This is a genomic window from Lentzea terrae (assembly GCF_003265345.1).
In the GTDB taxonomy this organism is placed as follows: Bacteria; Actinomycetota; Actinomycetes; order Mycobacteriales; family Pseudonocardiaceae; genus Lentzea; species Lentzea terrae.
The window spans coordinates 118,350-175,319 of the sequence record NZ_QFWW01000024.1 but is presented as its reverse complement, the minus strand read 5'-3'; the positions used below and the strand labels follow the sequence as shown (position 1 = coordinate 175,319).

Below are 56,970 nucleotides of genomic sequence, written 5' to 3'. Positions count from 1 at the left end.
ACGAACTCGGACAGGTCGTCGCGCGTGCCGAGGACGCCGAGCGCGCCGTAGCGGGCGCCGACGAGGTCCACCGCCGCCTGGACGATGCGCTGCAGCGTCGAGTCGAGCTCCAGCCCGGACGCGACGGCGAGGACGGCGCCGAGCAGCTCCTGCATGTGGTCGCGCGTGGTCACGATCTCGTCCATGCGATCTCGCACCTCGTCGAGCAGCTCGTCGAGGCCTCGGCGATCAGGCACGTCAGACACGCCGATTAGGTTCGCATACTTTCGCCCAACGCACGGCCCTACCAAGTGAGGACCTTCGACCGTGGCCGCCCGCCGCCGCCAGCCTGAGAGTGTGAGCATGACCATCGCCGTGCCGGACGCACTCGGACTCGCGAGTGAGGACGTGCGCGGCGTCGTTGCGCTCGCGAGAGCCTCGGCGCCCGGCGTGCGCTTCGAGGTGCGTCCCGAACAGATCGAGCTGCACACCACCACCCCGCACAGCAGGGAGCTGCGGATCGCCTGCGGTGTCGCGCTGCTCAACGTGCGGCTGGCGTTGCAGGGACACGGCATCCGTCCACTGGTGACGTTACTCCCCGGCCCGAGCGCCAACGACGCGGCCGCGGCGGTGCGGCTCGGTGGTTACCAGGAGCCGAACCCGGACGTGCTGGCGTTGCTGCACGCGTTGCGCACGAACCGTCGCACGTGGACGACGTTCCCCGAACTGGCCTCGTGGCGCGGGTTGCTGTCCCGTGCGGCCGAAGTGGAACGCGCGTGGCTGCACGTGAAGGGCGGCACCGAGCTGGTGCTGTGCATGTTCAACCAGGGGGCCGCGGCGGAAATCCGTGCGGGGCAAGCGATGCAGCGCGTCGTTCTCACGGCGGGGACGGTCGGGATCGCCGTCCGCCCCGCACTGGACCCGATCAGCCTGTCCGCGTTGCGCGCGGACCTGCGCCCGTGCCTCGGCAACACGCTGGTGCCGCAGATGGTCCTGCGGCTGGGTGCGGGGTAGACCGGGTCCGTCCCACGTCGCGCGGGGGTCAGCTGACACGCGGCGCGGGACGGGCCCGGCGCACCACTAGGTGGTGATGAACTTCGTCGGGTCCGCGACTGGCGACTCGACCACGAGGTCCTTGTACTCGTCCTCGATGCCCTTGTTGTGGATCTGGATCGCGAGCGGCGCCTCGCGGCCGGCGGGTTCCTTCTTGTCCTCGAACTTCAGGACTTCCTGTGCCTTGCACTTGGTCGCGCCGTCGGGCAACGGGCAGCAGGCCATGCGCGCGATGCCGGTCTCACCGTTGGCGAGGATCTCGCACTGCGCCCACTTCTTCACGTCCCAGTTCGGGTGCGGGTACTTCGTGAAGAGTCCCTTGCCGCCGTTGTTGTGGCCGGGCCGGTAGTCCCACGCGCCGCCGTTCGGTGGCTGGAACTGGATGGCGCCGAGGCCGTTCAGCGGCGGCGTCTGGATCTTGCCCCAGATCAGCACGGTCGGCTTGTGGTTGCCGGAGACCTGGCGCAGCTTGAAGATCCAGCGGAAACTCTTGTACTGCTGCTTGTTGTAGTAGATCCAGCCGCGCGAGGCGTCTTTCTGGCTGTGGATCGCGCCGTTCTTCACCACGAACGCGCCCTTCGCGTGCGCGGTCCACCCGTCGAGCGTCTTGCCGTCGAAGATGGGCACCAGCACGGGATCTGCGGCCCGCGCCGGGGTCATGCCCGCGACGAGCGCCAGCACGAAGGCAGCGACTATCCACAATGGACGACGAAACATCTCTTACCGTCCTCGGCTCCGAGGTTTTCGGCAGCGACGGTGCGACCACCGTAGAACCGGGTCATCGGAGCAGTCAACGGCAAGGCGTGTTTCTGAAAACGGACAAACCCTATCGGGCCGCGGCGTGATCACTAACCCTTGCCGGCCTCCTTCACGCCCAGGCGGGTGCATCGCACTGCTGGGCGTGAAGGAGACCGGCGAGGATTGTGGTCACGTCGCGAGCACCGCCTTCCACAGCAGTCGAGCCAGTTCCGGGTGGCAGATGTCGTTGTGCGCACCGGCGATTCCGTCGATCCGCCGGATCACCGACGTGCAGTCGACGTTGTGCACCTGACCCCGCAACAGCTCGCCGGGAGATCCGATGTTGTGCCCGTGCACATAGGTGCCCTGCACGCCGTGCGAGCCGATGCCGCCGTACTTCGGGTACTCGTCCAGGTCGACCTGACGACCGGACCGCGCGGCCAGCGGGTAGAACCGGCCGATCGCGTGGTCGTGCGCGGACGTGGTGACGATGATCGGGCCCGGTACGCGGCCGAGCACGCCGCGGAAGTAGCCGGAGCCCGGTTCGCCGGGCAGCCGTTCCGCGAACGACCACAGCGACATCGCGCCCTGCACCAGGGTCAGCGTCGCGGCCGGCACGACGTTCGCCATCGCGGTCGCCGTGATGCAGCCGAAGCTGTGGCCCATCAGGTGGATGCGCGCGGCAGGTGCGGCCTGGGCCACGTCACGGGCGATGCGCGCGGCGCCGCTCTCGCCGAACACCTTGGCGCGGCGCTTCATCTTCCAGAACGTCAGGATTCGCAACGGCGACAGGATTCCGCCCAGTGCCGGGTCTTCCAGGCACGCCCGGTAGAGCTGCTCGGCGTCGAACGGCATGCCGTCCTCGCCCGGCAGGTCGGGGACCGAGCTCTCCAGGTAGTCGTAGGCCTGCTTGACCGCGGCCGACATCCGGCACGGGTGTTCGCGCGCGGCCTGCACGATCGTGCGCACCGCGGCGGTGCGGCCGGCGCCTCCGCCGAGGCGCTGGGCCTGTGCCTTGATGAACTCGTCGGACCGCACGTCCTCGTCGCCCCAGGCCTTCGACGGCCAGTGCAGGCCGATCAGCAACGCCTTGAAGCCGCCGGGAAGCCGGTGCGCCGCCTCGCGTTCGGCTCGGCAGTCGGCCATCGTCCTGACCCACTGCCCGTACTGCTGACGGGCGGCGGGCACGTCGCCGTTCCACCCGTGGATGAAGAAGAACACGTCGGTGACACCGCGGCGGGCGTCGTACAGGACGTCCGCGCTCTCGCGCCCCCGCTCGTTGCCGGTCTCGTCGAAGCAGACGAGGTGATAGCTGATGTCGTGGCCTGGCACGGATTCTCGGGACATCGCGGATCACCACCACACACAAAAAGCGCGCCCTACTGTTCTCCGGTTATCGGAACGCGGACGGCTCATGGTTAGCCCTGGCGATCAGGAAAACCCGTTCGGACCAGGCGATTCACCCCGATTGCGCCGGTAGTGTCGGGCCGCGCGGACCCTGTTGCCGCAACCTGGCGAGCACCATTCGCGGCGCGGGTGGTCCTTCACGAAGTACAGCACGCAGCCCGGTGCATAACAGGCGCGCAACAGCACGCGGTTCTCGCCGGTGAACAGCTCCACGGCCTCCGCGGCGATCGAGGCGAGTGCCTGAACCGCGAGCGGTCCCTCACTTTCGTTGTCCCGCAACAGTTCCCCGTCCCGCACGGCCAGCTGCGGCCACTGCCGCGCACTGCGCGCCGCACGGTTGACCTCGGCCGCCGCACGCTCCAGGTCACGATTTTGCGCGACCGCACGCGTGTCTTCGGTGAGCACCCCGGCCAGGTCTCTGAGGGCCTGGCGCAGCGCGCGAAAGGCCTCGAGGTCGCCCTGATCGGCCGGCACGCCGAGGAAGTCGCGGAGCCCACTGACCGTGGTCAGGTCGTCGTGGATCTGCGACCGGTTGGCCCAGACGGTGTTCATCAGCAGGACCGGACGGGGCTCGTCGGGCGTCAGCACGTCTAACGGTAACACACACTTGCATCCGTTAGACACTCGTTCTAACGTTTGCAGCGCCACCCAACCATTGGAAGGACTGCCCGTGAACCTCGTCCCCCCGTTCGACGCCGACACGGCCCGCCTGAAGGTGCGGGCCGCCCAGGACGCCTGGAACACCCGCGACCCGCAGCGCGTCGCCGCCGCCTACACCCCGGATTCGGTGTGGCGCAACAGGTCCGAGTTCGTCCGGGGCACCGAGGAGATCGTCGGGTTCCTCACCCGCAAGTGGGAGCGCGAGCACGAGTACGTGCTGCGCAAGTCGCTCTGGGCGTTCGGCGACAACCGCATCGCCGTGCGCTTCCAGTACGAGTGGCACGACGCTGAAGGCCAGTGGTGGCGCAGCTACGGCAACGAGAACTGGGAGTTCGCGGAGTCGGGCCTCATGTCGCGGCGTGAGGCGAGCATCAACGACGTGCGGATCGCGGAGTCCCAGCGTCGCATCGACCCCGACTCGACCTACGACATCCCAACGGAGTAACGAGATGCACGTCGAAGCGCTGTGGCGCTACCCGGTGAAGTCGCTTGCCGGCGAACCGCTCCAGGAAGCCGAGTTCACCTCCGACGGCGTGGCGGGCGACCGGCTCGTGCACGTCCAGGGGCCGCGCGGGGTGCTGACCGGACGCACCCGCTACGGCCTGCTCACGATCCCGGCGACCACCGGCCCGGACGGCCCGCTGGTGGACGGACATCCTTGGGACAGCTGGGAAGCACACGCCCTGGTGCTCCCGCACGGCGGCCGCCTGACCCGCTACACCGGGCCGGAGCGCTTCGACGTGCTGAACGTCCTCGTGGCCACGGACGGCCAGGTGGAGGCCGCCGGGGTCGACGTGCGGCGGTTGCGGCCCAACATCCTCATCGGTGGTGTCGAACCCGGCGCGGAGGAGGGCTGGCCGGGGCACGCGCTGGTGGTCGGTGACGTGGTGATCGGGATGTTCAAGCAGCGCGCCCGGTGTGTGGTCACGACGATCGATCCCGACACCGGGGCACAGGACCTGGACGTGCACCGCAGGATCCGGCACGAGTTCGGCGGGGTGCTGTGCCTGGACAGCTGGGTGGTCCAGCCGGGGGTGGTGCGGGTCGGCGACCACGTCGAGGTGGTGCCGACCGACGAACTGCCCGAGCACGTCGGCGGGTGGATCGTCGGCCGGCCCTACGCGGTCTGATCAGATGTTGCGGCGGTACTGCCCGCCCACCTCGAAGAACGCCTCGGTGATCTGCCCCAGCGTGCACACCCGAGCGGCGTCCATCAGCACGGCGAAGACGTTCTCGTGCGTCTGCGCCACCTCACGCAGCCGGGCGAGGGCCTTCTGGGCCTCGTCGCGGTGCGCGGCCTGGTAGGCGCGGGTCCGCTCCACCTGGGAGGACTTCTCCTCCTCCGTGGCGCGGGCGAGCTCGATCTTCACGATCTCCCGCTCCCCGCCCTCGGGAAGGAAGGTGTTGACGCCGATCAACGGCAGCGAGCCGTCGTGCTTGCGCTGTTCGTAGAGCATCGACTCGTCCTGGATGCGGCCGCGCTGGTAGCCGGTCTCCATCGCGCCGAGCACGCCGCCGCGTTCGGAGATGCGGTCGAACTCCATCAGCACGGCCTCTTCGACCAGGTCGGTCAGCTCGTCGATGACGAACGAGCCCTGCAGCGGGTTCTCGTTCGCGGACAGGCCCCACTCCTTGTTGATGATCATCTGGATGGCCATCGCGCGGCGGACGGACGACTCCGTGGGAGTGGTGATCGCCTCGTCGTATGCGTTGGTGTGCAAGGAGTTGCAGTTGTCGTACAACGCGCAGAGCGCCTGCAGCGTGGTGCGGATGTCGTTGAAGTCCATCTCCTGCGCGTGCAGCGAACGGCCGGAGGTCTGCACGTGGTACTTGAACTTCTGCGAACGCTCCTGAGCGCCGTAGCGGTCGCGCATGGCCACGGCCCAGATCCGGCGTGCCACGCGGCCGATGACGCTGTACTCGGCGTCCATGCCGTTGGAGAAGAAGAACGACAGGTTCGGCGCGAAGTCGTCGATGTTCATGCCGCGCGCCAGGTACGACTCGACGTAGGTGAACCCGTTGGCGAGCGTGAAGGCGAGCTGGCTGATGGGGTTCGCGCCGGCCTCGGCGATGTGGTAGCCGGAGATCGACACCGAGTAGAAGTTGCGCACCTGCTGCTGGATGAACCACTCCTGGATGTCCGCCATCATGCGCAGCGAGAACTCCGTGGAGAAGATGCAGGTGTTCTGGCCCTGGTCCTCCTTGAGGATGTCGGCCTGCACCGTGCCGCGGACGTTGGCCAGCGCGTACCTGCGCAGCTGCTCGTACTCGGAGGCGTCCGGCTCGCGGTCGTGCTCGGCGCGGAACTTGTCGACCTGCTGGTCGATCACGGTGTTCAGGAAGTACGCGAGGATCGTCGGCGCCGGGCCGTTGATCGTCATCGACACGGAAGTCGTTGGCGCGACGAGGTCGAAGCCGTCGTACAACGCCTTCATGTCGTCCAGCGACGCGATGGAGACGCCGGACGTGCCGATCTTGCCGTAGACGTCCGGCGGGGTGTCGGGGTCGCGGCCGTAGAGCGTCACCGAGTCGAACGCGGTCGACAGGCGGGTGGCCGGGTTGCCCTTCGACAGGTACTTGAAGCGGCGGTTGGTGCGGAACGCGTCACCCTCGCCCGCGAACATGCGCGCCGGGTCCTCGCCCTCGCGCTTGAACGGGAAAACGCCCGCGGTGTACGGGAAGAAGCCCGGCAGGTTCTCCTTGCGCAGGAACCGCAGCAGCGAGCCCTCGTCGTCGTGGCGCGGCAGGCTGACCCGGCGGACCTGGTTGCCGGACAACGTCTCCCGCGTCAGCTTGGTGTGGATCTCCTTGTCCCGCACCTTGAACACGAGCTCGTCGCCGCTGTACTGCTCGCGCGTCTTCGGCCACTCGGTCAGCAGCTCGGCCGTGTCGCGGTCGACCTCGCGCTCGGCTTGGTCCGCGAGCTCGGCGATGTCCTGCACGTCCTTCTTCGCCGCTTCGAGAGCCTTCCGCGCCGCGGTGAGCTGGGTGTGCGTGCGGACCGCCGCGACCTGCTCGTCGGTCTTGCGGTGGTAGCCACGAACGGTGTCGGCGATGTCGGACAGGTACCGCGCGCGGGAGGCAGGCACGACCGTGGACGCCGACGTCGACGTCTTGCCGTTGACGACCGCGAGAGAGCCATCTTCTGTCTGGAGGCCGTGTTCTTTCAGGCCGTCACGCAGGAACTGGTACAGAGCGGTCACGCCGTCGTCGTTGAACGTCGCGGCGGACGTGCCGAACACCGGCATGTCCTCCCACTTGGCGCCGAACGCCTCGCGGTTGCGCACCATCTGTCGCGCAACATCACGGCGTGCGTCCTCGGCACCCCGGCGCTCGAACTTGTTGATCGCCACGGCGTCCGCGAAGTCGAGCATGTCGATCTTCTCGAGCTGCGACGCGGCGCCGAACTCCGGCGTCATCACGTACAGCGAGAAGTCCACGAACGGCACGATGGCCGCGTCGCCCTGCCCGATACCGGGCGTCTCGACGATGACCAGGTCCGCACCGGACGCCTTGCACGCCGTGATGGCCTGCTCCAGGCCGTCCGGAATCTCACTGCCCGCACGGCGCGTGGCCAGCGAACGGAAGAACACGCGGTCACCGTCGAGGCAGTTCATCCGGATCCGGTCACCCAGCAACGCGCCACCACCACGGCGACGCGTCGGGTCGACCGCGAGCACGGCGATGCGCAGCTTGTCCTGCTGGTCGAGCCGGAACCGACGCACCAGCTCGTCCGTCAGCGACGACTTGCCGGAGCCACCGGTGCCGGTGATGCCGAGCACCGGCACCTTGCGAGTGGTGTCGATGGGCTGTGCGGTGCCGGCCTCGATGTGCGTGATCGCCCGCGCAAGGGCCTCGTCGGCGCCGGTGAGCAGTGCGTCGTGGCTGAACGGCGCGGTGAGCGCGTGGTCGCACTCCTCGATCATCAGGTTGATCATGCGCGCGAGGCCGAGCGTCTGCCCGTCGTGCGGCGAGAAGATCCGCGCAACCCCGCGCGAGTGCAGCAGCTCGATCTCCTCCGGCACGATGACGCCGCCACCGCCGCCGTAGACCCTGATGTGCCCCGCACCGCGCTCGTTGAGCAGTTCGACCAGGTACGAGAAGTACTCGACGTGCCCACCCTGGTAGGCGCTGATGGCGACGCCCTGGACGTCCTCCTGGATCGCGGCGTTGACGACCTCCGCGACCGACCGGTTGTGGCCGAGGTGGATGACCTCCGCACCCTGCGCCTGCAGAATCCGCCGCATGATGTTGATCGCCGCGTCGTGGCCGTCGAACAGGCTGGACGCGGTCACGAAGCGGACCGGGTTCGCCGGCCGGTGCAGTGAGGTCGCCATGAGAATAGTTTGACTTCCTACTATTGGACGTGCAACCGAGCGTGGTTCACGTCTCTGAATCGTGCAGGAACCCAGCTCACAGCGTCGTCCGTGCGGCTGGAGTCCGGGTGGACAGCGGGCCGACCCCTCACGCGGCCCGCTGCCCGCCCGGGCTACCGCGCGGTCACACACACGGCAGGAATTCCTCGACATAGATCCTCGGGCTCTTCGTGCCGTCGTAGTTGATCTCAAGCCCTTCCCTGAACCAGACGTCGCAGGGCCCGTGCCAGCCGGGCAGAGGGGCAAAGGTCGTCTTCTGCTCGCCCGCCGCGAGCGAGACCCTGCCATTGCCATCGGGAGCATCGGCGTAGGTGGCGAAGAGCCACCAGTTGACGTTGCGCGGCCCCGTCGCTGTGTTGATCAGACCGAAGTATCCGCGGACCCAGCACGACGCGCTGTCGCAGTTGTAGCGAATGCACACCTGGTAGCGGATCTTGCCGTGGCTGTACGTAGCCGAGCACTTCGGCGAGGCGGCCGCGCCGATGTCGGCGGCGGGGAGCACGGTGCGCATGGCAGGGTCGGGCGGCACATCCGAGGCTGCCACCGCCGCACCGGGACTCAGCAGGCCGAACAGGGCGGCCACGCCCACCGCCATCAGCAACGCGAACGTTCGTTTCAACATCAGATCCCCCTTGGTGGAACGGGTTTGCCCGTCCATGTCTACGGAGATCGACGTTGTCCGATAACCCGCACCAGGCCCGAAAAACCCAGCCCGTGGACAACCCGGGCCGCGAACAACCCCTGGTCAGTCCGTCGGGCACGGCGTCGAGTACGCGACCCCCGGCAGGTACTTGGTCCACTCCCGCTCGGTGATCGGGTCACCGCTGCCGGAGCAGATGGCGGCGATCACGGTGTCCTCGTCGGTCTGCCACGTGCGGAGCCGGCGATCGCTGCCCCCGGCCACCAGCAGGTCACCGACCGGCCGGAACACCGCGGTGCTCAGCGACGAGCCGGCGGCGGACAGCACGGCGACACGGGTGGGGCGCGCCGGGTCGGCGACGTTCCACAACCAGGTGGAGCCGTCGATGACGCCGGCCGCGAGCAGGTCGCCGCGCGGGTGGAAGGAGAGTTCGAAGATCCGTCCGGTGGGGCCGGTGACGGGCTCGCCGATCCGCCGGGGCGCGGCCGGGTCGCTGACGTCCCACAGGACCACGACGCAGTCGACGCCGGCGACCGCCAGCACGTCGCCCGCGGGGTTGAACGTGGCGCTGAAGACGTAGCTGTCCAGGCCCTCGAGCCGCGCCCGCAGGCCGGGTGTTCCGGTCAGGTCGAACAGGTACACGTCGCTGTCCCCGCTCGCCGCGGCCAGCATCGTGCCGGACCGGTGCCAGTCGAGGTCCAGCACGATGTCGCGCGGGGCGTCGAGCACCGTGGTGAGTCGTGGATCCCGCGACGAGGTGACGTCCCAGATGCGGATCGCCCTGTCCCGTCCGGCGGCCGCGAGCAGCTTGCCGTCCGGGCTGAACGCCACGGCCATCACCTCGTCGCGGGATCCACCGAGCCGGGGCCGCGGGCGCGGGCGGGTGGGATCCGTGACGTCGATCAGGTGGACCTCGCCACCGGTCGTGCCCACGGCCAGCAGGTTTCCGCTGCCCGACAGGTCGCCGGCGCCGCTGAGCGTTGCGCCGGCCGCGGTGAGTCCGGTGACCAGGGGTTCGGTGCCGGCCGGGTCCGAGGTGTCCCACAGAGCGACGTCGGCCTCGGTGAAGACGGCGAGCCTCGTGCCGTCGTCGCTGAACGGCGTGTCGAAGATCGGCGCGTCCGCGTGCCGGGCCAGCGTGGTCGACGTCGCCCACACGCGCAGGGCGCCGTCTGCCGCGACGGACGCGATCGCCTTGCCGTCGTCGGTGAACGTCGCCCAGGTGACGATGTCGGGGTGCGGCAGGGTTTGCACGGTCGTCCAGGTCGTGGCGTCCAGCAGGCGGATCGTGGTGTCGGCGCTGCCGGCGAGCAGGTAGCGGCCGTCCGGGCTGAACGCGGTGGTGGTCACCTTGAGGTCGAACAGGCTCACAGGTGTCCTGATCGGTGCCGCGGTGGTGATGTCCCAAGCCCGGAGCGAGTAGTCGTGCGACCCGGCCACGAGCGTGCGTCCATCCGGGGAGATGGACACCGCGGGGACGACCCGGTCGCCGGCCTGCAGCACCGCCAGCTCACGGTCCGCGTCGGCGTTCCACAGGTGCACGGTGCCGGCCTTGGTGCCGAAAGCCAGCAGCCCTCCGGTGCCGTAGGTGACGGTCTTGGTGGTCGCGGCGGCCGGCAGTGGAGTGAGCGGCCGCGGGTTCGCCCGGTCGCCGATGTGCCATCGCAGGATCCGATCACCGCCGGCGGCGGCGAGCTGGACGCCGCTCGAGTCGATGTCGAGACGTTCGACGGGCCCGCCGGGAGCCTCGATCTCCACGGCGAACTGGTGGGGCGAACGCGGGTCGGAGACGTCCCACAGGGTGATGGTCGATTCCTTGTCGCCGATCGCGAGTGTCCTGCCGTCCGGTGACAGGGCCACCGCGTAGACCACGACGCCCTTCGCCTGCCGCGGCCTGATGACCCCCGCCCGCACCAGCCTGCCGTCCGCCTTGGTGAACAGTTGGACCGCGCCGTTGGTCGCGTTGCTGACCACCGCCAGAGCTCCGTCGGCCGAGGTGTCCAGCGCGGTCGGACCGGGACCACCGAGGTAGCGGGCCGGCAACGGGGTGCCGGACGACTCGATCAGCGCCGATCTCGCCTCGTTGGTCCGCGCGATCCGATAGCCGGCGATCGACAGCTGTGCCGCGAGTTCGGGCGCCGTCTCGCGCAGTTTGTCGGCGGTCAGCGCGACCTGCCGGGACAACGCGTTGTCGCGGGCGTGCAGCGCGTCGACCCTGGCATTGCTCGCGACGATGGCGAGCAGGCCCGCGACGAGCGAGCAAACGACGGCGACGGCGGTCACCGCGCGCAGCCGCCTGGTCCGCCGCCTGGCCGCTGCCTCCGCCCACCGGACCCGTGCGCTGCTCTCCTCGACGAACTCCTGCTCCACCTCGCTGAGCCGGACGGGCGCCGACCCGTTGTCGGCGTAGGACCTCATCAGCTCCAGCCGGGTGCCGGCCGCCAGCGCCGCGGGATCTCGCCGGTCGTCCACCCACGCCCTGGCCGCTTCGGTGATCATCCGGTGGACGCGCAGCGCGTCGCGGTGGTGGTCGATCCATCCCCGCAGCCTCGGCCAGGCGGTGACCACCGCGTCGTGCGCGATCTCGATCGTGTTCCGGTCGACGGTGACGAGCCTCGCGTCGGCGAGCCGGTCGATCACCGCCGCCGCGTCCGGTGCCACGCCGAGCAGTTCGGCCACGTCGATCTGGCGGCGCACGGCGGCCCCGGTGTCGTCGACGGTGAGCAGTCTCAGCAGCAGCTCAGCGGCCAGCCCGCGCTGTGCTTCGCCGAACTCGCCGAAGGTCGCCTCCGCCGTCCGCGCGACCGCCGCGCTGATACCGCCCGACGCGGTGAAACCGGCCGCGGTCAGCACCTCGCCGCGGCGCCTTCGCCACGTTTCCAGCAGGGCGTGCGACAGCAGCGGCAGCACGCCTGACTGTCCTTGCGCCTCGTTGACCACCGTGACCAGCAACGCCCGCTCCACCGACAGTCCCACCGCCAGTGCCGGCTTGCTCACGGCCGCGCACAGCTCCTCGCGCTCCATCGGCCCGACGAGCACCTGGTTCGCCCGCAGCGCCTCGACCAGGCCGGGATGTTCGGCGCAGCGGCCGTAGAAGTCGGCCCGCACTCCCAGCACCAGCCGGAACCGTCGGCCTGCCAGCGCGAGCACCTCGTCGATGAACCGGTTCCGCTCGCCCGCGTCGCACAGCGTGTACAGCTCCTCGAACTGGTCGACGACGACCAGCAACGCGGTGTCGTCCGGCAGACCGTCCACCGCCTGAGCGAGCGTCGGCACGGCGAGTTCCGCGAGCAGCCTCGCCCGCGGATGCACGCCCGGAGTCAGGACGACCGCCCTCAGCTTCGCCGGCTCACCGGTGAGGGCGGGCAGCACACCGGCGGCGAGCAACGAGCTCTTCCCCGCGCCCGACGGCCCGAGCACCACGGTCACGGGATGAGCCGAGATCCGTTCGACGACGTCGGCGACGAGCCGCTCACGGCCGAAGAAGAGATCGGCGTCCTCCCGCCGGAAACTGCTCAACCCCCGATATGGCGCGCGGATTTCGGCATCCGCACTGCGAGCACTCCGCATCTCGGCGGCGGCAAGCGACGCGGCCTGCCATTTCCGGGACCATTCCGCGCCGTCCCCTCCGCACGCCACGGCATAGGCGAGAGCCACGTCCAAAGTGGGCAGTCGCCGGCCTCCCGCGGCCTCGGCCACGGTAGAGACGGCATAGCCACTGCGTTCCGCGAGCTGCCTGTAGGTCAGTCCGCCCGCACGACGGCGGAGCTCGCGCAGTTCGGCGGCGAAGTTCTGCACCGCGTCCTGCGCAGCATTCAGCGGTCGTTCCGGTCGAGGCATTTCGACCCCCCGTGAGCACTTTTGCCTCATTTCCCCTTGCCGCGACCTTATCGACTTCGAGAGAAACCGGCCACCGCAGCATCGGTATTTGAGGTTGCCTTGAACAATTGCCATGCACATTGGAATCGAGGGCATTCCTGCCTTGTGGCAGCATCTGACTCATGACTCAACGTGTCGTGGTGACCGGAGGCAGCGGCAAGCTCGGGCGGGCCGTCGTGGCCGACCTGCTGGAGCACGGCTGGGAGGTCCACAACCTCGACCAGGCCGCGCCCCCAGCGCCGCAGGGGTGCGAGTTCACCCGCGTCGACCTGACCGACTACGGCCAGGTCGTGGAAGCGATCAGCGGGATCGACGACAGGTACGCCGGGCTGCACGCCGTGGTGCACCTCGCGGCGATTCCGGGGCCGGGTGTGGCGCCCAACGCCAAGACGTTCCACAACAACGTGACCAGCACGTACAACGTGTTTGCCGCGGCACGGCTCGCCAAGGTGCGCAACGTCGTGTGGGCGTCCAGCGAGACGGTGCTCGGCCTGCCGTTCGAGACTCCCCCGCCGTACATCCCCATCGACGAGGAGTACGCGGGGCGGCCGGAAACGTCGTACTCGCTGGGCAAGCTGGTGGACGAGACGCTGGCGCAGCAGTTCTGCCGGTGGGAGCCCGACATGAAGATCATCGGGCTCCGGTTCTCGAACGTCATGGAGCCGCACGACTACGAGCGCTTCCCGTTCGACGCAGATCCGCTCGCGCGCAAGTGGAACCTCTGGTCGTACATCGACGCACGGGACGGTGCGCAGGCCGTGCGCAAGGCGCTACTGCACGACGCGACGGGCTTCGACGTGTTCATCATCGCCAACGCCGACACGTGCATGACGACGCCGAACGACGAGCTGGTCGCGAAGGTCTATCCGGGCGTGCCGATCAAGAGGGAGTTCGGTCCGCACGAGACTCTGCTGTCGATTGAGAAGGCACGACGGGTGCTGGGGTTCGAGCCTGCGCACACCTGGCGGTCGTGACCTCCCTGGCGAGCCCGGACAGCTCGTCCGCCGCCCGCGTCCTCGGTCCCGCCTGACGGAGGTGGCCGAGGGCGCGGGCGAGCAGCAGTTCGGCCTGCTGCTCGCACCACTGCCGGCCGCCGGCCTGGTCGATCAGCTCGGCGAGCTCCTGCGGTGCCGCGGAGCTCGCGTAGACGTCGGTGCCGGCGTCCATCGCCGCGACCACCGGCAGCGTGCGGCGGCGGTGCACGAGGTCGTCGTAGAGCGGCCTGCCGGTGACCGTCGCGCCGGCCCAGATCGCCAGCACGTCGTCCACGTGCTTGCGGGCGAGGCCGACGTCGTCGCCGAACTCCCTGAGGTGGTCGGCCTGGCTCCGCGTCGCGCCCGCCGCGAGCGCGCCGAGCTCGCACGCGCACGCCGTCAACGCCGAGTGCTTCGCCGCCGCCACGCCCAGGTACTCGGCGATGTCGATGTCGTCGCGTTCGTCCATCTCGACTTCCTGGACATAACCGTCCACAACGGACAGCAAGGCCGCGTTGAGGACCATCACCTCGGACCTGGTCAGCTGGGCGAAGGCGAGCGTCAGGAGCGCGTCCGCGGCGGAGACGGCCCGGTCGTCGCCGAACTCCACCCACGCGCTCGGCTGGTGGCCCCTGCTGACCGCGCGGGTCATCAGGTCGGCGTGCAGCTGTTCGTGCTGGACGGCGAGCTCGAGCGCGGTCGCGACGCGGATCGCCCGCGTCGCGTCGCCGATGGCGTCCGCGGCGAGCAGCGCGAGTGCGGCCGTCGAGAAGTCCGGGCGGTGGTACTCCACGACCTCGCGTGTTTCGTCCGGAAGCGTGGCGAACGCGGCTTTCCGCGGTGCGTCGACCATGGCGCGGCTCCAGGCCAGCACGTCCTGCGGCGGCGCGACCACCTCGATGCTCGTCACAGGAGGAAGCTAAACCTGCAGGTCAGGCGTAGCGGCCTGATTACCACCGTCGTGTTGAAAGCAGGCACGATCCAGCGAACGCGACTAGGTTGATGTTGACGGGTTGTTGCCGCCATCACCCGACCGTGATCATCGTTTTTCTGAGGGGCTGACCGTGCGCTACACCAAACTCGCCGGCATGGACGTGTCCGAGATCTGTCTCGGCATGATGAGTTACGGAGATCCGTCACTGGGCAACCACGCCTGGTCGATGCCGGAGGAGGAATCGCGGCCGTTCATCAAGGCCGCCGTCGAGGCCGGGATCAACTTCTTCGACACCGCGAACGTCTACTCCGACGGCTCCTCGGAGGAGATCACCGGACGGGCGTTGAAGGACTTCACGCGGCGCGAGGAGATCGTGCTCGCGACGAAGGTCCACGGCCGCATGCGCCGCGGTGCCAACGGTGCCGGGCTCTCCCGCAAGGCGATCTTCGCCGAGATCGACGCGTCGCTGAGCCGGTTGGGCACGGATTACGTCGACCTGTACCAAATCCACCGCTTCGACGCCTCCGTGCCGCTTGAGGAGACGTTGGAAGCGCTGCACGACGTCGTGAAGTCCGGCAAGGCGCGCTACATCGGTGCGTCGTCCATGTACGCGTGGCAGTTCGCCAAGGCGTTGTTCACGCAACGGCAGAACGGCTGGACGCGGTTCGTGTCGATGCAGAACCACTACAACCTCCTCTACCGCGAGGAGGAGCGCGAGATGCTGCCGTTCTGCGCGGACCAGGGCGTCGCCGTCATCCCGTGGAGCCCGCTCGCCCGCGGCCGGCTGACCCGTGACTGGGACGCGACGACCGCGCGCACCGAGACCGACGAGTTCGGGTCCACTTTGTACGTCGAGTCGGATCGCGCGATCGTCGAGCAGGTGGCCGAGGTCGCCAAGGCCCGCGGCGTGTCACGGGCCCAGGTCGCGCTGGCGTGGCTGCACCGCAACCCGGCGGTCACCGCGCCGATCGTGGGCGTGACCAAGCCGGGCCACCTCGACGACGCGGTGGCGTCGTTGGACGTCGAGCTGACCGACGACGAGGTGCGGCTGCTGGAGCAGGCGTACGTGCCGCACCGCATCGCCGGGCACGCCTAAAGGACTCCAGATTGGCGCAGCTGGTTGCGCGCGTGGTCGATCGCCTCGGGAGTGGTGGCGAACATCGGTACCCCGTGCGTTTCCAGCTGGCGCCGGTGTTCGTCGCGCACACCCGACAGCAGCACGGAGACACCGCGCTGCTCCAGCTTCTCGACCGCGTCGCGCAGCACCAGCGCGCCCGTTCCGTCCATCGTCGTCACGTGCGACATCCGCAGGATCACCACGGACACCGCGCTGATCTCGGTCAGTTCGAGCAGAAACCGGTGGGCCGCAGCGAAGAACAACGGTCCGTCCAGCCGGTACGCCACGATGTGCTCGGCCAGCAACGCCCGTTCCTCCGCCGAGTGATCGCCGGTGTCCAGCGGCACCTCGTCGATGCGCACGGACCTCGCCACGGCGCGCAACGCCAGCGCACCCGCCACCACCAGTCCGACGATCACCGCGGTCACCAGGTCGAGTGCCAACGTTGCGACGGCGGTGAGAACGAGCACGAGCGCGTCGGCACGGTTCGCGCGCACGAGCACACGCACGGATCCGACCTCCACCATGCGGATCGCCGTGGCCAGCAGCACGCCTGCGAGCACGGCCAACGGAATGCGGCCGACCAACGGCGCGGCCACCAGCAGGATCAACGCGAGCGTCGCGGCGTGCACGAGTGACGCGAGCCTCGACCCGGCACCGGAGCGGACGTTGACCGCGGTCCTGGCGATGGCCGCGGTCGCCGGCACCCCGCCGAACATCGGCGTGACGACGTTCGCGATCCCCTGTCCGAACAGCTCCCGGTCGGGGTCGTGCCGCTGGTTCACGCTCATGCCGTCCGCGACCGTTGCGGACAACAGGCTTTCCAGCGCTGCCAACGCCGCCACGGCCACCGCCGACGGCAGCAACGACCACAGCGCGCCGACGTCCACAAAGGACAGGCTGGGCGCGGGCAGGGTCGCGGGCAGGGCGCCGATCCTGGTCACCGGCAACGACCAGAGCTCCGCCACGACGGTTCCGACCGCAACCGCGAGCAGGGAGAACGGCACCGCGGGCCGCCAGCGCGCACCGGCGAGCATCACGACCACGACCCCGGCCGCGAGCCCGACCGAGGGCCACGACAGGCCGGAACCGAAGGCGCGCACGGCGTTCACCACGACGTTGTGCCCGTCCGGCGTGGGCACGCCGAGCGCGGCCGGCACCTGCTGCAGCGCGATCACGGCGGCGATGCCGATCGTGAAACCCTCGACCACCGGCGCCGGCACGTAACGCATGTACCGCCCGGCTTTGAGCAGAGCCAGCCCGATGAGCAGCACGCCGGCCAGCAGGCCGACGGTGAGCACGCCGCCCGGCCCGAACCGGGCCACGATCGGCACCAGCACCACGGTCATCGCGCCGGTCGGACCCGACACCTGGAGGCTCGAACCGCCGAACACCGCCGCCAGCGCGCCCGCGACGATCGCCGTCGCGAGCCCCGCCGCGGCACCGAGACCGGACGCGACCCCGAACCCGAGTGCCAGCGGCAACGCCACGACCGCCACGGTGAGGCCGGCGACCAGGTCCTTCGGCCGCGCCGACGCCCAGTCCTTCGTCGTGGGGAGGAAGCTCACGCAGGTTCCTCGCGGAGCTGAGCCAGCAGCTCGTTCTGCCCCACCAGCAGCTCGGTCAGGATGCGTCTCGCGGCTCTGAGGAGGTCGGCCACGTCGGCGCCCGCGAGCGCGTACACGACCGTCGACCCCTCACGGGTCGCGGTGACGATCCCCGATCTGCGCAGCACGGCGAGCTGGGCCGAGAGGTTCGAGGCCTCCACCTCGATCTCGGCGAGCAGCTCGCGCACGGCCTTCGGCCCGTCCTGCAGCAGCTCCAGCACCCGGATGCGCACCGGGTGCCCGAGCATGCGGAAGAACTCGGCCTTCGCCTGGTACAGCGGAACCGGCACGGGTCACTTCACCCCGTGCTCGGCGGCGAGCCGGCGGAGGTTGGCGAGGTCGGCGCCGTGCGTCTCGGCGGCGTACGTGTCCTGCCGTTCCTCCGCGCGCCGCACGGCTTCCTCCGCCTGCGCGATGCGGGCGAGGAGGTTGTCCCTGAACTCGTTCACGACATCACAACCTGTCGAATTGAAGAAGTCTTCAATTCGACAGCTTAACCCAGCTTGGCCACCTCGATGAAGTCAGGGACCTGGGCTTTCAGTGCACCGTTCGGCTGGAACCGGTAGAACAACACGGCCGTGCTGCACGCCGAGTTGCCGAACCAGGCGTGGTCGCAGGTGATCTGCGGGCCGAGGAAGCTGTCGAGGTTCTTCACCGCCCGCAGCGCCTGCTCCGGCGTGCCGTCCGAAGTGGACAGGACCCGCGCGAGCGTCATCATGTCCGCGAAGGAAACCACCGCGCCCGCAACGGGTTCGTCGTAGCCGGCCGCCCGCATGGCCGCGCGGTACTCCTCGATCTCGTCCTGGTTCGCGGGCGGCGCGGACAGCGGGTCCGTCGGGTGCCAGAAGTCCGACGACAGCTCGACGCCGATCGACTGGTTGCCCACCGACTTCGGCAGCCCGGTGCAGGAGGCCGCGAGGATCCGCCCGTCGTAGCTGGCTTCCCGCAGCGCCCGGACGATGTGCGTGCACTGCTCCTCGGTCGCGGCGATGCTGCCCGACGCCTCGGCGGTGGCGACGGTGTGGGCGAGGTCGTCCCAGCCGGGGTTGTCCGCCGGGTAGTAGACCGAGCGGTAGCCGAGCCCGAACCGCTTGGCCGCCGGCGTGAGCACGGTGTCGGTGAAGGCGTGCGTGGTCGGCGACTCCGGCAGCAGCCACGCGACCGTCTTCACGCCTTGGTCGGCGTAGTACTTCAACGCCGCCGTGCCGTACGCGACTGCGGCGGCGCCGAAGAAGAAGGCGTTCTTGTGGTTCATCAGGCCTGGCGTGAACTGCACGTGCCCGACCAGCGGAATTGCGGCCTCGCTGAGCTTGGGAATCGCGGCGTCGGCACCGGTGTCGACGCCCTGCACGACGACGGCGACCTTCGCGCCGACGAACTTGTCCGCACACGACGCCGACTGCTCCGGCGTGCCGTCTGTGGGGCACGTGATGAGCTCGAACGGACGGTTCTTGACGCCGCCCTTGCGGTTGAGGTGGGCGACGGCGACCTCAGCACCGGTCTGCAGCTCCGGCACCGCGAACGCGCCGGACGCGTTGTTGAGGTATCCGATCTTGATGGGTTCGCCGCTGGGACCCGCTGGCGGCTCGGCGGCGCATCCGGTGGCCAGCAGGAGGACAGCGGCCACGACCCGTAAACGCATGACTCCCCTTGTGAGCATCGGCGGTGATGCGAAGCGCCGATGGTCACCAGGTGAGACACCACCGATAAGTCGGGTTCCCTCGACAGCTAGCACCTTCCACCACGCGGAACAGTTGGGAGTTCCGCAGACGCGGATATACGCTGCCGTTCGTGCCGAATCTGCGGATCAGTGAAGCCGCCGCGCTGCTCGGGGTCAGCGATGACACCGTGCGCCGGTGGATAGATCAGGGGCGTTTGCAGTCCGTGGTCCTCGAGAACGGGCGGAAGGGCGTGAGCGGCGTCGAGCTGGCCGAGTTCGCCCAGCACATGACCGAGGTGGCCGAGCCGGGGGCGACGGTGGCGGCGTCGGCGCGCAACCGGATGAAGGGCATCGTCACCCGAGTCATCAAGGACGGCGTGATGGCCCAGGTCGACATGCAGGCCGGGCCGTTCCGGATCACGTCGCTGATGAGCCGCGAGTCGGCCGACGAGCTCGGTCTCGAGGTGGGCAGCGTCGCCGTCGCCTCCATCAAGTCCACGCACGTCGTCGTCGAGATCCCGGAGGCCTGAGTTGAGGAGGGTGCTCGCGCTCGTCCTGGTGCTGGCGGGCTGCGGAACCACGCAGCCGAGCACGTCCGGCGGCGAGATCACGGTCTTCGCGGCGGCCTCGCTGACCGAGTCCTTCCAGCAGCTCGGCGAGGAGTTCGAGGCCGCCAACCCCGGCACGAAGGTCAGCTTCAACTTCGCCGGCAGCTCGGCCCTGGCGCAGCAGCTCAACCAGGGGGCTCCGGCCGACGTGTTCGCCTCCGCGGCGCCGGCCAACATGAAGCAGGTCACGGACACCGGCACGATCACGGCGACGCCGACCACGTTCGCGAAGAACACCCTGCAGATCGCAGTGCCCAAAGGCAATCCGGGCAAGATCACTGGACTCGCGGACTTCGCGAAGGGCGACCTGAAGATCGCGTTGTGCGCGGAGCAGGTGCCGTGCGGGGCGGCGGCGAAGAAAGTGTTCGCGGCCGCCAAGATCACGCCCTCGCCGGACACGCTGGAGCAGGACGTGAAGGCCGTGCTCACCAAGGTGTCGCTGGGCGAGGTCGACGCGGCGCTCGTCTACCGCACGGACGTGCAGGCAGCGGGCGACAAGGTCGAGGGCGAGGACTTCGCCGAGGCTTCCAGCGCTGTCAACGACTACCCGATCGCACCGCTGGCCAAGGCGCCGAACGCCGCCACTGCCAAGGCTTTCGTCGACTACGTGTTGTCGGAGAAGGGCAAGAAGGTGCTCGCAGCAGCAGGTTTCACCGCACCGTGAGGTCCAGGCTCCCGGTCGTCCTCGTCCTGCCCGCGGTCGTCGGGCTCGCTTTCCTGCTCGTACCGCTGGCAGGACTGCTGATCAAGGCACCGTGGGCGACCCTGCCGGCCCAGCTCTTCAGCCAGGAGGTCGGGCAGGCGCTGCAGCTCTCGCTGATCTGCGCGTCGCTCGCCACGATCGTCTGCCTCGTCCTCGGCGTGCCGCTCGCGTGGTTGCTCGCGCGCAGCGACCTGCCGGGACGGGGTGTGCTGCGCGCTTTGGTGACCGTGCCGCTGGTACTGCCTCCGGTCGTCGGCGGTGTCGCGCTGCTGCTGGTGCTCGGCCGGCGCGGTGTGGTCGGCCAGTACCTGGACCAGTGGTTCGGAATCTCGTTGCCCTTCACCACAGCGGGAGTCGTGCTCGCCGAGGCGTTCGTCGCGATGCCGTTCCTGGTCATCTCGGTGGAAGGCGCACTCAGAGCCGCCGATCCGCGTTTCGAAGAAGCTGCGGCGACGTTGGGTGCCTCGCGTTGGCTGACGTTCCGCCGCGTGACGCTGCCCAGCGTCATGCCGGGCGTCGTCGCGGGAACGGTGCTCTGCTGGGCCCGCGCGCTCGGCGAGTTCGGCGCGACGATCACGTTCGCCGGCAACTTCCCCGGCAAGACGACGACCATGCCGCTCGCCGTCTATCTTGCGCTGGAGACCGACCCGGACGCAGCGATCGTGCTCAGCATCGTGCTGCTCCTGGTCTCCGTCGCCGTGCTGGCGGGGCTGCGCGACAAGTGGATCAGCGGGCCGTCATGACCCTGCACGCAGAGCTCCGCGTCCAGCGCGCGTCCTTCTCGCTCGACATCGACCTGTCCATCGAGCCAGGTGAAGTCGTCGCACTGCTCGGCCCGAACGGCGCCGGCAAGACCACTGCCCTGCGCGCCCTGGCCGGACTGGTGCCGAGCGACAGCCGCATCCACCACAACGAGTCCACTTGGGACGGCCTGCCCGCCGAGAAACGGCCCATCGGCGTGGTTTTCCAGGACTACCTGCTCTTCGCGCACATGAGCGCGCTGGACAACGTCGCGTTCGGCCTGCGCGCCCGCGGCACCCGCAAGGCCGAGGCCAACGCGGTGGCGTTGCAGTGGCTCGACCAGGTCGGGCTCGCCGACTTCGCGCACGTCAAGCCCCGCACGCTCTCCGGCGGCCAAGCCCAACGCGTCGCCCTGGCCCGCGCCCTCGCCACGGCACCGGAACTGCTGCTCCTCGACGAGCCGTTGGCCGCGCTGGACGCCAGCACCCGCCTGCGCGTGCGTTCCGAACTCGGCCGACACCTCGCCGACTACCCCGGCCACACGCTCCTGGTCACGCACGACCCGTTGGACGCGATGGTGCTCGCCGACCGACTGGTCATCCTGGAGCACGGCCGGGTCGTGCAGGAGGGCTCGCCGCGTGACGTCGTACGGCAGCCGCGCACCGACTACGTCGCCAACCTCGTCGGCCTGAACTTCTACCGCGGTGTTGCTGACGGCACCGAGGTCCGGCTCGACGACGGAGGGACGTTGACGATCGCCGAGCCCGCGGACGGCCCGGTGCACGTGGTGTTCCCGCCCGCCGCCGTCAGTCTGTACCCGGAGAAACCCGCCGGCAGCCCCCGCAACACGTGGCAGGCCGTCGTCACCGGCATCGAGCCGCACGCCCACACCACCCGCGTCGACCTCGACGGCTCCCCCGCCGTGCTCGCCGACATCACCACCGCGACAGTGGCCGAGTTGCGGCTGCAACCCGGCCACGCGCTGTGGGTTTCCCTGAAGGCGACCGAGATCCACACCTATCCCCGCTGAGCGAGCCGGCTCAAACCCTCCTGAGCACGAACTCGTCGCTGCGCCCACCGGCGAGCAACACGTCGAGCCGCCCTGCCACCGCGTACGCGCCGCACGGCGTCTTGGTGAGCGTGGTGGGCGCCTTGTCCGGCCACTTGACCTCGCGGACGATTTCCACCGTCTGCCAACGGTCTTTCGTGTGCACCTCGACGACCCGGTTCGCCGCGGTGTTGTCGACGAGCAGGATGCGATTGCGGTCGAGGGCCAGGAGGCCGTCCGGGGCACCGATCGGAGCGGAGATCGTGGTGACGTGGTGCGGGTCGCCGAGCGGGATGACGGCCAGTTTGCGGGCACCGGACAGCGCGGCGACGAGCTTGTCGCCGAGGTGCACGATGCCGTTGAGACCCCAGCCGCCGGTCGTGGGCTGCGCGAGGTCGGGGTGCTGGACGAGGGTCGTCGCCGTGCCGTCCGGGGTGACGCGGTAGACCGTGCCGGAGATCGAGTCGGTGACGTAGGCGGTGCCGTCCGGGGCGAGCGCGACGTCGTTGGCGAAGTGGCCTGGGCCGGTGGCGAGCGTGACGCGGTGGATCGGCTTGCCGGTGCGCAGGTCGTAGACGCCCAGTCCGGCGAACGCCCTGGTGGTTTCGGGTTTGCTGCGGTCGGCGCGGCCCAGGTCGGCGTTCGTGACCAGGACGCGGCCGCGGTGGGGGTCGACGGCGAGGCCCATCGTGGTGATCAGCCACTGGTCGTCGACGAGGGTGTGGGCTTTGCCGTCGGAGGCGACGCGGGAGACGGTGCCGTGGGTGACGGAGCCGACGAGGAAGCGGTGCCGGACGGGGTCGTAGGTGAGGCCCTCGGGGTGCAGGGACGGGCCGTTGCCCGTGACAACGGGTGGGCAACCCGCGGCTGTGACTGGAGATGCGGAGAGGAGCAGAAAGGTGAACAGCGAGATCAGGATTCTCGTCATCCTGTCGATCCTCACCAGCTCCGCACGGTCCGGCTACCGACTTTCGGCCTCAGCCGGTCAAACCTGTCAGCCGACGCGACGCTTCCGCCTCACCCCACTTGAACCCGATCCGCCGCGACAGCTCCACCGCCTCGCGGTACGACTCCCTGGCCTGCTCCACCCGCCCGGCCAGCTCGTGCACGATGCCGCGGTCCAGCAACACCCCGGCCTCGATCTGCCTGTCCCCCACCGAACGCGCGAGCTGCAGCGCCTCCTCCGACAGCTCCAGAGCGCGGTCCAACGAGCCCATCTGCCGGTGCGCGTCGGCCATGTTCGCCAACGCGTGCAGCTCGCCAGACCTGTCACCGCACGCGCGGAACGTCGTCAGAGTCTCCTCGTAGCAGGCCAAAGCCGCCGGGAGATCACCGCGCGCCGCGTGCACCAGCCCCAGGTTGGTGCGCACGTAGGCCGCGCCCTGGGAGTCGGACAGCTCCTCCCGCAACGAGAGCGACGCCTCCAGCGACGTGACCGCGGCAGGCAGGTCGCGGCGGCGCCAGTGCACGATGCCGAGGTTGTTGAGCGTCACGGCTTCCAGCTGCCGGTCGCCCAGCGAGCGGGCCAGGGCGAGGGCCGCGGTCCAGTGCTGCTGGGCCTCCGCGAACTTGAAGCCGCGCTCGCAGGCCGCGCCGAGTTCCTTCAACGCCAACGCTTCCGCGCGCGTGTCGCCCAACGACCGCGCCGCCTCCAGGGCGAGAGTGTTCAGCGCGGCCCAGTCCGCGACCTCCGAACGGCGGCGGAAGTACCACGACAGGCCGGCCGCGAACTCGATCGCGTCGGCCGGCGAGGCCTGGTGGGCCGCGGCGATCAGGTTGTCGCGTTCCTCGGCCAGCCAGAGGTCGGTCGGGTTGTCCGCCAAGGCTTCCAGGTAGTGCTTGTGCAGGCGTTCGAGTGCGAGTGACCGCTCGGCGGACGACTCCGAGCTGCGGCAGCGTTCCCGCGCGAACAACCGCAGCAGGTCGTGCAGTGCGAACCGGCCGGGCACCGGTTCCTCGACGAGGTGCGCGTCGGCCAGTTCGGCGAGCAGCTCCTCGACGTCCTGCACCTCGGTCAGCGCCCGTGCGGCGGCCACCGCGAAGTCCGGGCCGTCCAGCAGCCCCAGCAGGCGGAAGACCCGCGCCACCGCGGGAGATCCGAGCTCGGCGTAGCTCACCTCGAACGCCGACCGCACCGCGACGTCACCGAGCCGGAGCTCGTCGAGCCGGCGCGCCTCGTCGGCCAGCCGCGCGGCCAGCAGCGGCGCTGTCCACTGTGGACGGGCGACGAGCCGCGCGCCCGCGATGCGCAGCGCGAGCGGCAGACCACCGCACCAGCGGACGAGTTCTGTTGCGTCATCGACCTTTCCGGCGACACCGGACAGCAGCTGGAACGCTTCCTCCAGCGGCAACGCACCGAGCTTCACGTACGAGGCGCCGTGCAGCGAGGTGAGCGGGCGGCGGGAGGTGATGAGCACCGCCGAGCCGGGACCCGTGGGCAGCAGGCGTTTGACCTGGGCCGTGGTGGCAACGTTGTCCAGCACCACGAGCAACCTGCGCGACGCCGTGAGCGACCGGTAGCGCAGGGCTTCCTCGTCGCCGGGACGTTCGCCGAGCGCGCGCAGGAACTGGCTGAGAATCCGGTCGGACGCGCCGTCGGAGAGGTCGGCGTAGAGCTGGCCGTCCGGGAACTGCGCCGCGATCTCGTGCGCCGCCCGCACCGCCAGCGCGGACTTGCCGATGCCCGCCTGCCCGGTGATCACGCACACCGCGACCCGGTCCTGCCGGGTTTGGGACTTGATCAGGGCGAGCTCGCGCGACCGTCCGGCGAAGGTGACCACGTCCGGGGGCAGCTGCCGGATCGCCGAGGCGCCAACGGGTTTCGCGCGCAGGATCTCGGCCTGGAGCCTTCTGAGCGACTCGCCCGGCTCGACGCCGAGCTCGTCCTGCAGGACGCGGCGGCACTCCTGATAGGCGGCCAGCGCCTCCGCCGGTCGGCCCGCGCGGTGCAGCGCCGCCATCTGCTGTTCGCGCAGGCGCTCGTGCAACGGGTGTTCGCGGACCCACTCGTTGAGGTCCGCGACGATCTCCACGTGCCGCCCGAGGTCCAGCTCGGCCTCCGCGCACTCGACCCGCGCGGCCAGCCGCAGCTCCTCCAGCTGCGCGACGACCCCGCGCAGCAGCCCGGAAGCGGCGAGATCGGCCAGCGCCGGCCCGCGCCACAACGCGAGCGCCTCCCGGTAGCGCTGCGGGGTGCGTTCCCTGCGGGCCACGTCGAGCAGCTCGGTGAACCGGGTGAGGTCGAGCTCGGCCGGGTCGATCGACATCAGGTAGCCGGGCGCACGCGACAGCAGCCGCGAGCCGACGATCTTGCGCAGCTGGTAGACGTAGACCTGCAGGTTCTTCAACGCCGTCTTGGGCGGCGCGTCGTCCCACAGCACGCTGATCAGCCGGTCGACCGACAGCACCCGTCCTGGCTGGGCGAGCAGCAACGCGAGCACGGCTCGTTGTTTGGGCGGCCCAAGGCTCAGGCGCACACCGTCGTCGGCGTAACACTCCACCGGCCCGAGCACCCGGAACTCCACAGCTCCCGATCGTAACTACCGGACGCATACCGGACACATGCCACGCGGCATGACGTTTGACCCATGACGAAAACCTCACTGGCCCTGGTGGTGGCACTCGGCACCCTGGCAGCCGTCGTGTCCCCTGCTCAGGCGGCCGAGCCCTACTCCGAGAGCCCGTCCCAGTCGCACGCCGTCCGCTCTGGCGACGGCTACAACGTCACCGTCGGTGGCGTGCGGAGAACCACCGTCAACGTGAGCGATCCCGCCTACACAGTCCGTTCGGTGTCGTCGGCCGATGGCTCGCTGGCCGCCGTGATCTCCGACTTCAACGGCACGCACGGCACCTCGCTGCAGACGTTCGACCGCTACGGCAAGTCTCGGTTCAAGACGCGTGGCGCGATCACGTCCGCTGTCTTCCACGGCTCGACGCTCGCTTATGCGGACGGCGAGAACGTCGTGGTCGACGGCGTTCAGGTGGGCCGGCTGAAGGGCCGCGCGCCCGAACTGCTCGGCTTCACCTCCGACGGCACCGGCCTGCTGGCGGTGCAGCACCCGGACGCGGCCGACGAGAGCACGTACGTCGGTTCGCTGGTCCGCTTCGACCTGAAGTCCGGCGCCGCGAAGCCGTTGCTCACGAGCGACTCCACCGCCCTCTACCGCGACTTCAAGCTCGTCGACGTCAAGGGCGAGCGGCACGTCAGCTTCATCAAGCACAACGAGATCTACCGCTGCGGCGGCGCGGAACCGCAGCACCTGGGGCTGGCCACCGAGGACGGCGAGGTCCGGTCGCTGATCGGCGAGACGAAGCACCATTACCGCAGCGCGGTGTGGAGCACCGACGGCGCGCACGTCGCGTACGAGGTCATGGGTTGCGTGTCCGACAAGAAGCTCGGCCCGAACCAGTTCGACGCGTTGAACGGCGTCTACGTCCAGGACCTGGCTTCGAAGAAGGCGTCGCGGGTCGTCGAGGGCCTGTCGTTCAACTACGCGCTGACCGGCGTCTCCGGTGCCGACGCCGTCATCGGCAGCCCGCAGAAGGGTTACCGGAAGGCTTCCGGTCTCTCCGCCGCCACGCTGGACGGCGAAGTGACCACCATGGGCCGCCTGAACCGCGCCGAGTACATCCACCAGCTCTGGGACACGCGCAACGAGTTCAACGGCAACTCGAGCTGCGGCCCGACCAGCGCCGTGATCGACCTCGTCACCTACCAGCTGCCCAACGAGTTCGGCGTCCAGGTCTCGCAGCCGTCGTCGCACTGGTCGAAGTGGGGCCGCTACATCACCGACGAGTTCACCAACCGCGGCACCACCTTCAACCGCACGATGAACGACTGGTCCCGCACCGGCAGCTGGAAGGGCGCGCACGGCTGGATCACCGGCTACTACTGCGGCGGCAACCCGGCCCGTCCCTGCGCCTCCTGGGACTCCGAGCGCGACTTCCTGGCCCGCAACGGCGCCGCCGTGCAACAGGGCAACTTCACCCCGGCCCAGGTCCGCGCGTTCATCGACCAGGGCAAGTTCGTGATCATGAGCGGCACGTGGGGCTCGACCTCCGGCCATCTGTCCGTGGTGATCGGCTACCACGACAACGGCTCGTTCTACGTGCACGACACCTACGGGGCGGGCACCGACGGCAGCTACGACGGCGCGAACCAGCTCTACACGTGGAACTACATCGCGCCGGTGCAGATGTGGGCGGCCTGATCTGATCCTCGCCCTCCCTCCTACCTGTGCGTACGGCAGGTAGGAGGGAGGGGTCCGTTCCAGTGACGGCCGAACGGCTGCACTGACCGCAACCCAACCGAAAATCTCAAGGAATCAGGGATTGTAACGAGCATCAGCCCTTCTCGGGAAAAGATCGCCGCTCCGGAGCAAACCAGCTTGACCGTTCGCATGAATCCGATCGCCGATGCCCACTCCGGACGTATTCTGCGAATTCAGCGGCAAGTGCGCCTGCTATGAAAGCCGTGAGGATGCCACCCATGACGTTCGGAGCAGCTGTACGCAGGACGCGCCGCAAGCAGGTGCAGGTCGGATCGTCCACCATGCTGGGTTCCACCGTGGGAGCCCTGCAGTCGTACGTGCTCAACACCGGTGTCATCGGAATAATCGAAGGCGTGCTCGGCATACTCGCGACCGGAGGAATTCTCAGCATCGTTTTGGGCCAACCCGGAATCCGCGCCGTCGCGATGATCGCTGTGACGATCGCCGTGTTGGGACTGTTCGTCCTGCTCGCCGCGAACAAGCTGGAATGGCGCCGGCGGACCGAGCTGGATCGACGGCTCCTGCTCCGCTACTGCGAAGTGCTCCACGAACGCTGCTCCGTGACCTGGCGAATCACCGACTGGCGGCAGGTGGTGACGATCGAAGCGAACGGCGACGCCCACGACAAGATCACGTTCACCGCGGTGGCGGACTGCGACGTCCTCGACTTCCTGACGCTGTGGGAGGGCCCGAACTGGGAGTGGCCGGACCGGCTCAAGCGCAAGATCGACGTTCGCGTGCGGAGCGTCGAGCTCGACGGCGAGGGCGGAACACGCCTCGACGTGACCTCGCGCTGGCTGAGCAGAGGACGCCTCAAGATGATGGTGCACTTGGGCGAACCCGCCGTTCGCGGCACCGAAATCCATCTGGTGGTCGAATTCTCTTGGCCCGCGAAGTGCCTGCCGTTCGTGCAGGGGGTGCCCGAGGAGTTCGTCAAGACGTTCACGCCAGGTGCCGAACACCTCGAATACACCGTCGTCCTGCCGCCTGGCTGCGGTGGCTACTGGGATGGCGTAGGCCTCAAGTCCGGCACCGAACGACACACAGTCCAGCGGCGCACCAACACGAGCGGACGCGAAGAGATCAGCCTCGTGGCCGATGGGATTGCCACCGGCGCACGAGTCGGCATGAAACTGGACATCAAGTAGACGTTGGCCTACTTGTCGTCCGCTCCTCCGCTGCCGCCTTCGCCACCGAAATGAAACACCTAATTCACCGCCTGTTGAATTATTTGGGCGCACTTCTCGAGTCGCCGTTTCGTCGGATTTACCACATTTCCTTCGCCGTTGTCCGGTAAACCAAGAATGACGGGACAACAAGCTGCGCGTCCCCTCGGGGCCGCGCAGCTCAAGTTTATGCCGACACTCGATCGGACCAATGCACCTGGGGTGCCGGATACCACCGCCTCCCAAGAAGGAGATGTTTTTTACTTGACACCAGCCGTCAAGTACTTGCTATCGTCTGTCAAGTGGCGACCACCCCGGAACACGTGGACCTGCGCGACGACCTGATCCGGCTCGTGACGAGCCGGCTGCTCGACCCCCTGGAAATCCTGCTGCCGCAAGCCGATCTCGCAGGCCTGCGGTCGTCCGTCGAGGCGGACGCCGAGATGTGGGCGGCCCAGCTGCTCGGCCCCGACGACGCGCTGGCCCACCGGGTGGCGATCCGCCTGATGGCCGTCCTCTACCCGGGCGACAAGCCGTTCGACCCGCCGGACACGTGGTGGGCGACGCCGCTCGGCCGAGTCACCGCACACCGGGCCGGACACCCGAGCAAGGAGGGCGTGTCGTTCGGGGTGGCCGGCGCGATGCTCGGCATCACCCGCCAGGGAGTCCACGACCTGGTGAGCCGCAACAAACTCGACCGCCATCCCGACGGCGGCGTCACCGTCGCATCGATCCGCGCCCGTCTCGACACCAGGAGAGAACAGTGAAGCTCGCGGCCCATGACCACGGCGGCGACGGTCCGCCCATCCTGCTGCTGCACGGCTTGGGTGGTGACATGTCGGCGTGGGAAACGCTTGCGCCACAAGTCAACGGGCGGTGCGTGGCGGTCGACCTGCGCGGCCACGGCAAGTCGCCCGACGGGCCGTGGGAGTGGGAGGCGGTGCTCGACGACCTCGAGAGCACGGTTGTCCGCTTCGGACTGAAGGACCCTGTCGTCGTCGGCCACTCGCTGGGCGGCGTGCTGGCCGGCATGTGGGCGCGCAGGCATCCCGAGTGCCCGGCGGTGAGCCTGGACGGACATCGTTCTGCCGCAACGGATCCGGCCCACTACGCCGGACTCGCACCGGACCAGGTCGAGGCGGACCTCGCCAAGCTGAACGAGATCTTCACCGCGCAGGCCGCGATGATCACCCGTCCCAACGCGTCGATCACCTCGGCGGTGCGGACGGCGCCGGAGTTCCTGGACGCGCTGCCGGTCTTCGCCGAGGTGACAGCACCGTTCCTGCTCGTGCTGGCCACCAAGAACCTGCCGGTGCCACCAGATCTGATCGCGCTGATGGACGCTCACCGCGCTGGCCTGCGCCGCGACCTTCCCCGAATCTGCCCGAACGTCCGCGTGCACGAGATCGACGCGACGCACGGCATGGTCTACGAACAGGCTGCGGAAGTCGCCGCGATCGTCAACGCGTTCATCGCGAGCTGAACAGCCGCTCCAACGCGCGCCGAGCGCGGGCCGGCGCCAGGCTGTCGTGTTCCAGCTGCAGGAAGTGGTTGAGCGCCAGCATGATCCCGACGATCTCGTAGATCAGCTGGTCGACGTCGGTCTCCTCCGGCAGCTCGCCGAAGCTCATCGCGCGCCGGACGTGGATCCGCAGATCCCGGCGCCACAACGCGTTCATGCCGGCCAACGCGTCCCGCACCCGTCCAGTGCGCCCGTCGAACTCGGTGGTGGCCGCGGTGAAGAAGCAGCCACCGGGCAGCACCTCGCGTTCGAGATACGACACCCACGCCTCACAGACCGCCTTCAGGTGCGGCAGGCCCGACGGCGCTTGCTTGACGCGCCCCGGTACCTCGCGCGAGAAGACCGCCGCGGCCTCGTCGACCACCGCGAGCTGCAGACCCTCCTTCGTGCCGAAGTGGCCCAGCAGACCGGCTTTGCTCATCCCCAGCTCGTCGGCGAGCCGGCCGATCGTCAGCCCCTCCAGCCCTTCCGCCGAGGCGATCGCCAAGCTTCGGTCGAGGATGCGCTGCCGCGTCTGGAGGGTGTCGGCAACAGATCTACGAGGACTCACAGAGGCAGCCTACGACACCTTTAGCTACCGACCGATCGGTTGCTATATTCGCCGCATCGCCTCGATGAAGGAGCTCATCTTGTCCGGATCCCGCGTCGTCGCGCTCGGCCATCACCAGCCGCAGCGCGTGCTGACCAACGCCGACCTGGAGACGATGGTCGACACCAACGACGAGTGGATCCGGCAGCGCACGGGCATCGCCACCCGCCACATCGCGGACGACGAGTCGGTCACCGACATGGCCGCCGGTGCCGCGTCGAAGGCCCTGGCCTCCTCCGGCCTGACACCGTCCGACATCGGCCAGGTGATCGTCGCGACCTGCTCGGCCATCGACCGCTGCCCGTCGATCGCCGCCCAGGTGGCCGGCCGGCTGAACATCCCGGACGCGGTCTGCTTCGACTTGAACAACGCGTGCGCCGGCTTCTGCACCGCGCTCGCCACGGCCGACCACACGCTCCGCGCCGGTGCCGCCAAGCACGCGCTCGTCATCGGCGCCGAGAAGATGTCCGACCTCACCGACTGGACCGACCGCGCCAGCTGCATCCTGCTCGGCGACGGCGCGGGCGCGGCCGTGCTCAGCGCCTCGGACGACGCCCAGATCGGTCCCGTCACCTGGGGCTCCGACCCCAGCCGCGGCAACGCAGTCCGCCTGGTGGACGACTGGCAGCCGCGCTTCGCCCAGGAGGGTCAGGCCGTCTTCCGCTGGGCCACCAGCGAACTGCCCGCCGTCGTCGTCCAAGCCTGCCAGCGGGCCGGCATCGCGACCAAGGACCTCGCGGGGATCGTCACGCACCAGGCGAACCTGCGCATCATCGAGGCGATGTCCCGCAAGCTCGACCTGCGCGACGACGTGGTGATCGCCCGGGACGTCGTGCACTCCGGCAACACCTCGGCGGCCTCGGTGCCGCTCGCACTGTCCAAAATGGCCGAACGCGGCGAGCTGCCGTCCGGTCAGCCGGTGCTGCTGTTCGCGTTCGGGGGCGGCCTGTCCTGGGCCGGTCAGGTCATCACCTGCCCGTGACGCGCAGAGCAACGCCACGGGCGAGAGCCGCCCGTGGCGTTGTTCCGGTCAACCGTTGTAGCGGAACACGTAGAGGCCGAAGTCGCGGTCGCTGCCGAGCACGTACTTCTCCCCGTTCTCGTCACGCCAGACCTCGACGCCCCAGAAGTTGTTGCCTCCCTCGTCGATGAAGGCGCCAACCTCCTGGATCCCGCCAGGGCCGTACTGGACCACGCGGAAACCGCCCGCGTAGTACGAGATGTACGCGATCTCGCTGTTGTCCGGGTCCATGGCGACCTCGTGCACCGACAGGTCACCGAACCCGCGCGCGTAGGCGGGATCCTGCGACTCGGGGATCGCGTAGGTGTCGATCTGGTTGATCGACCCGGCTCCGGACTTGGGGATGTTCGTGCCGAACAACCGCACGTAGCCCCAGCCGTCGAAGATCGCCTGGATCGTCGTGGCGTTGCCCGTAGCACCCGCGGGTGTCGTCAACGTGCACGCGTTGCCGTCCGTGACGCCCGCGACGCCGAGCAGCTTCAGCCCGGTGGCGCGGTTGACGAACACGTACGGGATCGTGCCCGTGGCGAGCATGGTCACGAAGGCCAGGCAGTCGTCGCGGTGGTTCTGGAACACGATGCCCGCCGTGTAACCGGCGGCGGTGATGTTGTCCAGCTTGACCTGGAACGTGCAGGTACCACGTTCGGCCAGTGCCGTGCCGGTGCCAGGGGGCAGGGCGGCACACGCGTCGCCGACGAACGTCGTCGGCCCGCTGATCGAGGTGTTCTCGTCGATCTGCACGACGTTGCTCGCCTGGACCGCCGTGTACTCGGTGCCGGCGTACGGGCCGGTGTCGATCCGCGCGACGACGCGGTACGGGTTGAAGTCCTCGTCGGTGCCGAGCAGGAACTTCCGGTTCGGCGACAGCTCGGACTGGTGCGCGTTGCCCTCCGGCGAGATCTGGTGGCCACGGGCCGCCCGTTCCTCGTCCAGTGCCGCGTAGTCGCTCTCCGCGATGAGAGTGACCTTGCCCGGCCGCGGGTCGGTGACGTCCAGCAGGACGTAGCCGCCGTCCCAGTAGTTCATGTTCATGACGTACCGCTGGCCGATCTTGGTGATCATCATGTCGTGGCTGAACACCGAGGTCAGGTTGGCCGGCGTCGGCTGGTCGACACCGAACACCGCGCTGAGGTCCAGCTCGTCGTTGACCATCACCGGGTGGTACGGGTCGGTGATGTCCATGATGTCGACGTCGGCCAGTTCCTCGTCGTCGACCAGGACCACGTAGGTCTTCTTGTCGATGTTGTTGGTCCACATCCGCATGCTGTGCACCTGGTTCGGCGCGGGGTCGACGCCGCCGGCCGGGTTGCTGAAGTCACCGGTGTGCAGCGTGACGGGCACGGGGTGGCGCGGATCCGTGACGTTCCACAGCGAGATGCCACCGAGGTTCGGGGGCGGCGGGGTCTCGCCGGGACAGGTCTCGCTCTGGTGCGCCAGCAGGTCGCCCTGGAAGAAGGCGTTGTCGATGCGCTCGACCTGGATGCCCTCGCCCACGTAGGAACCGTCGCTGGCGGGGATGAACGCGCTGGTGACCTCGACCGGCGCGGCGGGGTTGGAGATGTCCATGACGTGCACGCCGGTCCGCTCGCACGTGGGTTCGCGGAAGGCGTTGAGGTAGGCGTAGTCACCGAAGGCGGTGACGTCGGCGACCCGGCCGGTGTTGCCGTCGCCGGACGGGTTGGTCACCTCGCCCTTGCCGACGAGCGTGACGTTGCGGTTGACCGGCGGCAGGTGTCCCTCGTCGCCGTTGTGCTGTTTGTAGATTCCGTCGGCGACGCCTTCGCCGGGAAAGTCCTCGCGGCTGCCGCCGTGGTCGGGGTGGGCCGTCGCGATCCCCGCGGTGAGTCCGCTGAGTACCAGCGCGGCCACACTCAGTAGGGAAATGCGTTGTCTTCGTCGACTCCGCATGGTTGCCTCCGGGAGTTGGGCTTTCCCCCAGTCGGCGGCACCTTACGTCCGATATGTGGCGTAGGGAAGTCGTCTGCCCCATTCGGCCGCTGACAAAACAGCGGCGCACGCCTGTGGATAGGCCGGTGTGGCGGCTCGGGAGCCCGCCGAGCCGCCACACCGTTGGTGACGCACGAGAAGGAGGTCAGCTTGCCGGCGCGGGAACGAGCGCATCGCCGCGTGGCGTCATCGGTCCGCCACCTGGCCAACGCAGCGACGTCGGAGTTCGCCCGTCCCCGCTTGCCCTGTGCCGACAAACAAGATCCTCCTGACCGGGTTAAGGCCTCGCGCGTCCTCCGCCCGTTCGCACCATCTCCGGCCTCGAGCGTGAATGCCGCCGCCGCTGCAAAGGCGGGGACATCGACGACGAGACGGACGGGGGAACCGATGATGCGCGGGCGGCGACTGGTTCGGGAACCGGGATCGCGGTGGTGGGCAGGACTTCCGGCGTCGCGGCGACCTTCGTCTCCTCGGCCGGCTGGGTCCACACCGTGCGCTGCTCCTCGACCGTGTTCTGGCGGAACAGCTCCGGGGTCTCGGTGATGATCTTGCCGGGAGACTCGAGGCCCACGATGCCGACGAGCTTGCCGTTGGCGATGAAGCCGGTGAGTCCGTTCACGTCGGTGGTGTCGGTGCCCAGGACGGGCAGGCCGGCACCCTGGACGCGCATGCCGTACTGCTCGGTCCAGAAGCGCGGGACCGGCGTGTAGATCTTGGCGTGGTTGCGGCCCACCAACAGGTTCTCGGCGGCCGCACGGCCTCCTTCGACGGCGTTGAGCCAGTGCTCGACGCGGCGCACGGCGCCGTTGAAGCGCATGTTGGGCCACCGGGCCACGTCACCGCAGGCGACGATGTTCTCGGCGCCGACCACGTGGTTCGTGGCGTCGCACAGCACGCCGTCCGAGATGTCGAGGCCGGAGCCGCGCATCCAGTCGGTGGCGGGCGATGCCCCCACCGCCAGGACCACGCACGAGGCGAAGAAGACCTGACCGTCGGAGAGGTGGATGCCGATGCCGCCGGGCTGCCGCACCCAGTGCTTGATGCCGACACCGGTGGCGAGCCGGACGCCGTGCTCGACGTGCGCCTCGGTGATCTTCTTGCCGATGTCGTCACCGACGACGCCGCCCAGCAACGCGGGCGAGCGGACGATCAGCGCGACGTCACGGCCCATGTGGCGCACGGAGCAGGCGAGCTCGCAGCCGATGAAGCCACCGCCGATGACGGCGACGAGGCCTTGGGACTGCCGGATGTTCTTGCGGATCGCGACCGCGTCGTCCAGCGTCCGCAGCACGTGCACCCGCGGGTCGTGGCGAGGGGCGCCGCCCATCGCGCGGGCGTCGACGCCCGTCGCGATGATCAGGCCGTCGTACTTGATCTCCTCACCGCCGGGCACCCAGACCGACTGCTTCTTCGGGTCCAGGTGCAGGGCGGGAGAGTTCAGCCGCCACTCGGCGTCGAGGTCGCCGGAGAACGAGAGCAGCGCGTCGTCGGGGTGCCATTCACCCGTGATGATCTGCTTCGACAGGCATGGGCGGTGGTACGGGAGGTGCCGCTCGGCGGACAGGATCGTGATCTGCCCGTCGAAACCCATCTCCCGCAGCCGTTCCGCGGAACGAACTCCTCCGAGTCCGCCGCCGACGACCACGATCCGTTCGCTCACTTCACTCGCTCCCTGATCTCGATCGCGCGCATCGGGCACGCCCGCTGGGCCGCTCGGGCCTGGGCGAAGTGCTCCTCAGGCGGCCGACGGTTGTAGGTCAGGCGGTTGTCCTCGATCAGCTGGAAGACATCCGGTGCCTCCGCCTGGCAGGTGCCGTAGCGGTGGCATTTCTCGTTGTTGACGCTCACGTCCATCGCGTCGCCCTCGCCGACCCCCGGTTCCTTGCCGCGCTCGGTGTCGAGCATGCCGATGCGCATGAGCATCTCGGCGGGCAGGAAGCGGGCCAGCGCCAGCGTGACGGTCGGGACGAGGATGGTCAGACCGCCCAGCCAGAGCACCGACAGGTTGCCGTTGGCGATGGCGCCGAACCAGGAGTGGACCACGGTGATGCCCACCGCGATGTAGGCGGTTTGGTGGAACCGCAACCACTTGCGGTAGAAGACTTTGTGCCTCATGGAGGCGAGTACGGCGATCGCGAGCATGACCTCGAGGCCGAGGATGCCGAGCGCGTGCCGGAACAGACCGCCGTCGACGAACGGCAGGACGAGCTTGATCACGCTGAGGGGGGCGCCCTGCAGCAGTGAGAAAGCGAACGCGTGGAGCGTGCCGAACGCGATCGCCAGTGAGGCGAGCACCATGTGCCCGTTCTTGAGCCCCTCACGGCCGGTGAGCTTCTCGGCCCATCCGGTCGCGATCAGCACGCCCCAGGACAAGGTGGCGCACATCAGGACATAAGCCAGCCTGGCGGACATCTGGGCCATCTTCTTGACACCCGAGTCGAACTCGGCCTGGGCCACCAGGAGCGGAATCTGGCTGGACAACAACTCTTCCTCCGGAACGAAACTCTCGCGGGAACCCGCCCGGCCCGTGGTGCAGGAGTGGACACTTCAGGGCCGGGCGGGTGGGAACAGGTCCGCGTTGGAGTGCCTCTGACCTTGGGACACCACCTCCGTTTCCCGTCACACAACGGGGTCTTGCTGAATCACCGCACCGGTCGTCGCGGGCGGAGTACTCGGAGCAGGAGGATCGTGAGGACCGCTCCCGCGGCGGTGACCGTCAGGATCACCCACATGTTGGGCCCCTCACCGGAGGCCAGGGACGCGTTGATGATGCCGCCGGCGGGCTGGGGCTCCGCGAAGGACGAATCGCCTGCGAGCCCCGTGCTCTCCAGCAACGTCATGTGCTTCATCACCACGTCGATACCGGCCTGCGCGAACCCGCGGATGACGTCGTTGCGGGTCCCTGAGCGCACCTTCGCGATGAAGGGGAAGATTTGGCCGTGCGCGGCGCGCAACCGGGCGACGAACGCCTGGTCGAACGCGTCGCCTTCGAGCGCGTTGATCTCTTCCATCCACGACTGCTGCGCAGGGTTCGGCACGTCGGGCGTGGTCAGCCCGAACCCGGCGGCCGTCTTCTTCGTCAGCGCGTCCAGCATCATGTGGTCAAGCATGATCATCTTGCCGATCTGCTTGACCCTGGCGTTGGACGCCTTGGTGGCGGTGAGCTCGCCCATGGGCATCTCCCACAGGCCTGCGAGGCGCACCCTGTTGAGCAATTCGCGGTCGTTCGCCGTCAACGGCCCTGACGGGGTGTCCTGCACTCCATCCGTGTCCGCGGGCTGCGCCTGGGCAGCGAACGGGGCAGCGGTGAAGAGGAACAACATCGCCAAGACGGTGGCGAGGGCTCTGGTCATCGTCTTGATGTCCTCGTTGTTCAGTGGAAGTCGGTCGGGGTTTGGAAAGATCGAGCAGTGGGCTCAGTAGCCGGGAGCGCCCGAAGTCGGCGCCGGCGGCGGTGCCTGACCGTTCTTCGGGCTCGGGGGTGCGCTCGGCGTGCTGCTGCTCTTGCTGTTGTTCTGCGCCTTTCCGCCGGTGATCTTGGCGCCGTTGGGGGCAGTGACCCACCACACGCCGCCCTTTCCCTGGCCTTTCATGTCACCGGCCGACTTGTCCTCGGCGTAGGTGTACTGGGGAAAGCCGGCGATGGTGAGCTGTTTGGTGCCGTCCGGCCTGGTCAGGACGCCCATGGAGATCGGGTCCACCCCGGTCGCCATCGGTGTCTTGTCCGCGAGGACCGGCTTCCAGGCCTTCGCGCACTCGCCCTCGCAGTTCGACTTGGACGGCTTCGGGGTGTCCTTGTCGTAGCGGTAGAGCGGGAGCCCGTCGGCGTCGGTGACGAACCAGCCCATCTGGTCGCTGTTCGCGATGAAGTACATGTTCGCGCCGCCCAGATCAGCGGGTTTCGCCTGCAAGCCGCCCGTTGCGGCTCCACCAGGAGGTTCCTGGGTGCTGCCGCACGCCGTGAGACTCACAGCCAGTGCCGCCAGGGCGGTGATGGCTTGACCACGTCGCATCGGCAGGTCCTTTCTCGGCTTGGGTACCGAGGAGTACGGACACGATCCGGCAACGGTTCACGGACTTCGTGAGGAATATTTGCCTCTCGACTTCCGGCGCTCGTTGAGGCAAGGATGTCCCCCGTGGCGCGGCATAGACGTCAACGCGAGTTAGACGAACAATCACCAAGACCGGGATCGCTCGAGGAAGAGTTGATCCGCCGGCTGTACGAGGAATTCGGCAGCGCCCTGCTGGGACACTGCATGAGGTTGACGGGCCATGATCGTCAGTGGGCCGAGGACATCGTGCAGGAAACCCTGGTCAGGGCATGGCGCAACGCCGAGAAGCTCGAACGTGACCCCGTGCTCTTGCGGTCGTGGTTGTTCACGGTGGCAAGGCGGTTGGTCATTGACGACAGACGAAAGAGAAGCGTCCGTCCGCAGGAGTTCGAACTGACCCCTTCGGACGAGTCGCCTTCCGGCGGAGAAGAGGATCGCACCCTCGCAGCGATCGTCGTCGCCGAGGCGATGAACGGTCTCTCGGAGGAACACAGGGAGGCTATTCTCGAGACATACCTGCGGGACCGCACCGTCGGTGAGGCCGCGGCGGCACTGGGTGTGCCACCGGGAACGGTCAAGTCGCGGGTGTACTACGCGCTCCGTGCGCTGCGGCGCGCGTTGCACGATCGGGGAGAGACGCGGTGACAACGGCACCAGATCACCTCGACGTCGCCGCCTACGTGCTCGGCATCCTCGATGCCGATGAGGTGGAGGCGTTCGAGAACCACCTGACGGAATGTCGCAGGTGTGCCCTTGACCTGCGCGACTTCGCGGTGGTGCCGGACCTGATCGACGAGGCCGACGCGGGCGGAATGCTGCGCGGAACAGCTCCGGAACGCCCGGACGGCAAGTCGGTGCGGGTCATGCTCGACGCCGTCGCGGCACGCAGGAAGCGCAGACGCTGGTTCGTCGCCCAGGGTGTCGCGGCCGCCGCCGCCGGCATCGTGGCGGTGACGGCCGTCGTCACGTCGCTCGTCGTGCGCGGCAGCGATGACGGTTCGAACCAGGCTGCACCCCAGAACCCCGGCACGACGACGTCGCAGACCCCGGTGGCGAACAACTCCACCGACTCGTCGATGAAGGTGCAGCAGCAGGATCCGAACAGCGGGGTCTTCACGAAGATCATCGCCTCGGACGAGCCGTGGGGCACCTCGATGGACATCGAGGTCAGCGGCATGTCCGGCCCCAGCAAGGGTTCGCTCGTCGCCGTCGGACGCGCGGGCCGCGTCGCCCAGGTCACCTCCTGGTACGCGCCCGAACCGGTGGCAGGCGACCGCAAGACGATCCGGCTCCAGGCCAACGTCGCCATGCGCTGGCACGAGATCGCCACGTTCCGGATCCAGGACGAGAACGGCAAGATCCTGCTCGAAGTCGTCGCCTCCTGACGCGCTTCCCGACACCAGACCACTGCCCCTGCCGGATCCGTGAGATCCTGTGGGGGCGGTTGTCGTTTTGGGGAGGCTTGCACGTGGCGATTGGCCCGTCAGCGGTCGAGCGCTGGCTCGATCTGTCCACAGAGGAGCTGCGCGCTCAGGTCAAGCAGCTCGTGTCCGCCCGGCTACCGGGTGATCACGCTGTGTGGCAGGCGATCCGGCGTCATCCTGCTCTGGTACCACGTATCCGCGGTGTCCTCTCCGGACTCGCCGCGACGGCGGCCGGGAGCAAGGACGAGGCCATGCAGAAGGTGTGGATCTCCAAGGCGCGCGCCGCTTTGGACCAGTCCACACCGCCGCCGGTGAAAGCAGCGCGCAAACCGGCGGTCAAAGAGGTTCCCGTCGAGGAACCCGAACCCGTGATCGAACTGAGGGAGCCCGAGCCACCAGCCCAGAAGCAGCCCCACAAGGCCATTCCGACGATGCTCTTCCAGGAGCCGAGCTAGTGGCGTGACCCGGACCGTTGCGGGGTAGTTCACGCTCAGCAGGGCGCCTCGCGGCACCGCGATGCACCCGTCCGACCGCGAACTCGCCCGGCAACGGTCCGGGCCACACCACTAGGAGCCAGCCAGATGGTCGTCTTCGGGTCGTTCATCTCACTGGCAGGCTTGACGGTCCTGCTGTTCCGCGACGCTCCGCTGGGCGGTCTCAGCCCGGCGGTCGTCGGCTGGGTGATGATCCCGCTCGGCCTGCTGTCCGTCGTGCTGGGCGTGCTGCGCAACCGGCGCAAGCGCGCCCAGAAGGGCCCCGGCCCGGTCGGCAACCCGATCCAGCGCGCGAAGGCGTTGCCGCGCCTGTGGAAGGCCTGGCGCAGCGGCAAGTACCCGGACCTGCCGCGCAGCCAGGTGACGCTCTGGGCGCTGGCGCTGGTCTACCTCGTGTCGCCGATCGACGTCCTGCCGGAGTTCCTGCCACTGATCGGCGTGACCGACGACGCGGGCATGCTCGTGTGGCTGCTCAGCAGTGTGTCGATCGCCTCAGGGTCGTACCTGCGCTGGGAGAAGGACCATCGCGACCCGAGTCGCGGGATCGAGACCCCATGAGGCCTCCACGCGCATGATTTCGACGAGGCCCGGCGAAGGCTCCTCGACCGTCCGGAAGCCCAGGCGCTCGTAGTACGGCGCGTTCCACGGCACGTCCCGGAACGTCGTCAACGTCACCGCGCGCCCTGGCCGCGTCACGTGTTCGATCAGCGCCGCGCCGATCCCCTGGCGTGCGTGCGCGGGATGCACGCTCACCTGGTGGACGTGCACCGCACCGTCCACGTCACCGACCGCGATGAACGCGAGCGGCACGCCCTGCTCCCCCACCGCGACCCAGACCTCGTGCTCTGCCAGTGCTTCCAGCGACATCGGGTCGTCGTCGGCGATCTCGGGCATGCCCACGTCGCGGAACGGCGCGCCGGACGCGATTTCGATCTCCTGGAGGTACGGGAGTTCGGCTGGTTGGGCGAGACGGATCAACACGCCGCAATCCTGGTAGGTCGGACGCGGACCCCGCACCTGAATAACGTTAAAGTCCGACCTGATGCGAACCAGAACCGTGCGCGTCCTCCTGGTCGAGGACGATGATGGCGACGCCCTGCTCGTCGAGGCACTGCTCGAAGAGGCGAGGGCGCCGTTCATCCTGTCGCGCGCCCGCACGCTCGCCGAGGCGGAGCGCATGCTCACCGACGCCGAGTGCGTGCTGCTCGACCTCGGCCTGCCCGACTCGCAGGGGCTGGACAGCCTGCACCGGATGCTCAGCAAACCGGACGCCCCCGCGGTCCTGGTGCTCACCGGACTCGACGACGAACGCGAAGGCATCGACGCGGTCTCGGCCGGCGCCGAGGACTACCTCGTGAAGGGCCAGGTCGACGGCGAACTGCTGCTGCGCGGCGTCCGGTACGCGGTCGAACGCCGCCGCGCCGACGACGCCCAGTTCCAGCTGCGCGAGGCGAAGCTGCTCGCGGCGGAACGGTCCCGCCTCGAACGCGGCCTGCTCCCTCCCCCGCTGCTGAAGGGCTCCGACCTCGAGCTCGAGGTCCGCTACCAGCCCGGCGGCCAGCGAATGCTGCTGGGCGGCGACTTCTACGACGCGGTCGGCCTGCCGGACGGCTCGGTGCACGCGATCATCGGCGACGTCTGCGGCCACGGCCCGGACGAGGCCGCGCTCGGCGTCTGCCTGCGGATCGCCTGGCGCGCCCTGGTGCTCGCGGGCGAGCCACCGGAGAAGGTGCTGCGGACGCTCGACCAGGTGCTCGTCGCGGAACGGCACGGCGAAGGCATCTTCACCACGGCCTGCGTGGTCACCGTGGCACCGGACAGACGCTCGGCCCGCTACTTCCTGGCCGGGCACCCCGAGCCGTTGCTGGTGGTCGGCAAGCAGATCCTCGACCTGCCGCAGTCCAAGATCGGCGTGCCGCTGGGGGTGCTGCCGGACTACGCGTGGACGGGCGTGGACGTGCCGCTGCCGCCCGGCTGGCAGCTCGCCTGCTACACGGATGGACTGATCGAGGGCCGGGTACCCGATGACACCGATCGGCTCGGCGTCGAGCGCCTGTGCGAGATTCTGCGCGAACAGCTGCGATGCAGTCCCGACTGGCTCGACCCTCTGATCGCGGAGGTGACGGAGCTCAACGGAGGGGCGCTCGACGACGACATGGCCGTGCTGCTGCTGAAGGACCCCAGGTGAAGCTGTCCGAGAGGCTGCCGGCGAGCAGGCTGCTGACCGCCATCGTCACGATCCTGCTGGCCATGACCGCGGTGGCCGTCGCCTCGACGGTCGTCGCGCTCGACTCGCTGGGCGACGCGCGAGAGCAGGCCATCGACAAGGTCGCGCCCGCCGAACGCAGGGCCAAGGACCTCAACCGCGCGTTGCTCGACCAGGAGACCGGCCTGCGCGGCTTCGTGCTCACCGGCGAGCAGACGTTCCTCATGCCCTACCTCGACGGCCAGACCGCGGCCACGCAGGCCGAGAACGACGTGCGCGGCTTCGTCGGTGATCCGAACGGCCGGGTCGGCCGCATCGCTACGCTGGCACAGCAGTGGCGCACCGACTACGCGGATCCCACGATCGCTCGCGTCCGCGCCGCCGGTCCCGCGCTGGCACCCGCCGGCGACACCGATCGAGGCAGAGTCCTCTTCGAACAGATCCGCACCGAGATCAGCGCGCTGCAGGCCGACATCGGCGGGCTCGCCGCCACCGCGCGCGACGACGTCACCCACGCCGCGAACGTGGTGCTGTGGCTGGTGATCGGCATGGGCGTGCTGCTGGTCGCGGTGATCGGCGGGCTGTCGTTGCTGTTGTACCGCTTGCTGATCGCACCGCTGGCCGAGCTCGCCGAACAGGTGCGGCAGGTGGCGTCCGGCGACTTCGACCACGAGATCGACGCGCACGGCCCGCGCGAGACGGTGATGCTGGGCGAGGACGTCGACGCCATGCGCCGCCGCATCCTGCAGGAGCTGGCCACGCTGGACGCCGCGTCCGCCGAGCTGCAGCGGTCGAACTCCGAGTTGGAGCAGTTCGCCTACGTCGCCTCGCACGACCTGCAGGAGCCGCTGCGCAAGGTGGCGTCGTTCTGCCAGCTGCTGCAACGACGTTACGGCGGCAAGCTGGACGAACGCGCCGACCAGTACATCGAGTTCGCCGTCGACGGCGCGAAGCGGATGCAGGGCCTGATCAACGACCTGCTGGCGTTCTCCCGCGTCGGCCGCATCACCCGCGAACGCACGATGGTCGACCTCGGCGAGGTGATCCGCCAGCTGGTGGACAGCTTCTCCGAGCGCATCGAGGAGACCAACGCCCACGTCGTGGCCGGCGACCTGCCTTCCGTGCGTGGTGAGGCGACTCTGCTCAGCGCGGTCTTCCAGAACCTGATAAGCAATGCGTTGAAGTTCCGCGGCTCGGCCGACCCGATCGTCAACATCGAGGCCGAGCGCGACGGGGACATGTGGAAGTTCTCCGTGCACGACAACGGGATCGGGATCGAGCCCGAGTACGCCGACCGGATCTTCGTGATCTTCCAGCGGCTGCACCCGAAGGACGCCTATCCGGGCACGGGCATCGGGCTGGCGATGTGCCGGAAGATCGTCGAGTACCACGGCGGGACCATCTGGCTGAAGACCGATGTGGACGCCGGCACGACCTTCGAGTTCACCCTGCCCGTCGCAGAAGAAGACTTGGCAGAACTGCCGACGACACCGATCGAGGTACCGCATGACTGAAACACCGATGACCGTCATCGACGTCCTGCTCGTCGAGGACGACCCGGGCGACGCGCTGATGACGCAGGAAGCCTTCGAGCACCACAAGATCCGCAACACCCTGCACGTCGTGAAGGACGGCGTGGAAGCGCTCGCATTCCTGCGGCGCGAGGGCGAGTTCGCCGACGCGCCGCGGCCGGGCCTGATCCTGCTGGACCTCAACCTGCCCCGCAAGGACGGCCGCGAAGTGCTGGCCGAGGTGAAGGCGGACGCCGACCTGCGGCACATCCCCGTGGTCGTGCTGACGACGTCGGACGCCGAAGAGGACATCCTGCGCAGCTACAGCCTGCACGCCAACGCTTACGTCACCAAGCCGGTGGACTTCGACCGGTTCATCGAGGTTGTTCGTCAGATCGATGACTTCTTCGTCACCGTGGTGAAGCTGCCCCGCTGATCACGGCGGCGCTGAAGTCCAGGCAGGACCGGCAGATCTGCGCGTCCTTCTCCGTGCTTTGGTGCACCGGCTTGGTCTCGCTGCAGAACGAACACGTGCCGACCTCGGCGACCTGAGCCTCGGCAACGCAGATGTCGCAGATCAGTGCGGCCGGTCCGGCCATCATCTTGTCGACGTCGGCGGCCACTCGCCCGCAGAACCAGCACTGCTCGGTCCGCTTGGACTGTTCGACGATCTGGTGCACGCGCTGATGACTCAGCTTCAGCGCCTCCGCGATCTCGCGCATCGACCCGCCGGCGCGGTGCAGGCGCAGCACGCTGTGGTGGTACACGGCCTTCGCGATGTCGGCCTGGTCCTGAGCAGCGGCCGCAGCCGTACCGGCCTTGCGCGCCGCTGCCAGCAGTTCCTCGTCAAGGGTCACGTCGTCTAGGCTAGCTAGACGCGTCTAGGGTGTCTAGACAGTCCTGCTGTCAGTCCACGCTGCGCACGATCAACGGGTCGTCGTCGGCCTGCACGACCCACTGCTGGTCGTCACGAGGTTCGGGGATGACCGGTGCCCACAGGCCATCCCCTCCCGGCCTGCTGATTTCGTTCGGCATAGTCATGCTTTTCGGCTACCCGTTTGCGCGGAACGTATGCGTGAAGCGCCCGTGCGGCGGGTGGTGCAACCACCAGCGCATCCTCTGCAGGCCAGAAGGATCACCGTGTCTGGACCATTCGAGTGTTGGTGTTCTCGAACGGTTCGACCTGCGGCGCAGTATCTCTTGGGGGGCCTGACCATGGTGGACATGTGGATGTTGTCCGTTGCCGCAGCACTCATCGGCGCCGCGGAGGAGTTGGATTCCGCAGCTCTGACGCAGCTGGAGGAAGCGGTCCGTGCGGTGCCCGGCCTGGGCGATGCGCTGGATGCGGCTCGCGCGGGAGATGAGTCCGACACGGTCCACCTCGCTGAGGAACTGGCGAACGGCCTCAAGGCCGCCTATGACGGTGGTGGCGCTTTCTCCATCCTGCTCGACGTTCTCTGGCCCGAGGTGCTGTTCGGTCCCAAGGCGAAGAGCGTCAGCAACGTCCACACCGGCACCGTCCACGGCACCATGGTTCAACTCGGTGTCGGTACGATCAACCTCTCCGGTCCACCGAGCCCGGCCCGGTCACGATTCTCATTCTTCGGCTCTGGGCGACGCGCCAAAAAGCACCGCCCGTGACCAACACGGCCGCGACGACAGCCGCTACGCCGCGAACGCTGTCCATTGCCCTTCGGAGACCACCTCGACGGAGCCGTCGACGACCTTGATGGCGGTCTGTTCGTCGATGGCGTAGGCCGGCACGCCGATGTCGGCGGCCCACCGCTCCGCGTCGGCCAGGGTGTTCGTGGGGAAGGCGTTCAGGTGCGGGAAGATCGAGAAGTCGACGACTCCCAGGGTGCGGTCGTCCGGCGCGGACGGCCACTCGACGAAGTACTTCCCGATCCGCGGCGTCATCACCATGCTTCCGGCGCTCATGCCGATCCAGACCGTGTCGGGCAGCGACGGCAGCAAATCTGCCAGTCCGGACTCACGCATCCAGTGGCACAGGTAGGTCGCGTCGCCACCGCCGACCAGGAGCACGTCCGCGTCCCGGATCCACGGAACCCAGCGCTGCGCGCCGATGGTGGGCAGCGCGGTGAGCTCGAGGACGCCGAGCGACGCCCAGCCCAGGCCGGAGAAGTGCCGCCACGCCGGCTTGGCGGCCACGAGTCCCTGCACCGATGCCGGACCGCACATCGGGTGGGCCCACTGGGCGGTCGGGATGCAGAGAGCGTGGCACTCGGAGATCGGCTTGCCGAGAAGCTGTACGAGCGCCGCGTGGATGCTCGGGTTCGTGACGCCGCCTGACGTGAGCAGGAGCCGCAAAGCTGCCTCCAAATCGCGAGGAAGGTCGATGTGTCTGCAGACCACGGACCGGGCCGGGACTCATCGCAGTTCGCGCAACCTGTTCGCTACTCCAGCCGAAGGTCCTGTTCTGGCACGACTCGTTGCACGGAACGTATGCCTGACAACATGGTCGTGATGGCGTCCATGACCCGCGTGGTGGCCTCGTCCAGCACCTCGGCGGTCAGCTCGCGGTCGTAGAGGTCGGACAGGTCGACCGGCGCGCCCGCCACCACCTCGACCCGTTTGCGCGGCAACAACCTCGGCAGGATCGTGCCCCTCGGCAGCAGGTCCTGCGTGCCCCACTCGGCGACCGGCACGACCGGCACCTGGGCCTCCAGGGCCATCCGCGCGACACCGGACTTGCCCTTCATCGGCCAGTTGTCGGGGTCGTTGGTGAACGTGCCCTCGGGGAACACCATCACGCACTCCCCCGCCTGCAAGGCTTCCACCGCCGGCTTCAGAGCCTCGGCGGCCTTGACCGAGCCGCGTTCGACCGGGATGTGGCCGCCGGACCGCATGACCCAGCCGATGACCGGGGTGCGCCACAGCGACGCCTTGGCCAGCACGCGCGGCACCCGCTTGGACATCAGCGCGAACACCACGGCGGCGACGGTGTCGGAGTTCGACAGGTGGTTGAACGCGAGGATCACGCCGCCGTTGCCCGGCACGTGCTGCCGGCCGCGCACGTCGAGGCGGACGAACAGCACCACGATCGGCCACAGCACGTCGATCGCCAGCGAGAACCAGAACCCCCGGCCTCTGCGGGGCATCTTCCAGGTCCAGGCGGCCAGCTCAAACGGTGTCACGCTGGTATTCGAGCACGCCCGCGTTCACCGTTCGGGTCAATTCGCCACGTTCGACCAGAACGTCGAGGTGCGCGGCCGTCTCGCCGATGGCCAGCACCTGGTTGAACATGTCGAGATCGTCGAACCGGCGCTGACGCCGGGTCCAGCCGATCTTGCGGGCGGTCTCGAACGCGCTGCCGCTGACCGCCCTCAGGATCTCTTCCAGACGCTGTTCGTGGTGGTGCAGCAACTCATCGACACGTTCGTGCGAGCTGTCGGTCACCGGGCCGTGCGCCGGCAACAGCTTGAGGTCCGGCAACTCGCGCGTGAGCCGCAACGAGGTCATGTAGTCGCCGAGCGGCAGTTCGGGTCGCAACGGCTCGAAGCCGATCGACGGCGTGATGTGCGGGAGCACGTGGTCGCCGGAGAACAGCACTCGAGCGGTGTGGTCGACGAACACGACGTGCCCGCGCGTGTGGCCGGGCGTCGGGACGACCTCGAGCTTGCGGTGTTCGAGGTCGACCGTGCTGCGGACGAGCCACTCGTCCGGTTCCTCGTAGTCGCGCAGGGCGTCGTCGCGGTTGACGTGGTGCATGATCTTGATCCACGTCTCAGCCAGCTCGCCCGCACCCCATTTGCGCAGGTCGGAAACGTGCTGGTCCTCCTGCCCGTGCAGGATGTGCCGGAGCGACGGCTGCTCGCCGAGGCCGAGCCCGATGCGAGCGCCGAACAGGCGCCGCAACGACACCGCCATCGTGAAGTGGTCGCGGTGCACGTGCGTGACGAGGAACCGCCGGATGTCCTCGAAACCCTTGTTCAACGTGCCCAGCGCGGCTTCCAGCTGGTCACGTGCCTCGTCCAGCGCCCAGCCGGAGTCGACCATGACCAGGCCGTCGCCGTCCTCGATCGCGTAGACGTTGACCGCGCGCAGGCCGTCGTTCGGCAACGGCAGCGGGATGCGGTGCACTCCTGGTGCCACCTCGAACGCGCCCGGTTCACTCCACACGCCCGCTCACCTCATTGTTAGCGCTTGCAACTATCTACCGGACGGTAACACGGTATTCGGGGTGCTTGTCGATGTACTTCGCCACGAACGGGCAGAGTGGGGAAACCTTTACCCCACGAGCCTGCGCGTCGTCGAGTGCGAACTTGGCGAGCTGGCCGCCGAGCCCCTGCCCGGCGTAGGCCTCGTCGACCTCGGTGTGCACCAGCGCGATGACGTCTCCGATGGTCCGGTACTCCAGGAACCCGGCGAGCGCGCCGTCGACGTGGACCTCGTAGCGGCTCTGGGCCTCGTTGTTGTTGACCACGTCAACCATCTTGCCCTGGGCAATGGAAAATGGCCCGCATGGACGTCTACCTCCTGATCCTGGGTGACCACCTGCCCAACCCGTGCACGGGCGAGGAGGTGTCCCAGGCCGACCGCCTGCGGGCGATGGTGGAGCAGGCCGTCGTGGCCGAGGAGGCGGGCTTCGCGGGTGTGGCGATCGGCGAGCACCACTTCACCCGCTACATCGTGTCGGCACCCGAACTGCTCCTCGCCGGTGTAGCCGCGCGGACGTCCAGGTTGAAGCTGTCCACCGGCGTGACGCTGCTGGCCCACCGCGACCCGGTCCTGGTCGCGGAGTCGCTGGCCACGCTGGACGTGCTGTCCGACGGCCGGGCCGAGCTGATCGTGGCGCGCGGCGTCGACCAGCAGACCGACGCGGCGTTCGGCGTGCAGCCGGGCCAGCTGCGGGAGCGGTTCGAGGAGCACCTGCGGTTGCTCATCAAGCTGCTGGAGGAGCCGGAGGTGAGCTGGGACGGCCGGTTCCGCGGCCCGCTCAGCCACGTGACCACGACGCCACGACCGGTGCAGGCGCCGCGGCCGACGGTGTGGATCGGTTCCGGGTCGGCGGTCTCGGCCGATCTGGGGGCAGAGCTGAAGATGCCGCTGATGCTGCCGTCCACGTTGCGCGACCCGTCGATCTACGCCGAAGTCGTGCAGCGGTACCGGGAACGCTTCCCCGGCGGGCGCGTCGGCGTGCCGAGCCATGTGTTCGTGGCGCACGAGGACGCGCGCGACCGGTGGCGGCCGCACCTCGCCGAGTACGCGCGGTTCGCCGACCCGTGGCGCGGCGACGGTGACATCGACGTGGACGCGATCATGGACGGCGCGGCGGTGTGCGGGACGCCGGACGAGGTCGCGCAGCGGCTCAACGCGTTGGCGGAGCTGCTGAGCATCGACACGCACCTGGTGATGGTGGACATCGGTGGCATGCCGCCCGAGTCGGTGATCGAGACGATCCGCCTGTTCGGTGCGGAAGTGCTGCCGAAACTTGTTTAACACCAACGGTGCCAAGGGTTAACACAGATCCGCGACGATTCTCGGGTGGGCATCACCGTCATCGGCATCACGCATCCTGGGCAGGTCGGGGAGCTCCCCGGCGGCACGAACGTGCTGGTGCTGGCCGATGACGGCACGTACGCCGACGAGTTCCTCGACACCGACTTCGGCGCGCATCAGCTGGTGGTGCGCGCACACGGGCGCGGGTCGGCGTTCTTCGGGGTGGCGGACAAAGCCCGTGAGTTGGGTGCGGATCGGATCCTCTTCGGCGGTGCGCACGACATCGCCGCCTCTTTCGCCACCGGAGAGGATCCCGTGCTCGTGCTCGGCGTGCGTCCACCGGGCGGTCCGATCGCGTGCAACGCGGCGTTCGCGCAGTGGCTGGACCGCTGGCCCAGGCCGGCTCGCGCCTATCGCCAGGACGTGGACCACTGGCTCGCCGAGAACGCGTTGAGGGAAGGCCTCCGCGTCGAACTGGTTTCGTGGCGAATGGAACCCACCGTCGCAATGCGACGGAAGTTGACGGCCTAGTCATCGGAAGGCGGAAGACACTGCGCCCGCAGTGAAATACCGTTTCTTCCGCACCGCATCTGTCTGCACACGCAGCGCAGCTGAGAGATCTCTCAGCGTGGCGGCAGGGGGCGGGTCGCCGGGGTTAATCTCAGGGTCGTCTCAGTGGAAGACCTGACCCTTCGGTGTGCCCGTGTCGCCGAAGATGGTGCGCACGAGACCCACAGGAGGGGACAGACAGTGAGCGCGTCCGATGGAGTCGCGGCCAGAGCCGTTGACGTGTGGAAGAAGTACGGGTCCGGCGACGCTGCCGTGACCGCGCTCGCGGGGGTGAGCGTCGACCTGGAGAAGTCCAGGTTCACTGCGATCATGGGCCCGTCGGGGTCGGGCAAGTCGACGCTGATGCACTGCCTCGCGGGACTCGACGACGTGACCGGCGGCGAGGTGTGGATCGGCGACACGAAGGTCACCGGGTTGAAGGACCGCGGTCTGACCGAACTGCGGCGCGACAAGGTCGGCTTCATCTTCCAGCAGTTCAACCTGCTGCCGACGCTGACCGCGGAGGAGAACATCACGCTGCCGCTCTCGATCGGCGGCAAGAAGGTCGACCGGGCTTGGTTCGACGTCGTCGTCGACACGGTGGGTCTGAGGGACAGGCTGACCCACCGGCCGACGCAGCTCTCGGGTGGCCAGCAGCAGCGCGTGGCTTGTGCGCGGGCGTTGGTGTCGCGGCCCGACGTCGTGTTCGCGGACGAGCCGACCGGCAACCTGGACTCGCAGTCCGGTGCCGAGGTGCTGGGGTTCCTGCAGCGGTCCGCCCGTGAGTTCGGGCAGACGATCGTGATGGTCACGCACGACCCGAACGCCGCTTCGTACGCCGACCGCGTCATCTTCCTCAAGGACGGCCAGATCGTCCGCGAGCTGCTTTCGCCGTCCGCGGAAGAAGTTCTGGAGACGATGAAGCACCTCGACGACGTCGCGGTGCCGCATGTTTAAGGCGACTATCAAGAGCTTGCTGTCGCGCAAGCTCCGGCTCGTGCTGTCCGCGCTCGCCGTGGTGCTGGGCGTGATGTTCGTGTCCGGTTCGTTCGTGCTGACCGACACGCTTCAGCGTTCGTTCACCGACCTGTTCTCGTCGGCTTACGCCAATGTGGACGTTTCGGTGGCACCGAAGGCGGAGAAGGGCAAGGAGCCCGTACCGCTGACGCCCCAGACGATCGCGGACGTGAAGTCGGTGCCGGGCGTGGCGTCGGCCGTTGGTGACGTGCAGGGTTCTGCGCGGCCGATCGGCAAGAACGGCAAGGTCATGACCACGTCGGGCGCGCCGCGGATCGGGTTCAACTGGACGGGCACCGGCCAGGAGAAGATCCGGGACGGCAAGGCGCCCCAGGCGGAGGGCGAGGTCGCGGTCGGCGCGTTCCTGGCGTCCACCGGTCAGTTCAAGGTGGGCGACGAGATCTCGCTGCTCACGTTGGAGCCCAAGAAGACCTTCAAGATCTCTGGCGTGTTCGAGTACGCGGGCGGCCGTGACTCGCTGGGCGGTGAGCTGTCGGTCGCGTTCACCGAGCCCGTCGCGCAGCAGCTGTTGCTGGGCGGGAAGGACAAGTTCTCGGGCGTCACGGTCACGGCGGCACAGGGCACGTCCGACGACGCGTTGCGTGACGCGGTCGCAGCGAAGATGGGCTCCGGTTACGACGTGAAGACCGGTGCGGTGCTGGCGAAGGAGCAGGCCGACCAGATCAACGAGGGCCTGAAGTTCTTCAACTACGTGCTGCTCGGGTTCGCCGGCATCGCGTTGTTCGTCGGCATCTTCATCATCCTCAACACGTTCTCCATCATCGTCGCCCAGCGCACGCGTGAGCTGGCGCTGCTGCGGTCGATGGGTGCGTCACGCGGCCAGGTCATCGGGTCCGTGGTGCTGGAGGCACTGGTGATCGGCCTGATCGCCTCGATCGTCGGCCTCGGGGCCGGCATCGGCGTGGGTGCGTTGCTGGCCAACATCTTCAGCACGGTCGGCGGCGGCAACCTGCACCTCGCGGGCATCGGCGTGCCGATGTCGGCGATCATCTCGTCGTTCGCGGTCGGCATGATCGTCACGGTGATCGCGGCGGTGCTGCCGGCGCTGCGGGCGTCGCGGATCGCCCCGGTCGCGGCGATGCGGGAGGCGGCGACGCCGGACCGGCCGCTCACGAAGATCACGATCTTCGGTGCCGTGGTCGTGGCGCTGGGCGGCACTGGCCTCGGCTTCGGGTTCAACAACGGATCGCTGCCGCTGATCTTCGGCGGCATCCTGGTGGCGTTCGTCGGTGTCGCGTTGCTGACCCCGCTGCTGTCCAAACCGATGGTGTCGTTGATCGGCCGCCTGCTGTCGTGGTCGATGCCAGGCCTGCTGGGCCGCAGGAACTCCGCGCGCAACCCGCGCCGGACCGCGATCACCGCGGCCGCGCTGATGGTCGGCATCTCGCTGATCACCGGCGTGAGCGTGGTGCTCACGTCGGCGACCAAGTCGATCGAGAAGCTGGCCGCGGGCCAGATCCAGACCGACCTGATCATCTCCGGCGAGGGCCAGATGGAGGGCATGCCCGCGACGTTCAAGCGGGACGTGCTGACGAAGGTCGAGCAGACCGACGGCGTGGGCTCCGCGTTCGGCTGGGCCTCCGACGGCGTGCTGCAGGGCGAGGACCAGATGTTCGCCATCGCCCCGACCAGCGTGCCCGCGATGAAGCAGATGCTCGGCCTCAAGCCGAAGTTCGGCGACATCGCACCGCTCAAGGACAACCAGATCGCGATGCCGGAGGACCTCGCGTCCGAGAAGGGCCTCTCGGTCGGCAGCACGCTGACCCTGCAACTGGCCAAGGCCGAACCTCAGACGTTCACCGTCGGGTTCATCTGGGCCAAGACGCAGGTGCTGCAGGGCGCGCTGGTGCTGCCGGAGTCGGCGGGCAAGGGCTTCCGGTCCGACCAGATCGGCCAGGCGTTCGTGCAGACGAAGCCGGGCGCGTCGGCGGTGGACGTGCAGAAGCGCATCGAGCCGCTGTTCGCGGACAACCCCGAGATCACCGTGCAGGACCGCAGCGCGTTCGTGAAGCAGACGACCTCGCAGTTCGACACGGTCCTGCTGATGATCCAGATCCTGCTGGCGCTGGCGATCCTGATCGCGGTCCTCGGCGTCATCAACACGCTCGCCCTGTCGGTGATCGAGCGGACCCGCGAACTGGGTCTGCTGCGGGCCATCGGCATGCGGCGGTCGCAGGTGATGCGGATGATCACCGTCGAGTCGGTGGTGATCTCGGTGTTCGGCGCGGTGCTCGGCCTCGCGGTCGGCGTGGCGCTGGGTCTCGCGACCGTGCAGGCGTTGAAGGACCAGGGCATCTCGGAGATCGGGTTCCCCTGGGTCACCATGGTCCAGTACCTGGTGGTGGCCGCGTTCGTCGGCGTGATCGCGGCGATCCTGCCCGCGATCAGGGCGGCGCGTCTGAACGTCCTGGACGCGATCGCCTACGAGTGAGCCCGTACGAGTCGTGTCCACGTTTCGACGAGCCACGACTCGTACTGCTCGATCGTTTGTTCTGTCGTCTTGGTGAGCAGCAGGTAGGTCTCGGCCTGACCGAGCACCGCACCCGTCTCCGCCACCCAGTCGATGTTCTGCGCTGAGATCAGGCCATCGGCGGCCAGCTTCCGGAAGAAGCCGCCGATGGCCTGATGTGTCTGCGCACGGGCCGCCTGTGCGCGTTCGGCGATCTCCGGTTCGATCGCTTCGGCCTGTTGTGCCACCTGGAGCAGCGACCCGGTGCGGCCCATCAACTGCCCGCCGATCGCGGCCATGCGCGCGATGCGTTCCTCCGCCGTCGGCGCGTTCATCGCCTGCTGGAACCAGTCCCGGTCCGGCACGGCCACGCGGTGGTAGTCCCCCGCGATCGCGACGTCCAGGCACCGCTGCAGCAGCACGGCCTTGGTCGCGAACCGCACGTACACCGTGCGAGCCCCCACCCCCGCGTGTTTCGCCACGTCGGTGAGCGTCGTGGCGACGTAGCCGCGTTCGGTGAACAGTTCGGTGGCCGCCTCGATGATCCGGACCTCGGTGTCCGCTCGGCGCGCCGCTCGCAAATCCCTGTTGACGTCTTCTGCCACGTGTTGCAGTCTAACTGCATACATGCAGTCTCACTGCAACCAAGGGGTAACGATCATGGGCGCACCGCGGCTGGACGGCATCCATCATCTGAAACTGCCGGTCTCCGACCTGGACAAGTCGCTGGACTGGTACACGATGAACCTGGGCTACGAGCTGGCCGTGAACTTCGTCGAGCAGGGCGTGCGGATGGGGGTGTCCATGGATCACCGCAGGGCGGCCCCGAGCTGGCGCTGCGGCTCAACCCCGAGCAGGCAGCCGCCTCGGCCGGGTTCGACTACTTCGCCATCGGCGTGCCGGGCCAGGATGCGATCGAAGGGCTCGCGGCGCACCTGTCCGAGCACGGTGTCGAGCACAACGGGGTCATCAGGACACCGGTCGGCTGGGTGCTGGTGGGCGTGCACGATCCGGACGGCCACGAGCTGCGGTTCTACACCGTGCCGTTGGAGCTGCCGGAGGGCATGCCTCGGCCCTTCACCAGAGAGACGTGACCGAGACAGGGCGCTGTGCCAGGCTGTCGCACGCTGACACAGCAACCCCGGTCAACGGATCAGGCGTGCGGACAGGTGTCCCGGTACGCCGAGATGAGCGTGTTCGGCGCCGGGGCCGGACACAGGAACTGGTCGTAGCGCAGGTCGTCGTCGACGAACCGCTTGAGCCACGACAGCGTGTACTTCCGCACGGTCACGTTGTCACTGCGCGGATCCGAGTGGTCTCCGCCGCGCAGTTCGAGGAAAGCCTTGTCGGGCGCGGCCGTCATCGACGTGTAGAACGGCAGCGAGTGCTGGGAGTTGGGCGCGGTCGGGTCGTTCTGGCCGCCGAGCACCAGCGTCGGCACCGCGACGGTCGACCAGTTCTTGGTGGTGTGCCAGCCGGCCAGCGGGATCGAGGCCTGCAGCGCCGGACGGCTCACAGAGGCGCGCAACGCCCCGCCGCCGCCCATCGAGTGACCCATCACGGCGAGCCGTGACGCGTCGACCCTGGGGTTGGTGCGGGCCACGTAGTCGAGGGCCGCGAGCAGCTGGCGGCCTCGACTGTCCGGGTCGTCCCAACCGGACAGCGTGTTGATCGTGATCACCACAAAGCCGTAGGACGCGAGCCGCGGGCCGAAGTGCGCGACGGACGTCTGGGTGGCGGTGAAGCCGGGTGAGACGGCCACCGCACCGAACGTGAGATCACTGGTCGGGGTGTAGACGGTGCCGCCGCCGAAGTTCGACTGGCGGGCGACTGCGGCCGACGTGACGGCGAACGTGCCACGGGAGGCCTCGACAGATGCGGCCGTGGGTGCCGGGCCGCGTTCGTAGGGGTTGGCCGCCGCGGTGGCGACGGCTGGAGCGGTGGCCGGGATCAGCGCCAGAACAAGCGCCGCAAGCACGCCTTTGATGCGCACGACGATGTCACCTCGAATTGGTTGCAGGGGTACCAATTGCGACAGCGCCACAACGCTACCGCCCAGTAGGCTCGTTGGGATTCGGCCACTCGGATGGCGCTGTCAACGGAATCAGCATGATCGACTCGCCGTCCCGGAAGCTGAATCGAAACAAACGAACGAGCAAATCCTGGTCGAACGAATCGGGGTCGATTTCGAATCGATCGGCGTCTCACCAGGCACGTCCGGGGCGGCGGGCTCGGTTACCCAGCGCAGCAGAACAGCGAATTGTCGTCCGATGGAGTCACCGAAGCGGCGGTATCCGACGAATCTCGTTGCGCACGAGGGTGATCGCGTGCCCACTCGGAGACAGTTCCTCGTTCTGAGCTCGACGGCGGCCTTGACCAGTCTGCTGTCCGAGACTCCCGCGTCCGCGGCTGACGCCATCGCCCAGCCGTACGCGTCCTACTGGCACCCGGCCACGATCCTCGACTGGGATCCGGCAACGGACCGGGACGCGCGGTACAACCGCAGCACGGTGCCGCTGGCTCGAAGGGTCGTGCCGGCACGCCCGGCCAACGCGCACGCCCACACCGGCGAGGCGCGCGTGCAGGCCCTGGTGGCGTACGCGCCGACGAGCAACAACCCCGCGCAGGGCTCGCTCGACATGAACTACTACGCCACGAACTACTGGCAGTACATCGACGAACTGGTGTTCTGGGGCGGTTCCGCCTCCGAGGGCCTCATCCTCGCACCGAACCCGACCGTCACCGATGCCGCGCACCGCAACGGTGTGCGCGTGATCGGCAACGTGTTCCTCCCGCCGACCGCTTACGGCGGCCAGCTCCAGTGGGTCCGCGACTTCGTCAAGCGCGAGGGCGACCGGTTCCCGGTGGCGGACAAGATGATCCAGGTCGCGCGGCACTACGGGTTCGACGGCTGGTTCCTCAACCAGGAGACCGCGGGTGGCGACGCCAAGCTCGCGTCCGACATGCGCGATTTCATCGTGTACATGAAGAAGAGCGGGCTGCGGGTCATCTGGTACGACGCGATGACGAACACCGGCAGCGTCTCGTGGCAGAACGCTTTGACGGCGCGGAACCAGATGTTCTTCGAGCAGTCCGACGAGATGTTCCTGAACTTCTGGTGGAGCACGCAGGGTCTCGCGAACTCCGCCGCACTGGCACGGCAGCTGGGCCGCAGCCCGTACGACCTCGCGTCCGGCGTGGACGTCGAGGCGAACGGCTACAACACGAGCGTCGGCTGGGCCTCGGTCTTCCCCGAGGGCAAGCCGCACACGACGTCGCTCGGCTTCTACCGTCCCGAGTGGACGTTCAAGTCCGCAACCGGTCCCGCCGACTTCTACGCCAGGGACAACCGGTTCTGGGTCGGCCCCAACGGCGATCCGTCGAACACCACCACGACGGCGAACTGGAAGGGCGTCGCGCACTACATCACCGAGCTCACGCCAATCACCTCGCTGCCGTTCGTGACGAACTTCAACACCGGCCACGGCAAGAAGTTCGCGGTCGGCGGCGCCGTACGGTCATCTCAGGCGTGGAACAACCTGTCGCTGCAGGACGTGCTGCCGACGTGGCGGTGGAGCGTCAGCGGCACCGGGACGAAGGTCGTGCCGTCGCTCGACTGGGACGACCCGTACGAGGGCGGCACCTCCTTGAAGATCACCGGCACTCCCCTGTCCGCCAACGACGTCCGGCTGTTCGCGACGTCGTTGCGACTCACCGCGAACAGCCAGTTCGAGATCGTCCATCGCACCGGCGCCGGACCCTCGCGACTGCAGGCCCTGCTGCGGATCGGCACCACCGAGAAGGTGCTGGACCTCGGCGGGGTCAGCGGGGCGTGGCGGCGCAGCGTGTTCCCGCTCGGCGAGCACGCCGGTGCGACGCTGACCGAGATCTCGCTGCGAGTGCTGCCCGGCGGTGCCATCACCGCGCTGATCGGCCGGATCGGGGTCGCGGACCCGGTCCTGACTCCGCCCGTGGCGCCGTCCACCGTGCAGGTCGAGCAGGTGAGCCGCACCAACGCCACGACGGTGTCGGCACGGCTCACCTGGACGCGCTCGCCCGGTTCGGTCCGGCAGTACCGCGTCTACAAGTGGACCGGCACCGAACGGATCTTCCTCGGCGGCACCACCAATGACGCGTACTTCGTGCCC

At 68.6% G+C, this 56,970-nt stretch carries 57 protein-coding genes and 1 pseudogene (2 of these 58 running past the window's edge); 29 read left to right on the top strand and 29 right to left on the bottom strand.

The genetic code is table 11. From position 1 onward, the window contains the following. Positions 1-185: the beginning of a sensor histidine kinase gene (locus DI276_RS30445; protein ID WP_232837046.1), read on the bottom strand. It extends 1,390 nt beyond the left edge of the window; only the first 185 of its 1,575 coding nucleotides appear in the window; the start codon lies at positions 183-185; its stop codon lies off the left edge, out of view. 157 nt (positions 186-342) lie between these two features. Between DI276_RS30445 and DI276_RS30440 the strand changes: the two genes are divergently transcribed. Beyond that, on the top strand, positions 343-993 hold the full coding sequence (locus tag DI276_RS30440) for a hypothetical protein (protein ID WP_112269620.1): 651 nt from the start codon (positions 343-345) through the stop codon (positions 991-993). A gap of 66 nt (positions 994-1,059) precedes the next feature. Here the strand turns inward: DI276_RS30440 and DI276_RS30435 are convergent, their stop codons facing one another. The 3 genes from DI276_RS30435 to DI276_RS30425 all read right to left on the bottom strand — a co-directional run bounded on the left by DI276_RS30435 (position 1,060) and on the right by DI276_RS30425 (position 3,765). Further along, on the bottom strand, positions 1,060-1,734 hold the full coding sequence (locus DI276_RS30435) for a family 16 glycoside hydrolase (RefSeq protein WP_232837027.1): 675 nt from the start codon (positions 1,732-1,734) through the stop codon (positions 1,060-1,062). 225 nt (positions 1,735-1,959) lie between these two features. After that, positions 1,960-3,117 (bottom strand): hypothetical protein, encoded by a 1,158-nt coding sequence (locus tag DI276_RS30430; RefSeq protein WP_112269616.1) that lies wholly within the window; start codon positions 3,115-3,117, stop codon positions 1,960-1,962. A gap of 84 nt (positions 3,118-3,201) precedes the next feature. After that, entirely contained in the window at positions 3,202-3,765 is a 564-nt protein-coding gene (locus DI276_RS30425) for a CGNR zinc finger domain-containing protein (protein WP_112269614.1), read from the bottom strand. A gap of 82 nt (positions 3,766-3,847) precedes the next feature. On the opposite strand from DI276_RS30425, the gene DI276_RS30420 reads away from it, so the two are divergent. Together DI276_RS30420 and DI276_RS30415 are read left to right on the top strand one after the other, a co-directional pair. After that, positions 3,848-4,282, top strand: coding sequence for a nuclear transport factor 2 family protein (locus DI276_RS30420; protein ID WP_232837026.1), 435 nt, complete (start codon positions 3,848-3,850; stop codon positions 4,280-4,282). A gap of 4 nt (positions 4,283-4,286) precedes the next feature. Beyond that, a complete protein-coding gene (locus DI276_RS30415) occupies positions 4,287-4,967 on the top strand; it encodes an MOSC domain-containing protein (RefSeq protein WP_112269612.1) in 681 nt (226 codons plus the stop codon). Here the strand turns inward: DI276_RS30415 and icmF are convergent, their stop codons facing one another. The 3 genes from icmF to DI276_RS30400 form a co-directional block, all read right to left on the bottom strand. Then, the gene (icmF, locus tag DI276_RS30410; RefSeq protein ID WP_112269609.1) at positions 4,968-8,174 is read right to left on the bottom strand and encodes a fused isobutyryl-CoA mutase/GTPase IcmF; all 3,207 of its coding nucleotides are present in this window, start codon (positions 8,172-8,174) and stop codon (positions 4,968-4,970) included. Positions 8,175-8,337: 163 nt separating this feature from the next. After that, positions 8,338-8,871: a hypothetical protein gene (locus DI276_RS30405; RefSeq protein WP_112269607.1), complete on the bottom strand. Its 534-nt coding sequence runs from the start codon at positions 8,869-8,871 to the stop codon at positions 8,338-8,340. Between the two features lie 87 nt (positions 8,872-8,958). Continuing rightward, positions 8,959-12,693, bottom strand: coding sequence for an nSTAND1 domain-containing NTPase (locus DI276_RS30400; protein ID WP_198680996.1), 3,735 nt, complete (start codon positions 12,691-12,693; stop codon positions 8,959-8,961). A 161-nt stretch (positions 12,694-12,854) separates the two neighbouring features. Here DI276_RS30400 and DI276_RS30395 point away from each other — a divergent pair, with 161 nt between their 5' ends. Further along, positions 12,855-13,706: an NAD-dependent epimerase/dehydratase family protein gene (locus DI276_RS30395; RefSeq protein ID WP_112269602.1), complete on the top strand. Its 852-nt coding sequence runs from the start codon at positions 12,855-12,857 to the stop codon at positions 13,704-13,706. On the opposite strand, the gene DI276_RS30390 is transcribed toward DI276_RS30395, so the two are convergent. Further along, positions 13,612-14,616 carry a polyprenyl synthetase family protein gene (locus DI276_RS30390; RefSeq protein ID WP_112269600.1) on the bottom strand — a complete coding sequence of 335 codons (1,005 nt, stop codon included), beginning with the start codon at positions 14,614-14,616 and terminating at the stop codon, positions 13,612-13,614. The genes DI276_RS30395 and DI276_RS30390 overlap by 95 nt on opposite strands. Positions 14,617-14,770: 154 nt before the next feature. Here DI276_RS30390 and DI276_RS30385 point away from each other — a divergent pair, with 154 nt between their 5' ends. Next, positions 14,771-15,736: an aldo/keto reductase gene (locus DI276_RS30385; protein WP_269814312.1), complete on the top strand. Its 966-nt coding sequence runs from the start codon at positions 14,771-14,773 to the stop codon at positions 15,734-15,736. On the opposite strand, the gene DI276_RS30380 is transcribed toward DI276_RS30385, so the two are convergent. From DI276_RS30380 to DI276_RS30370, 4 genes are read right to left on the bottom strand one after another with little or no spacing between them, the layout of a single operon-like run. After that, the gene (locus DI276_RS30380; RefSeq protein ID WP_112269598.1) at positions 15,733-17,325 is read right to left on the bottom strand and encodes a SulP family inorganic anion transporter; all 1,593 of its coding nucleotides are present in this window, start codon (positions 17,323-17,325) and stop codon (positions 15,733-15,735) included. The two genes, DI276_RS30385 and DI276_RS30380, sit on opposite strands and share 4 nt — an antisense overlap. Further along, positions 17,322-17,654, bottom strand: coding sequence for an ArsR/SmtB family transcription factor (locus tag DI276_RS30375; RefSeq protein WP_112269596.1), 333 nt, complete (start codon positions 17,652-17,654; stop codon positions 17,322-17,324). Before DI276_RS30375 ends, DI276_RS30380 begins: the two co-directional genes overlap by 4 nt. 3 nt (positions 17,655-17,657) lie before the next feature. Then, positions 17,658-17,813 carry a hypothetical protein gene (locus DI276_RS51320; RefSeq protein ID WP_198680995.1) on the bottom strand — a complete coding sequence of 52 codons (156 nt, stop codon included), beginning with the start codon at positions 17,811-17,813 and terminating at the stop codon, positions 17,658-17,660. Positions 17,814-17,857: 44 nt separating this feature from the next. Continuing rightward, a complete protein-coding gene (locus DI276_RS30370; protein ID WP_157985038.1) occupies positions 17,858-19,006 on the bottom strand; it encodes an ABC transporter substrate-binding protein in 1,149 nt (382 codons plus the stop codon). 149 nt (positions 19,007-19,155) lie between these two features. Here DI276_RS30370 and DI276_RS30365 point away from each other — a divergent pair, with 149 nt between their 5' ends. The 4 genes from DI276_RS30365 to DI276_RS30350 are packed head-to-tail and all read left to right on the top strand — an operon-like array spanning position 19,156 to position 22,106. Continuing rightward, a complete protein-coding gene (locus DI276_RS30365; RefSeq protein ID WP_112269591.1) occupies positions 19,156-19,554 on the top strand; it encodes a TOBE domain-containing protein in 399 nt (132 codons plus the stop codon). Between the two features lies 1 nt (position 19,555). Continuing rightward, the gene (gene modA / locus DI276_RS30360) at positions 19,556-20,296 is read left to right on the top strand and encodes a molybdate ABC transporter substrate-binding protein (RefSeq protein ID WP_112269589.1); all 741 of its coding nucleotides are present in this window, start codon (positions 19,556-19,558) and stop codon (positions 20,294-20,296) included. Continuing rightward, positions 20,293-21,078, top strand: coding sequence for a molybdate ABC transporter permease subunit (modB, locus tag DI276_RS30355; RefSeq protein ID WP_112269587.1), 786 nt, complete (start codon positions 20,293-20,295; stop codon positions 21,076-21,078). Before modA ends, modB begins: the two co-directional genes overlap by 4 nt. Beyond that, positions 21,075-22,106: an ABC transporter ATP-binding protein gene (locus DI276_RS30350; RefSeq protein ID WP_112269585.1), complete on the top strand. Its 1,032-nt coding sequence runs from the start codon at positions 21,075-21,077 to the stop codon at positions 22,104-22,106. Before modB ends, DI276_RS30350 begins: the two co-directional genes overlap by 4 nt. A 10-nt stretch (positions 22,107-22,116) precedes the next feature. On the opposite strand, the gene DI276_RS30345 is transcribed toward DI276_RS30350, so the two are convergent. Together DI276_RS30345 and DI276_RS30340 are read right to left on the bottom strand one after the other, a co-directional pair. Further along, positions 22,117-23,052 (bottom strand): hypothetical protein, encoded by a 936-nt coding sequence (locus tag DI276_RS30345; RefSeq protein WP_112269583.1) that lies wholly within the window; start codon positions 23,050-23,052, stop codon positions 22,117-22,119. 49 nt (positions 23,053-23,101) lie between these two features. Beyond that, entirely contained in the window at positions 23,102-25,648 is a 2,547-nt protein-coding gene (locus tag DI276_RS30340) for an AfsR/SARP family transcriptional regulator (protein WP_112269571.1), read from the bottom strand. Positions 25,649-25,711: 63 nt separating this feature from the next. On the opposite strand from DI276_RS30340, the gene DI276_RS30335 reads away from it, so the two are divergent. The 4 genes from DI276_RS30335 to DI276_RS30320 all read left to right on the top strand — a co-directional run bounded on the left by DI276_RS30335 (position 25,712) and on the right by DI276_RS30320 (position 30,043). Continuing rightward, positions 25,712-27,334: a C39 family peptidase gene (locus DI276_RS30335; RefSeq protein ID WP_112269569.1), complete on the top strand. Its 1,623-nt coding sequence runs from the start codon at positions 25,712-25,714 to the stop codon at positions 27,332-27,334. A 377-nt stretch (positions 27,335-27,711) separates the two neighbouring features. Beyond that, positions 27,712-28,542 carry a hypothetical protein gene (locus DI276_RS30330; RefSeq protein ID WP_198680994.1) on the top strand — a complete coding sequence of 277 codons (831 nt, stop codon included), beginning with the start codon at positions 27,712-27,714 and terminating at the stop codon, positions 28,540-28,542. Between the two features lie 320 nt (positions 28,543-28,862). Next, the gene (locus tag DI276_RS30325) at positions 28,863-29,327 is read left to right on the top strand and encodes a hypothetical protein (RefSeq protein WP_112269565.1); all 465 of its coding nucleotides are present in this window, start codon (positions 28,863-28,865) and stop codon (positions 29,325-29,327) included. After that, entirely contained in the window at positions 29,324-30,043 is a 720-nt protein-coding gene (locus tag DI276_RS30320; RefSeq protein WP_232837025.1) for an alpha/beta fold hydrolase, read from the top strand. The genes DI276_RS30325 and DI276_RS30320 overlap by 4 nt, the downstream gene beginning before the upstream one ends. On the opposite strand, the gene DI276_RS30315 is transcribed toward DI276_RS30320, so the two are convergent. Next, the gene (locus tag DI276_RS30315) at positions 30,030-30,632 is read right to left on the bottom strand and encodes a TetR/AcrR family transcriptional regulator (RefSeq protein WP_112269563.1); all 603 of its coding nucleotides are present in this window, start codon (positions 30,630-30,632) and stop codon (positions 30,030-30,032) included. The two genes, DI276_RS30320 and DI276_RS30315, sit on opposite strands and share 14 nt — an antisense overlap. Positions 30,633-30,696: 64 nt before the next feature. Between DI276_RS30315 and DI276_RS30310 the strand changes: the two genes are divergently transcribed. Beyond that, on the top strand, positions 30,697-31,653 hold the full coding sequence (locus tag DI276_RS30310) for a beta-ketoacyl-ACP synthase III (protein WP_456298525.1): 957 nt from the start codon (positions 30,697-30,699) through the stop codon (positions 31,651-31,653). A 48-nt stretch (positions 31,654-31,701) separates the two neighbouring features. Here DI276_RS30310 and DI276_RS30305 read toward each other — a convergent pair whose 3' ends face one another. The 5 genes from DI276_RS30305 to DI276_RS30285 form a co-directional block, all read right to left on the bottom strand. Continuing rightward, positions 31,702-33,561 carry a PA domain-containing protein gene (locus DI276_RS30305; RefSeq protein ID WP_112269561.1) on the bottom strand — a complete coding sequence of 620 codons (1,860 nt, stop codon included), beginning with the start codon at positions 33,559-33,561 and terminating at the stop codon, positions 31,702-31,704. A 355-nt stretch (positions 33,562-33,916) separates the two neighbouring features. After that, the gene (locus tag DI276_RS30300) at positions 33,917-35,299 is read right to left on the bottom strand and encodes an NAD(P)/FAD-dependent oxidoreductase (RefSeq protein ID WP_157985037.1); all 1,383 of its coding nucleotides are present in this window, start codon (positions 35,297-35,299) and stop codon (positions 33,917-33,919) included. Beyond that, the gene (locus DI276_RS30295) at positions 35,296-36,120 is read right to left on the bottom strand and encodes a ferredoxin (RefSeq protein ID WP_112269987.1); all 825 of its coding nucleotides are present in this window, start codon (positions 36,118-36,120) and stop codon (positions 35,296-35,298) included. The genes DI276_RS30300 and DI276_RS30295 overlap by 4 nt, the downstream gene beginning before the upstream one ends. A 161-nt stretch (positions 36,121-36,281) precedes the next feature. Next, entirely contained in the window at positions 36,282-36,992 is a 711-nt protein-coding gene (locus DI276_RS30290; protein ID WP_112269557.1) for a DUF4142 domain-containing protein, read from the bottom strand. 63 nt (positions 36,993-37,055) lie between these two features. After that, positions 37,056-37,652: a hypothetical protein gene (locus DI276_RS30285; protein WP_112269555.1), complete on the bottom strand. Its 597-nt coding sequence runs from the start codon at positions 37,650-37,652 to the stop codon at positions 37,056-37,058. A 114-nt stretch (positions 37,653-37,766) separates the two neighbouring features. Between DI276_RS30285 and DI276_RS30280 the strand changes: the two genes are divergently transcribed. From DI276_RS30280 to DI276_RS30265, 4 genes are all read left to right on the top strand, one after another. Next, a complete protein-coding gene (locus DI276_RS30280; protein WP_030468711.1) occupies positions 37,767-38,336 on the top strand; it encodes a sigma-70 family RNA polymerase sigma factor in 570 nt (189 codons plus the stop codon). Continuing rightward, entirely contained in the window at positions 38,333-39,076 is a 744-nt protein-coding gene (locus tag DI276_RS30275; RefSeq protein WP_112269552.1) for an anti-sigma factor family protein, read from the top strand. Before DI276_RS30280 ends, DI276_RS30275 begins: the two co-directional genes overlap by 4 nt. An 83-nt stretch (positions 39,077-39,159) precedes the next feature. Then, positions 39,160-39,570, top strand: coding sequence for a hypothetical protein (locus DI276_RS30270; protein ID WP_112269550.1), 411 nt, complete (start codon positions 39,160-39,162; stop codon positions 39,568-39,570). Between the two features lie 126 nt (positions 39,571-39,696). Further along, positions 39,697-40,167 (top strand): YkvA family protein, encoded by a 471-nt coding sequence (locus DI276_RS30265; protein ID WP_112269548.1) that lies wholly within the window; start codon positions 39,697-39,699, stop codon positions 40,165-40,167. Here the strand turns inward: DI276_RS30265 and DI276_RS30260 are convergent. After that, positions 40,102-40,587 (bottom strand): GNAT family N-acetyltransferase, encoded by a 486-nt coding sequence (locus DI276_RS30260; protein ID WP_198681020.1) that lies wholly within the window; start codon positions 40,585-40,587, stop codon positions 40,102-40,104. The genes DI276_RS30265 and DI276_RS30260 overlap by 66 nt on opposite strands. 64 nt (positions 40,588-40,651) lie before the next feature. On the opposite strand from DI276_RS30260, the gene DI276_RS30255 reads away from it, so the two are divergent. From DI276_RS30255 to DI276_RS30245, 3 genes are read left to right on the top strand one after another with little or no spacing between them, the layout of a single operon-like run. Beyond that, on the top strand, positions 40,652-41,797 hold the full coding sequence (locus DI276_RS30255) for a PP2C family protein-serine/threonine phosphatase (RefSeq protein WP_112269544.1): 1,146 nt from the start codon (positions 40,652-40,654) through the stop codon (positions 41,795-41,797). Then, positions 41,794-43,329, top strand: coding sequence for a sensor histidine kinase (locus DI276_RS30250; protein WP_232837024.1), 1,536 nt, complete (start codon positions 41,794-41,796; stop codon positions 43,327-43,329). Before DI276_RS30255 ends, DI276_RS30250 begins: the two co-directional genes overlap by 4 nt. Continuing rightward, complete coding sequence (locus DI276_RS30245) at positions 43,322-43,762, top strand: response regulator (protein WP_198680993.1); 441 nt, start codon at positions 43,322-43,324, stop codon at positions 43,760-43,762. The genes DI276_RS30250 and DI276_RS30245 overlap by 8 nt, the downstream gene beginning before the upstream one ends. Here the strand turns inward: DI276_RS30245 and DI276_RS30240 are convergent. Together DI276_RS30240 and DI276_RS53095 are read right to left on the bottom strand one after the other, a co-directional pair. Beyond that, positions 43,737-44,183: a MarR family transcriptional regulator gene (locus DI276_RS30240; RefSeq protein ID WP_112269538.1), complete on the bottom strand. Its 447-nt coding sequence runs from the start codon at positions 44,181-44,183 to the stop codon at positions 43,737-43,739. The two genes, DI276_RS30245 and DI276_RS30240, sit on opposite strands and share 26 nt — an antisense overlap. Before the next feature lie 49 nt (positions 44,184-44,232). Next, positions 44,233-44,361 carry a hypothetical protein gene (locus tag DI276_RS53095; RefSeq protein WP_269814311.1) on the bottom strand — a complete coding sequence of 43 codons (129 nt, stop codon included), beginning with the start codon at positions 44,359-44,361 and terminating at the stop codon, positions 44,233-44,235. Positions 44,362-44,412: 51 nt separating this feature from the next. Between DI276_RS53095 and DI276_RS30235 the strand changes: the two genes are divergently transcribed. Beyond that, positions 44,413-44,967: a hypothetical protein gene (locus DI276_RS30235; protein ID WP_157985036.1), complete on the top strand. Its 555-nt coding sequence runs from the start codon at positions 44,413-44,415 to the stop codon at positions 44,965-44,967. 24 nt (positions 44,968-44,991) lie between these two features. Here DI276_RS30235 and DI276_RS30230 read toward each other — a convergent pair whose 3' ends face one another. The 4 genes from DI276_RS30230 to DI276_RS30215 form a co-directional block, all read right to left on the bottom strand. Further along, positions 44,992-45,654, bottom strand: coding sequence for a Type 1 glutamine amidotransferase-like domain-containing protein (locus DI276_RS30230; RefSeq protein WP_112269533.1), 663 nt, complete (start codon positions 45,652-45,654; stop codon positions 44,992-44,994). Positions 45,655-45,740: 86 nt separating this feature from the next. After that, positions 45,741-46,481: a lysophospholipid acyltransferase family protein gene (locus DI276_RS30225; protein ID WP_232837023.1), complete on the bottom strand. Its 741-nt coding sequence runs from the start codon at positions 46,479-46,481 to the stop codon at positions 45,741-45,743. Beyond that, entirely contained in the window at positions 46,468-47,466 is a 999-nt protein-coding gene (locus tag DI276_RS30220) for an MBL fold metallo-hydrolase (protein ID WP_112269531.1), read from the bottom strand. The genes DI276_RS30225 and DI276_RS30220 overlap by 14 nt, the downstream gene beginning before the upstream one ends. Before the next feature lie 34 nt (positions 47,467-47,500). Continuing rightward, positions 47,501-47,770, bottom strand: coding sequence for a GNAT family N-acetyltransferase (locus DI276_RS30215; RefSeq protein ID WP_232837022.1), 270 nt, complete (start codon positions 47,768-47,770; stop codon positions 47,501-47,503). Between the two features lie 38 nt (positions 47,771-47,808). Here DI276_RS30215 and DI276_RS30210 point away from each other — a divergent pair, with 38 nt between their 5' ends. From DI276_RS30210 to DI276_RS30195, 4 genes are all read left to right on the top strand, one after another. Continuing rightward, positions 47,809-48,786 carry an LLM class flavin-dependent oxidoreductase gene (locus DI276_RS30210; protein WP_157985035.1) on the top strand — a complete coding sequence of 326 codons (978 nt, stop codon included), beginning with the start codon at positions 47,809-47,811 and terminating at the stop codon, positions 48,784-48,786. Positions 48,787-48,831: 45 nt separating this feature from the next. Continuing rightward, positions 48,832-49,317: a hypothetical protein gene (locus DI276_RS30205; protein WP_112269525.1), complete on the top strand. Its 486-nt coding sequence runs from the start codon at positions 48,832-48,834 to the stop codon at positions 49,315-49,317. Between the two features lie 219 nt (positions 49,318-49,536). Then, a complete protein-coding gene (locus DI276_RS30200; RefSeq protein WP_112269523.1) occupies positions 49,537-50,292 on the top strand; it encodes an ABC transporter ATP-binding protein in 756 nt (251 codons plus the stop codon). After that, positions 50,285-52,804, top strand: coding sequence for an ABC transporter permease (locus tag DI276_RS30195; RefSeq protein WP_112269521.1), 2,520 nt, complete (start codon positions 50,285-50,287; stop codon positions 52,802-52,804). The genes DI276_RS30200 and DI276_RS30195 overlap by 8 nt, the downstream gene beginning before the upstream one ends. Here DI276_RS30195 and DI276_RS30190 read toward each other — a convergent pair. Then, positions 52,795-53,427, bottom strand: a complete 633-nt coding sequence (locus DI276_RS30190; RefSeq protein ID WP_157985034.1) for a TetR/AcrR family transcriptional regulator — start codon at positions 53,425-53,427, stop codon at positions 52,795-52,797. The two genes, DI276_RS30195 and DI276_RS30190, sit on opposite strands and share 10 nt — an antisense overlap. On the opposite strand from DI276_RS30190, the pseudogene DI276_RS53490 reads away from it, so the two are divergent. Then, positions 53,363-53,623 (top strand): annotated as a pseudogene (locus DI276_RS53490) (VOC family protein); the annotation flags it as partial. The gene DI276_RS30190 and the pseudogene DI276_RS53490 sit on opposite strands and share 65 nt — an antisense overlap. Before the next feature lie 95 nt (positions 53,624-53,718). Then, positions 53,719-53,916, top strand: coding sequence for a VOC family protein (locus tag DI276_RS52485; RefSeq protein WP_232837021.1), 198 nt, complete (start codon positions 53,719-53,721; stop codon positions 53,914-53,916). Between the two features lie 59 nt (positions 53,917-53,975). Here DI276_RS52485 and DI276_RS30180 read toward each other — a convergent pair whose 3' ends face one another. Then, positions 53,976-54,815, bottom strand: coding sequence for a dienelactone hydrolase family protein (locus tag DI276_RS30180; protein ID WP_112269982.1), 840 nt, complete (start codon positions 54,813-54,815; stop codon positions 53,976-53,978). Positions 54,816-55,149: 334 nt separating this feature from the next. Here DI276_RS30180 and DI276_RS30175 point away from each other — a divergent pair, with 334 nt between their 5' ends. Beyond that, positions 55,150-56,970 carry the 5' portion of an endo-beta-N-acetylglucosaminidase gene (locus tag DI276_RS30175; RefSeq protein ID WP_157985033.1) on the top strand. The gene runs 108 nt beyond the window's last position, so the window shows 1,821 of its 1,929 coding nt (coding positions 1-1,821); the start codon lies at positions 55,150-55,152; the stop codon falls past the right edge of the window.

Coding starts and splice junctions, on each gene's coding strand:
- DI276_RS30440 (WP_112269620.1), top strand. CDS start 343: ATGACCATCGCCGTGCCGGACGCACTCGGACTCGCGAGTGAGGACGTG.
- DI276_RS30430 (WP_112269616.1), bottom strand. CDS start 3,117: ATGTCCCGAGAATCCGTGCCAGGCCACGACATCAGCTATCACCTCGTC.
- DI276_RS30415 (WP_112269612.1), top strand. CDS start 4,287: ATGCACGTCGAAGCGCTGTGGCGCTACCCGGTGAAGTCGCTTGCCGGC.
- icmF (WP_112269609.1), bottom strand. CDS start 8,174: ATGGCGACCTCACTGCACCGGCCGGCGAACCCGGTCCGCTTCGTGACC.
- DI276_RS30405 (WP_112269607.1), bottom strand. CDS start 8,871: ATGGACGGGCAAACCCGTTCCACCAAGGGGGATCTGATGTTGAAACGA.
- DI276_RS30400 (WP_198680996.1), bottom strand. CDS start 12,693: ATGCCTCGACCGGAACGACCGCTGAATGCTGCGCAGGACGCGGTGCAG.
- DI276_RS30395 (WP_112269602.1), top strand. CDS start 12,855: ATGACTCAACGTGTCGTGGTGACCGGAGGCAGCGGCAAGCTCGGGCGG.
- DI276_RS30370 (WP_157985038.1), bottom strand. CDS start 19,006: ATGCGTTTACGGGTCGTGGCCGCTGTCCTCCTGCTGGCCACCGGATGC.
- DI276_RS30350 (WP_112269585.1), top strand. CDS start 21,075: ATGACCCTGCACGCAGAGCTCCGCGTCCAGCGCGCGTCCTTCTCGCTC.
- DI276_RS30345 (WP_112269583.1), bottom strand. CDS start 23,052: ATGACGAGAATCCTGATCTCGCTGTTCACCTTTCTGCTCCTCTCCGCA.
- DI276_RS30335 (WP_112269569.1), top strand. CDS start 25,712: ATGACGAAAACCTCACTGGCCCTGGTGGTGGCACTCGGCACCCTGGCA.
- DI276_RS30310 (WP_456298525.1), top strand. CDS start 30,697: ATGAAGGAGCTCATCTTGTCCGGATCCCGCGTCGTCGCGCTCGGCCAT.
- DI276_RS30290 (WP_112269557.1), bottom strand. CDS start 36,992: ATGACCAGAGCCCTCGCCACCGTCTTGGCGATGTTGTTCCTCTTCACC.
- DI276_RS30285 (WP_112269555.1), bottom strand. CDS start 37,652: ATGCGACGTGGTCAAGCCATCACCGCCCTGGCGGCACTGGCTGTGAGT.
- DI276_RS30280 (WP_030468711.1), top strand. CDS start 37,767: ATGTCCCCCGTGGCGCGGCATAGACGTCAACGCGAGTTAGACGAACAA.
- DI276_RS30265 (WP_112269548.1), top strand. CDS start 39,697: ATGGTCGTCTTCGGGTCGTTCATCTCACTGGCAGGCTTGACGGTCCTG.
- DI276_RS30255 (WP_112269544.1), top strand. CDS start 40,652: ATGCGAACCAGAACCGTGCGCGTCCTCCTGGTCGAGGACGATGATGGC.
- DI276_RS30245 (WP_198680993.1), top strand. CDS start 43,322: ATGACTGAAACACCGATGACCGTCATCGACGTCCTGCTCGTCGAGGAC.
- DI276_RS53095 (WP_269814311.1), bottom strand. CDS start 44,361: ATGCCGAACGAAATCAGCAGGCCGGGAGGGGATGGCCTGTGGGCACCG.
- DI276_RS30210 (WP_157985035.1), top strand. CDS start 47,809: ATGGACGTCTACCTCCTGATCCTGGGTGACCACCTGCCCAACCCGTGC.
- DI276_RS30195 (WP_112269521.1), top strand. CDS start 50,285: ATGTTTAAGGCGACTATCAAGAGCTTGCTGTCGCGCAAGCTCCGGCTC.